Origin of the sequence: Streptomyces bacillaris (genome assembly GCF_003268675.1) — a bacterium.
GTDB classification, from domain to species: domain Bacteria; phylum Actinomycetota; class Actinomycetes; order Streptomycetales; family Streptomycetaceae; genus Streptomyces; species Streptomyces bacillaris.
The window spans coordinates 1,494,313-1,551,983 of record NZ_CP029378.1 but is presented as its reverse complement, the minus strand read 5'-3'; the positions used below and the strand labels follow the sequence as shown (position 1 = coordinate 1,551,983).

The 57,671-nt window shown below is 73.1% G+C and carries 30 protein-coding genes and 2 pseudogenes (1 of these 32 running past the window's edge); 24 read left to right on the top strand and 8 right to left on the bottom strand.

Going from position 1 to position 57,671, the window contains the following annotated elements:
- From DJ476_RS34405 to carB, 12 genes are all read left to right on the top strand, one after another.
- Nucleotides 1-19,181: the 3' portion of a lonely Cys domain-containing protein gene (locus tag DJ476_RS34405; RefSeq protein WP_318294873.1), read on the top strand. It extends 12,442 nt beyond the left edge of the window; only the last 19,181 of its 31,623 coding nucleotides appear in the window; its start codon lies off the left edge, out of view; it ends in the stop codon at nt 19,179-19,181.
- A gap of 96 nt (nt 19,182-19,277) precedes the next feature.
- Entirely contained in the window at nt 19,278-19,922 is a 645-nt protein-coding gene (locus tag DJ476_RS06270; RefSeq protein ID WP_112490056.1) for a type VII secretion system-associated protein, read from the top strand.
- A gap of 172 nt (nt 19,923-20,094) precedes the next feature.
- Nucleotides 20,095-21,105, top strand: a complete 1,011-nt coding sequence (locus tag DJ476_RS06265) for an Inducer of phenazine A (RefSeq protein ID WP_112490055.1) — start codon at nt 20,095-20,097, stop codon at nt 21,103-21,105.
- Nucleotides 21,106-21,352: 247 nt separating this feature from the next.
- A complete protein-coding gene (locus DJ476_RS06260) occupies nt 21,353-23,671 on the top strand; it encodes an iron-containing redox enzyme family protein (RefSeq protein ID WP_112490054.1) in 2,319 nt (772 codons plus the stop codon).
- Nucleotides 23,672-23,827: 156 nt separating this feature from the next.
- Entirely contained in the window at nt 23,828-25,666 is a 1,839-nt protein-coding gene (locus DJ476_RS06255) for a carbamoyltransferase family protein (RefSeq protein WP_112490053.1), read from the top strand.
- Nucleotides 25,667-25,720: 54 nt separating this feature from the next.
- Nucleotides 25,721-25,879: a hypothetical protein gene (locus DJ476_RS34820; protein WP_019764611.1), complete on the top strand. Its 159-nt coding sequence runs from the start codon at nt 25,721-25,723 to the stop codon at nt 25,877-25,879.
- A 43-nt stretch (nt 25,880-25,922) separates the two neighbouring features.
- Entirely contained in the window at nt 25,923-26,876 is a 954-nt protein-coding gene (locus DJ476_RS06250) for a TauD/TfdA family dioxygenase (RefSeq protein WP_112490052.1), read from the top strand.
- A gap of 100 nt (nt 26,877-26,976) precedes the next feature.
- Entirely contained in the window at nt 26,977-28,230 is a 1,254-nt protein-coding gene (locus DJ476_RS06245; protein WP_112490051.1) for an ATP-grasp domain-containing protein, read from the top strand.
- A 218-nt stretch (nt 28,231-28,448) separates the two neighbouring features.
- Nucleotides 28,449-28,739 (top strand): hypothetical protein, encoded by a 291-nt coding sequence (locus DJ476_RS06240; protein WP_018490382.1) that lies wholly within the window; start codon nt 28,449-28,451, stop codon nt 28,737-28,739.
- Nucleotides 28,736-30,004: an ATP-grasp domain-containing protein gene (locus tag DJ476_RS06235; RefSeq protein ID WP_103421444.1), complete on the top strand. Its 1,269-nt coding sequence runs from the start codon at nt 28,736-28,738 to the stop codon at nt 30,002-30,004. Before DJ476_RS06240 ends, DJ476_RS06235 begins: the two co-directional genes overlap by 4 nt.
- Nucleotides 30,001-31,143 carry a glutamine-hydrolyzing carbamoyl-phosphate synthase small subunit gene (gene carA / locus DJ476_RS06230; RefSeq protein ID WP_112490050.1) on the top strand — a complete coding sequence of 381 codons (1,143 nt, stop codon included), beginning with the start codon at nt 30,001-30,003 and terminating at the stop codon, nt 31,141-31,143. The genes DJ476_RS06235 and carA overlap by 4 nt, the downstream gene beginning before the upstream one ends.
- The gene (gene carB, locus DJ476_RS06225; protein ID WP_112490049.1) at nt 31,136-34,528 is read left to right on the top strand and encodes a carbamoyl-phosphate synthase large subunit; all 3,393 of its coding nucleotides are present in this window, start codon (nt 31,136-31,138) and stop codon (nt 34,526-34,528) included. Before carA ends, carB begins: the two co-directional genes overlap by 8 nt.
- Here carB and DJ476_RS06220 read toward each other — a convergent pair.
- The gene (locus tag DJ476_RS06220) at nt 34,447-35,097 is read right to left on the bottom strand and encodes a LysE family translocator (RefSeq protein WP_112490048.1); all 651 of its coding nucleotides are present in this window, start codon (nt 35,095-35,097) and stop codon (nt 34,447-34,449) included. The two genes, carB and DJ476_RS06220, sit on opposite strands and share 82 nt — an antisense overlap.
- Before the next feature lie 224 nt (nt 35,098-35,321).
- Between DJ476_RS06220 and DJ476_RS06215 the strand changes: the two genes are divergently transcribed.
- Together DJ476_RS06215 and DJ476_RS06210 are read left to right on the top strand one after the other, a co-directional pair.
- A complete protein-coding gene (locus DJ476_RS06215; RefSeq protein WP_112492450.1) occupies nt 35,322-36,668 on the top strand; it encodes an aminotransferase-like domain-containing protein in 1,347 nt (448 codons plus the stop codon).
- Between the two features lie 445 nt (nt 36,669-37,113).
- The gene (locus tag DJ476_RS06210) at nt 37,114-38,157 is read left to right on the top strand and encodes a LuxR C-terminal-related transcriptional regulator (protein WP_112490047.1); all 1,044 of its coding nucleotides are present in this window, start codon (nt 37,114-37,116) and stop codon (nt 38,155-38,157) included.
- Between the two features lie 88 nt (nt 38,158-38,245).
- On the opposite strand, the gene DJ476_RS34400 is transcribed toward DJ476_RS06210, so the two are convergent.
- Genes DJ476_RS34400 through DJ476_RS06190 form a run of 4 tightly spaced genes read right to left on the bottom strand, consistent with a single transcriptional unit; the run spans nt 38,246 to nt 45,171 of the window.
- On the bottom strand, nt 38,246-41,071 hold the full coding sequence (locus tag DJ476_RS34400) for a TIR-like protein FxsC (protein WP_162638640.1): 2,826 nt from the start codon (nt 41,069-41,071) through the stop codon (nt 38,246-38,248).
- Entirely contained in the window at nt 41,064-42,017 is a 954-nt protein-coding gene (locus DJ476_RS06200) for an AAA family ATPase (protein WP_112490046.1), read from the bottom strand. The genes DJ476_RS34400 and DJ476_RS06200 overlap by 8 nt, the downstream gene beginning before the upstream one ends.
- Nucleotides 42,014-44,125, bottom strand: coding sequence for a vWA-MoxR associated conflict system protein (locus DJ476_RS06195; RefSeq protein WP_162638638.1), 2,112 nt, complete (start codon nt 44,123-44,125; stop codon nt 42,014-42,016). The genes DJ476_RS06200 and DJ476_RS06195 overlap by 4 nt, the downstream gene beginning before the upstream one ends.
- The gene (locus DJ476_RS06190) at nt 44,122-45,171 is read right to left on the bottom strand and encodes a hypothetical protein (protein WP_162638636.1); all 1,050 of its coding nucleotides are present in this window, start codon (nt 45,169-45,171) and stop codon (nt 44,122-44,124) included. The genes DJ476_RS06195 and DJ476_RS06190 overlap by 4 nt, the downstream gene beginning before the upstream one ends.
- A 250-nt stretch (nt 45,172-45,421) precedes the next feature.
- Between DJ476_RS06190 and DJ476_RS06185 the strand changes: the two genes are divergently transcribed.
- The 7 genes from DJ476_RS06185 (at nt 45,422) to DJ476_RS06155 (ending at nt 54,061) form a co-directional block, all read left to right on the top strand.
- A complete protein-coding gene (locus DJ476_RS06185) occupies nt 45,422-47,740 on the top strand; it encodes a M9 family metallopeptidase (RefSeq protein ID WP_112490043.1) in 2,319 nt (772 codons plus the stop codon).
- A 145-nt stretch (nt 47,741-47,885) separates the two neighbouring features.
- Nucleotides 47,886-49,043, top strand: coding sequence for an NAD(P)/FAD-dependent oxidoreductase (locus DJ476_RS06180; RefSeq protein WP_112490042.1), 1,158 nt, complete (start codon nt 47,886-47,888; stop codon nt 49,041-49,043).
- Between the two features lie 42 nt (nt 49,044-49,085).
- Nucleotides 49,086-49,442: a (2Fe-2S)-binding protein gene (locus tag DJ476_RS06175; RefSeq protein WP_112490041.1), complete on the top strand. Its 357-nt coding sequence runs from the start codon at nt 49,086-49,088 to the stop codon at nt 49,440-49,442.
- Nucleotides 49,423-51,201, top strand: coding sequence for an FAD/NAD(P)-dependent oxidoreductase (locus DJ476_RS06170; protein ID WP_112490040.1), 1,779 nt, complete (start codon nt 49,423-49,425; stop codon nt 51,199-51,201). The genes DJ476_RS06175 and DJ476_RS06170 overlap by 20 nt, the downstream gene beginning before the upstream one ends.
- Nucleotides 51,202-51,263: 62 nt before the next feature.
- Nucleotides 51,264-52,160, top strand: a complete 897-nt coding sequence (locus DJ476_RS06165; RefSeq protein ID WP_112490039.1) for a dihydrodipicolinate synthase family protein — start codon at nt 51,264-51,266, stop codon at nt 52,158-52,160.
- Between the two features lie 60 nt (nt 52,161-52,220).
- The gene (locus DJ476_RS06160) at nt 52,221-53,222 is read left to right on the top strand and encodes a proline racemase family protein (RefSeq protein WP_112490038.1); all 1,002 of its coding nucleotides are present in this window, start codon (nt 52,221-52,223) and stop codon (nt 53,220-53,222) included.
- 134 nt (nt 53,223-53,356) lie between these two features.
- Complete coding sequence (locus DJ476_RS06155) at nt 53,357-54,061, top strand: GntR family transcriptional regulator (protein WP_112490037.1); 705 nt, start codon at nt 53,357-53,359, stop codon at nt 54,059-54,061.
- A gap of 47 nt (nt 54,062-54,108) precedes the next feature.
- Here the strand turns inward: DJ476_RS06155 and DJ476_RS35410 are convergent, their stop codons facing one another.
- On the bottom strand, nt 54,109-54,705 hold the full coding sequence (locus DJ476_RS35410; RefSeq protein ID WP_318294409.1) for a PucR family transcriptional regulator: 597 nt from the start codon (nt 54,703-54,705) through the stop codon (nt 54,109-54,111).
- Nucleotides 54,702-55,208: a hypothetical protein gene (locus DJ476_RS06145; RefSeq protein ID WP_112490036.1), complete on the bottom strand. Its 507-nt coding sequence runs from the start codon at nt 55,206-55,208 to the stop codon at nt 54,702-54,704. The genes DJ476_RS35410 and DJ476_RS06145 overlap by 4 nt, the downstream gene beginning before the upstream one ends.
- 107 nt (nt 55,209-55,315) lie before the next feature.
- On the opposite strand from DJ476_RS06145, the pseudogene DJ476_RS06140 reads away from it, so the two are divergent.
- Together DJ476_RS06140 and DJ476_RS35090 are read left to right on the top strand one after the other, a co-directional pair.
- Nucleotides 55,316-55,562 (top strand): annotated as a pseudogene (locus tag DJ476_RS06140) (FAD binding domain-containing protein); the annotation flags it as partial.
- Nucleotides 55,553-55,720: pseudogene (locus tag DJ476_RS35090) on the top strand (hypoxanthine oxidase); the annotation flags it as partial. The pseudogenes DJ476_RS06140 and DJ476_RS35090, both read left to right, overlap by 10 nt.
- A gap of 134 nt (nt 55,721-55,854) precedes the next feature.
- On the opposite strand, the gene DJ476_RS06135 reads toward DJ476_RS35090, so the two are convergent.
- Nucleotides 55,855-56,352, bottom strand: coding sequence for a MarR family winged helix-turn-helix transcriptional regulator (locus DJ476_RS06135; protein WP_103419575.1), 498 nt, complete (start codon nt 56,350-56,352; stop codon nt 55,855-55,857).
- A 235-nt stretch (nt 56,353-56,587) separates the two neighbouring features.
- Between DJ476_RS06135 and DJ476_RS06130 the strand changes: the two genes are divergently transcribed.
- Nucleotides 56,588-57,649, top strand: a complete 1,062-nt coding sequence (locus DJ476_RS06130) for an iron-siderophore ABC transporter substrate-binding protein (protein ID WP_103419574.1) — start codon at nt 56,588-56,590, stop codon at nt 57,647-57,649.
- Nucleotides 57,650-57,671: the final 22 nt, after the last annotated feature.

The following is a 57,671-nucleotide window of genomic DNA, read 5'->3' as shown; positions in this document are numbered from 1 at the left end:
ACGGGGTCCTCACCGCCCCCGACGGAGCCACGTACACCCAGGGCACCCCGGCCGGGCGGGGCAACGGCTTCTTCGGCGCGCTCTCCTCGGCGCTGCGCGACGCGGCCGGGCAGCCGGGGCGAGACAAGGGCGAGGCGGTGCGCCTCCGCGACCGTGCCGACCTGCCCCCCGCGCAGCTGATGCGCCTCAACGGACTCCCCGGCGCCCGGGCGGACCGCGACGCGCTGTTCTCGCCCCCGCCGCCGAAGCTCCGGCCGGGCGCTCCGGCGCCGAGCCCGGAAGCCCTCGACGGCCATCTGCGCCGCCACCTCTCCCAGGCCCCGTGGGGCCCGGAAGCCGACCGTACGGTGGCCGAGTGGGCGGCCGCGGCGACCGGGACCACCGTCGTCCTGGTCGAGGAGAACGGCACCACCCACACGTACCCCGGCCCCACCTCCGACGCCCCCGTCCTCCGGCTGCGCCGGCGCGGCGGCGACTTCGTACCGCTGCTCCCGCGCACGCCCGCCCCGGCCCCGGCTCCCGCCCCGGAGACGCCGGCCGTCGAGACGTCCCCCGAACCGAAGACGGAGAAGACGGAGAAGGCAGCCGAGACGCCGGAGACGGTGAAGACGGCGGAGGAGACGGGCGAGAAGACCGCCCTGCCGCCCGTCGGGAAGAGCGCGGAGAAGACCGCCGGGACATCGGTGGAGACACCCGGTGAGAAGTCGGGCGAGAAGCCGGGGGAGAAGCCCGCCGCTCCGGCCATGCCCACCCCTCCGCCGACCGCATCCGCCCCCACGGAGACCACCGAGCACGTGGCCCCGGAGACCTCGGCGCTTCCCCTCCCCGAGACCGCCGTGCCCGTGCCCACGCCTCCGGAGACGGCCGTGGTGGCGGAGGTGCCCCTTCCGCCGCCCCCGTCCCCGACCGACGGCGACCACCCCGGCCTGGAGGGCGAGGAGGAGGCGTACGAACTCAGCACCCTGTCCGGCGCGGGCCCCCGGCCGCACGGCTCCACCGGCCCCGACACGGACGCCGAGACCGAGGCCGACCAGGATGCGGATTCCGATGCCGATTCCAGCTCTGATTCCGAGGACGAGGGCGCCACCCCGCCCTGGGCCGACCCCGCTTGGCTGTCCACCGTGTTCGGGCCCCAGTGGAACAGGGCGCCGCGTGTCCGCCTCCAGGAGACCTCCGAGGCCCTGTACGCCCTGGTCGAGGACGCGGCGGGCACCCGTCCGCCGGGCGCCGGGCTGACCGACCTCACCCGGCAGGTCCTGCACATGCCCGCCCGTTCCCGGGTGACCGGCCAGGACGTACGGGACCTGGGGGCGCTGGCCCTGGAGGCCTCGTCGGACGACCTGGCGAGCGCCGAGGACCTCGCCCTGTACTTCGTCGACCGGCAGATCGAGACCAGGCGGGACGCCCTCGCGGAGGAGACCCTGCTGCGCGGCGAGGACTCCACCCCGGCGGGCCGGGACCTCACGGGGGCGGGCCGCGGGCTGCCGGACCCCGGGTCCTATCTCGCCGAGCGGTCCGGGCAGGCGGTGGAGCGGCCCGCGCCGTGGCGGAACCCGTACCTGTTCGTGGGGACGGCCGCCGAGGGCGGTGGCGTCGAGATCGTCACGCCGTGGCGCACCTTCGTGGTCCAGGACCCCGTGGAGATGGCCCGGATCATCTCGTACGACTCGCGGCGGCCCCGTGGCGCGGACCTCGTCCTCGCCCTGCCCCCGGCGTTCGCCGCCCGTGTCGCCGATCTCGTCGTGGGGACGACGGGCCGCCCGGCCTGGTACCCGCAGGGGCCGGCGGAGGTCCTGACCCACCCCACCACCGGTGAGCCGCACCTCGTCGTGCACCGGGGGGCCGGGCAGACCGGTCCGGACTGGCTCGCGCCCCCGTCGGCGGAGGAGTCCGGCCTGCCCGGCGCCCGTGACCTCAGCAGCGACAGCGACGACAGCGTCAGCGAGGACGGCAGCGACGGCGCCTCCACCAGCGACGGCGACGCGGAGTTCGACCGGCTGGCCGACCGGGCCCAGTTCGAGCACCGGATCGACGCCCTGCGGCCCCGCCCCCTGATCACCCGCGACTACGAGGTCATCGACGGCGGCGGCACCGGAGTGCTGCTCACCGAGCCCGGCCCCCGGACCGTCGAGGAGGTCCGGGCGGCGGACGGGAACGAGGGGCCCGCGCTGGTCCTGCCCGCCGAGCCGGAGACCACCGTTCCCGCCACCGGACGGCCGCCGCTGCACATCTCCGCGGACCGCACGGTCGCACTGCACGCCCCCGTCGACGGCACCACCGGCCGGGGACGGCAGATGTTCGCCACCCGGGAGGCGATCGAGCGCTCCTCGGCCCGGCTCGCCGCCGCCGGGGCCGGTGTCCGGCTGGAGGCCGACCCCTCGGTGCGGGTGGTCCTCAGGCGGGAGGACGGCATGCCCGGCGAACCGCTGTTCCGGGTGGAGCCCCGGTTCCTCAACCCGTCCGGCACCTCCGAGCACGCCTTCACCCGCGATTTCGCCCGGGCGGTCGCAGGGACGGACGGTGCACCGCTCTCACACCTCGCCTTCCGCACCCCGGACGGCACCGTCGCCACGGCCCCGGTCAACGCCCTGCACAGCCGCGAGGTCACCGGCACCCACCACCTGGCCCACGCGCTGACCGCCGTCGCCCACGGCGCCCTCCCCGACGGCGGCATCACCCCCGGCTGGGCCGCCCGGCAGGCGGGCCGGGACCCGCGCTTCACCGGCGGGGTCGTCGGCGCGCCCACCCCGGGCGAGGCGTACGGCCGCGCCCTGAGCCACACCCAGGACAACGCGCGGCGCGAGCCGCTCACCCGGGCGGCCGCCCGTGCCGGGGTCAACGAGTACGCCTGGGCCGAGGTGGGCGAGGGCTATCTGATCCAGTCGGTGAGCACCACCGCCGACGGCGGGGCCCAGCTGTTCACCCACAACCACGCCAAGCCCGGCGACCCGGTCGGCCCGCACGCCCCCTACCACTTCGCCCAGGTGGTGCTGGCCAGCGAGGACGGCACCCACCAGATCACCCTGGAGAACGAGAACCACACCCGCGCCGAGATCACCCCGGACCAGCTCGACGCGATCGTCGAGGACAACCTCGACCGTTATGACGTGGACCAACTCCTGGACCTGGCCCAGGAGATGAGCCTGCGCGCCGAGACCGCCCGGAACGACGGCACCGATCCGGCGGAGGCCGCCCGGCCGGAGTCCCTCGCCCGGGCCGCCCTCGCCCTGGTCGCCGTCCACGAGGCCGAGCACGTGCGGTGGCACTACACCGAGGACCGGCCCGAACACGCCCTGGCCCAGGGCGAGGTGGACCGGGCCCGCAGCCGCGCCAGGGACGCCGTGCTCGCCGCCTCGTCCGTCCGGCCCGTCAAGGACCAGTGGTTCCTCCGGGCCTACAGCAAGCGCCCCGGTGAGTCCGCCCACGCCGTCAACGCCGCCCTGCTGACGGACCGTTCGCCCGCCGTCGCCAACCCGCTGACCACGGTCGCCCTGCACGGCCACACCCTGCGCCCCGACCAGCGGACCATTCGCTTCGCCGAGCAGCAGCACACCCTCCCGGAGAGTGCTGCCCCGACCCTGGACGCCCTCGCCCTGCACCTGGCCCGTACCGGCCTGTGGAACAGCGCCAACGGCCTGCCGCTGCCCGACGTCACCGTCACCGGACACGGCAACCGCTCCCGGAACAGCGGCCGCAAGCGGGCCGAGGCCGTCGGCAGGGCCCTGGGGGGCCGGCTGGGCGCCCTGCTCCGGACGTTCCAGCAGGGCACCCCCGGACCCCACGTCACACTCTCCGACTTCACGCTCACCCTGGAGGCCAGCCGGGTCCGCCGCGCCACCGACCCGGACCTGGGACGGGTGGTGAGCGTCGACATCGACGACCACCGGCAGCCCGCACCTCCGGCACCTGTCCGCCCCGCGCCCGCCGGTACCCCGCCCGCCACCGAACCCCCGGCTCCTCGCCCCTCCACGCCTCCGGCGACCACCGACGGCCCCGCCACCCTCACGGGCCCGCCCGCCCGGCCCGCCTCCGGTGCCGCCCCGACGGCCGCCCCCGGCACCCCGCGCCCCGGGCGCCGGTCCGCGACGCCCAGCCCCGACCGCGGGGCCCCGGTCCCCGCCTGGGTCCGGGCCCGCATCCGGTACGCCGAGGAGGCCGCCGCCTTCGAGCAGCGGCTGGCCGACCACCTCGCCGAACACGAGGCGGTGACCGAGGAGTTCCGCACGATGGCGCGCGCCGCCTGGGAGCGCGCGCGGCTGCAGTACCCGCGCGCCCTCGCCACCTTCGGCAGCGACAACCCGAGCCTGCCCGGCTCCGTCGGCACCACCAGGCCCGCCCTCCAGCAGGTGCTGCGCACCGGCAACCTGCGGGAGCTGGTGACCTTCCTCTTCCAGGGCATCTCCAGCGACCTGGTGCCGGAGCTGCTGGGCGGCCGGGAGGATCCCGACCCGCAGATCGAGGCGGAGCGGCCCAGCCGCCGCCAGGCCGAGGGGCGCACCGAACTGGAGCGGCTGGCCGAGCGGTTGAGGCTGGACGACACCCTCACCACGGCCGAGAAGCAGGCCGCCCTCGCCCGCGCGACGGCCGAACACACGCTGTCCACGGACCCCGATGACGTCCACCCGCCGCTGAGCCGCGCCGAACGGGCCCTGGCCGTCAACGAGTTCGGGCTCACCTGGATGCCCGCCTCGTCCGTCTACGACCTCGCCATGGACTCCGCCTTCCAGGGCACGTCCGAGGACACCGGAGGCCTGGTCCTGACCGGCACGGCGGGCTCGACCTACCGCTTCCTGGTCCACGCCGCCCGGATGCGCGACCAGTGGGGCATCGACCTCGACCTCGGACTCATCCGGGCCGGGATGATCGCCATGTCGCTCTCGGCGGGCCACCACTCCTTCCACGAGGTGATGCGCGGCGCCCAGCTGGCGCTGGACACCCTGCCCGGCCACGACCCGGCGCTCGACTACCAGGACAGCTGGGGCCGCTACTGGAACGTCTACCCCCTCACCGAACAGGAGCTGCGCCGCCACGTCGCCCGCGACGGACGCTTCCCCGACGAACACGCCCAGGAGGTACGGGACGAGCACGCCCAGGGGGTACGGGAGGGCACGGCCCTGCCCGCACCTCCCGCCCCCGGCTCCGCCTCCGCCCCGCAAGCACCGCGTACGGAGCAGCCCCCCGCGCTCAACTCCGCCCCGCCCGGCCCGCGTACGGAGCCGCCCGCCTCGCTCACGGAGCTGGCCGACCGGCTGCCCGGCCTGCCCGCCGCCGAGCGCACGGCGCGCCTCGCGCTCCTGACGCCGGCCGAGCGCGAGCAACTGGCCGCCCTGCCGGGCCTGGCGGCGGCCCTGCGCCCGAAGCTGGGCGACCGCGAGTTCGCCGACACCGTCGCCCACCTGGTCGTCCAGGTGGCCCCCGGCGTCGACCGGCCCGTCTCCGCCGGACACGAGGCACGCACCCGGATCGCGGCCATGCTGCGCGACCCCGCCGTCGCCACCCGGCTGCTGGAGCAGGGCGCCAGGGTCCTGGTCGTCCCCAAGGACGAGGCCCTCACCACGCTCGGCCCCTTCCGCGACCTCGCGGGCCGTGAACTCCCCGCGACGGGCCGAACCTGGGACACCGTACGGGGCGTGGGGCGGCTTGACACCGGTGTCACCGAGGAGAATCTGCTCGGCGAGACGCCCGGCGTACCCGGTGCGAGCAGTTACGCCGACGGATACTCCACCACCACCCACGAGTTCGCCCACGCCATCCACCGGTACGGGCTGAGCGACGCCGACCGCCGGACGATCACCGACGCCTACCGCGCCAAGCTCCACCCCTCCGACGGCCGGGACCCGGCGGACGTGGAGTGGCCCGACGGCCCCCGCCGCAGCGCCCGGGACGGGCGGCCCGCCGACAACTACTCCGCCACCGACGAGTTCGAGTACTTCGCCCAGGCCGTCAACGCCTACCTGGGCACCAACTCCGGTACCGACCCGCTCACCGGCCACCCCCGCAACAACGGCCCCGCCTGGGTGCGGGACAACGAACCCGGCCTGCTGCCCCTCCTGGAACGCCTCTTCGGGACCACCCCCGAGCAGGACGGCCCCGGCCCGGCCAACCCGGTCGAGGCCACCCGCGCCGAGAACGAGATGTACGAAGGGTTCCGCGCGATGTGGGACCGGGCGGAGGGCGTCCACCGCGCCCAGCCGCACCCTCCCGTGCCCGCACCGCCCCAGGGCCGTACCCCCGCCGCACCTGCCACGCACCCGGTCACCGACGCGGGCGCCGAGACCCCGCTGCCCCCGCCGCCCACCGACCCCCGCGGCGGCTGGGCCGAGTTCCCCGAAGGCCTGACCGACGAGCTGGACCGGCTCCTCGCCGGACACGCCGAGGCGGAGGCCCTGGCCCGCTTCCGGTTCACCGACGAGAGCGACAGCGACAGCGAGAGCGCCGACAGCGACCCGGCGGACGACCCCCGGAACTGGGCCGGGCTGCTGTTCGGCCCGGCCGCCCGCGAGGAGTACGAGACGGAGGCCCTGCTCGACACCGCCCGCGCCGTACGCGACCTCGCCCACCGCGACACCGAGGCCGACGCGGTGGCGACCGACGTCCTGGCGGGGCTCCGCGAACTGACCCGGCAGGTCCTCGGCCTGGGCGACCAGGACCCGGTCGGCGCCCGGGACCTGATGCTGCTGGGCTCCCTGGCGCTCAGCGCCTCCCTCGACGCACTGGCCGACCCGGACGCGCTGGCGGACCTCCTGACGTACCGGGACGCCGCCCTCGACGACCGGACCAGGATCGACACCGGCCGCACCACCGGACGCGACTGGACCGGCACCGGCGGACAGACGCCCCCGCTCGACAGCTACGCCGTCCTGGACGCGGACGGCACGTCCACCGTCTGGCCCAGCCCCTGGCCCGACTCCTATGTCGTCCTGGCCCAGTCCACCGGGACCGTCGTCCACCTGCACACCCCGGGCGGCACGCTGCGGATCGAGGACACCGCGGAGCTGGCCCGGCTCATCGCCCGCGACCCGCACCGGACCCCAGGCGACGACATCGTCCTCGCCTTGGCCCACGGCGACATCGAGACGGCCGCCCGCCAGGTGGCGGACCTCACCGGCAGCCGGGTCTGGTACTCCGAGCACGGCCCGAAGGTGGCCACCGACTGGCGCAGCGGCGCCGAACACCTCATGACCGGCCCGGCCCCGGGCGGCGGTGCCCACGCCTGGACGTCGCTGCGCCCGGGACAGGACCCCGTGCCCGGCGGACGGACCTCCGGCACCCCCACGGCGGACCCGCACCCCTCGGACGGGACCGCCCCGGACACGACCAGCCCGGACACGACCGCCTCCGACATCGACGCGCGCCGTGCCCACCAGCTGACCACCCGTGAGTACGGCTTCGTGGACGGCCGCGGGGACGGCGAGCTGTTCCGTAACCCCGGCGACCTGGAGAACACCTGGACCGCCCCCCGGCCCCTCGCCGCGCACACCGACGCGCCCAGCCTCCTGCTCGCCACCCAGACCTGGGACGTGGAGCGGGCGGACGGCCACCCGGCCGTCCGGATCTCCGCCGACCGGACCCTCGCCGTCCAGAACGAGCACGGCAGCCAGCAGGTGTACGCCACGCGGAAGGCCGTGGCCGACTCCAACGTCAAGCTGACCCGGGCGGGGCTGGCCGTCCGGCTGGGGATCGACGAGGAGCGGAGCATCGTCCTGCCCACCCCGGACGGGGGCGGCAACCGGCTGTTCCGGGTGACCCCGGTCTTCACCAACCGGGCCGGTGAGTCCACCGAGGAGGTCTGCCGGGACTTCGCCATCATGCTCGCGGGCGACGGCCGCCCCTCCCACCTGGTCTTCCGGGACCCGGCGGGCGGGTCCACGGTCACCGCACCCGCCAACGCCTCCGACGGGGCCGAGGTCACCGGTACGCACCACCTGGCCGAGGCGCTCGGACAGGTCGCCGACGGCATCCTGCGGCCCGGCTCCGCCGACCCCGACTGGGCCGCCGCACTCGTGCGCCGCGACGACCGCCCCACCGGCGGGGACGGCACCGGACCGCTGCCCGCCGCCGCGTACGGCAGCGCGCTCAGCCTGGAGCGGCCCCACGACCCCCGGCGCACCGCCCTGACGGAGGCGGCCCGCCGGATCGGCGTCAACGAGTTCGCCTGGGCCGAGGTCGGTGAGGGCTACCTCGTCCAGTCCGTCGCGGCCCCCGGCGAGGACGGCCCGAGCCTGGAGACCAACTACGCCAAGCCCTCGACGGAGTCCGGCGAGTCCTACTTCGGCTACCACTTCATCACCGTCGTCCTCGCCAGCGAGGACGGCACCCACCAGGTCTCCCTGGAGAACCACGCCCGCGCCGCCGCCCGCGAGGAGCGGCTGCGCGACATGGTCCGCGCCAACCTCGAAGCCGTCGGCCTGGACGGCCTTCGCGGCCGGGCCGACGCCCTGCGCCGGGAGCTGGCCCGGCTGGAGGGCAGCGGCGACGACGGGGCGATCAAGGAGGTACGCGGCCACCTCGACCTGACGATCCTCCTGACCCGGGCGACGCTGGCCCGGCAGGAGGTGCTGGACGCCCCGCCCGGATCCCCCGAACAGACAGCGGCGCAGCGCTCGTTCAACGGCGTCGTCAACGCCGCCTCCCGGCACCTGGAGCGCCTGGAGTCGACCGTCCCCGGCAAGCGGCTCTGGTACATGCGGATGTTCACCCGCCGCCCCGGCGAGTCGGCCCACGACGTCAACGCGAGCCTCCTGGAGGACGGCGCGGCCGAGGCCAATCCGCTCACCGTGGTCGTCCTGCACGGCCAGGAGGAGCGGCCGCAGACCCTGTACTTCGAGCCCGGCGCCGAACGGACGCCCGACGGCGCGCTCAACGCGATCCGCCATGTCGCGGCCCGGGTCGCCCGGACCGGACTGTGGAACACCGCCAACCACCTGCCGCTGCCACGGGTCGAGCTGGTCGGCGGCCGGACGTCACGCCTGGGCCGGGACATCGGCCGGGCCCGCGCCGGCAACGTCGCCGCCACGTTCCGACAGGAGCTGGCCGCTGCCCTCCGGACCCTCCAGGAGGGCACCCCCGGACCGCACCTGACGGCCGACCTGTTCACCGTCGAGGCCGCGTCCGTACGCGTCGAGAAGGCCGACCCCCGGGCCGAGACCGTGGAACTCACCGTCGACGACGGGCGCGGCGGCCCCCGCCAGGTCGTCCTCCGCGGCCTGCGCGGCGGTTCCCCCGACGACGGCCGCGACCCCCTGGCCGAGCAGTGGCCGATCGGCCGGCCGGTCACCCTGATGCGCCCCCGCTTCGGCGGCCTGCCCCCGGCCCCGGCCCTCCCGGCCACGGAGAGGCCCGACGACGCCCTGGCCATCGGGACGACCGACGGCGCCCCGCCGACCGGCACGTCCGGCGACGCCCCGGCCACCGGGAAGGGCAAGGCCCCCGAACCGCGCCCGAGCCGCTGGTTCCCCTACACCCGCACCACCGAGTCCCGGGCGGAACCGCTGCGTTACGAGGTCGCCGACACCGGCCACCTGCGGCTGCCCGACGGGCAGGAGATCCCGCCCACGGGCTGGACGAGGTTCGGCGACGACTTCGTCCACCCCGGGACGGGAGCGCTGCTGCGCGGCGACAGCGGCTGGCTCGGCCGGGTGGCCAACCTCGACACCCTCGTACCGGCACTCACCGTGCTCGACCCGGACGCCGCGCCGTACCGGATCACAGCCGACCCCTCGTCCCTGCACCTGATCCCGGAGTACGGCGTCCCGGAGTACGGCGACGGCACCGCGCTGCGCATCCCGCTGACCCGGGAACCGGCGGCCGGCCCGCCGGGCCCGCTGACGGAGCCCGCCACCGCCGACGCGGAAATGGCCGGTGCGGAGCTGGCCGATGCGTGGGCCGCCCACGACCGCGCGCGGACCGCGCTCGCCACGGCGGCCCACGCCACCGGGCCGGAGGGCCGGACCGACACCGAGGCCGCGACCGAGGCCACGCAGCGGCAGATGGAGCAGGCCGAGGAGCGGCTGTGGGCGCTCGGAGTGCCCCCGGAGGCGCTGGCCGACGCCCGGACCGCCGACGCACGCACCGCCGAGATGCCGGTCACCGCGCCGGGCGAACAGGCTCCCCCGACAGGGGAGTCGGACCTCACGCCGGACGAACCGACCCCTGCGCCGGGCGAGTCGGCTGCCGCGCCGGGTGAACGCGCCCCCGCACCGGGCGGATCGGCCCCCGCCGTCCCCCTGGACGCCGAGCTGCGGCAGTGGCTCGCGGACCGCCTCACCGAGGCCGACCTGCCGCCCGCCCCGGAGGCTGCGGACGGTGGGGAGACCGTGACCACGGCCGACCTGCGCGCGGCGGGCATCACCCTCTCCCCGGGGCTGTACGCCGAGATGGCCCTCCTCGGTGACCGGCTCCCCGCGGGCAGGCTCGGCGCGCCGGACCTCGCGCGGGTACGGCTCACCCGCCCCGGCGACACCGACGGGACGGCGCACGCGCTCGCCGCCGGGGTCACGCGCCGACTCTGGGACGCGGCCTACACCGAGGTCAGGGACGCCGCCCCCGAGGGCCGGGGCGACACGGAGACCGCCCGCGCCTGGTCGGCCGCCGTCGCCCTGGTGCTGCCGCCCCAGCCGCACCCGGTCCTCGACGACGCCCGGTACGCCGGGGACGGCTTCCGTGACGCGGTGCGCCGGGTCGCCGGGCATCTGCTGGCGGCGGAGCCGGGCGCCGGGGACGTACGGGCGTCCGCCGCCGAACTGGCCGACTCCCTGCGGACGGAACTCGGCCTGGCCCCGCGCTGGACCGTGGCGGAGGACGGCCCCACGGTCGCGCAGGGGCCTCCCGCGCTCCAGTCCGGGCGCGGGGGAGACCTCCCCGACCTGGACATGCCGGACCAGGAACCGGCCGACGCCCAGGGCCGGTCCGCAGATCCCGACTCCGGCCCGGGCACGGCTATGGACCTGGACCTGGACGGGGAGCCGAGCACGGGCCAGGTGACGGGCTCCGTCGCGGGCATGGACCTCGGTACGGGGATGGACCTGGACCTGGATCTGGGCCTGGGGGACCTCGACCTCGCCGCCGGCTTCCCCTCCGCCCTGGACGGCCTCGACCTCGACGCCCTGGGGGACCTCGGGGACTTGGGCGACCTGACTGCCCTCGGTGACCTGGGCGATCTCTCCGGCTTCGGCATCGACCCCGGCTTCGGCCTGCCCGCCGCCGAACAGCCCGGAGCGGGCCCCTCCGCCCCCGTCCCGGTCGGCCCCGGCACGTCCGGCGGGCAGCCGGTGTACGCCGTGCCCGCCGCCCCGCCCGCCCGGCCGCTCACCACGCTGCCGCCGCTCACCCTCGTAGCCTTCGAGCCCGGCGCCACCGCACCCGCCGACGGCTCCGCACGCACCGTCGAGCGGCTGGCCCACCGGGTCGCCCTGACCGCGCTGCGCAACCGGCGCAACCGGGTGCCCCTGCCCAAGGTCGACATCGCCGGATACGGCGCCGACGCGCGCGGCGCGGGCACCGCGCGCGACCGGGACCAGGCCGCCCGGGCCCGGGGCGAGGAGCGGGCGCGGGCCGCCGGAGAGCTGTTCGTCCGCGCGCTCGGCCACTCCTTGCAGACCCTCCAGGCGGGCCTGCCCGCGGGAGCCGTACCCCTGCGGGTCCAGGACTTCACCGTCACCGCCCGGGGCCGCACCCGGGTGCCGGGCCAGGGCGTCACCGTGGCCCCGGCCGAGCGGATCGACCGGGACGCGCTGGGCCGCCAGGCCACCGTCGGCGTCACCTCCCCGCGCCACGCGGACGCCCTGGACGCCCTGGACGCGCTCCGCCGCACCGACCCGGCGCTGCGCCCGGGGCCCCTGGACGTGGCCGCCGTCGCCCGCCGGCTCTGGCACCTGGGACCCGCCGTCCTCGTCGACCCCGAGATGCGGCGCGACCTGTACGAGCTGACCGGCCGGGCCGTCGCGGCCGGGCGGGCCACCAGCCTGGCCGCGCTCACCGCGTTCCACCTGGAGGAGCAGGGGCTGCTCGGCGACGACCGCGCCCGGCACGTCACGAGCGGCGGCACCCGGGTGCCCGGCCTCAACTGGACCGGCCCGCAGACCGCGGAGACGGACACCATGTTCGTCGACCGGCTCACCACCGGACCGGCGGGCACCCCCGTCCGCACGGGAGAGTCGGCGCTCTCGCCGTGGCCGTGGGACCGGGCCCCCTACCCCGTGCTGGCGGACGGCGGCCACGACCGGGTGACGGCGCTGCTGCCCGACGGCACCACCTGGCAGCTGGACGCCGACGAGTTCGCCGAGGTCGTCGCCGCCGACCTGACCCGCCATCCGCTGCCGGAGCGGGCCCCGATCGTGCTCGCCGTGCCCTCGGCGGGTGACCGCTACCTGGACCTGCCGCGCAAGCTCGCCGAGCGCACCGGCCGCACCGTCTGGGTCCACACCGGCCTGGCCCAGCGCAACCCCGACCCGGCCGCCACGAGCACCATCGGCGTGCTTCACCGGGACGGCCTGCCGGACGGCACCTGGCTCCCGGTCCGCCCCGGCCTGGCGCCCGACACCGACGACGACGCCCCGGCCTGGCACCGCGACGTGCTCACCCAGCCGATCGTCAGCTCCCGCACCGGGGAGCAGATCGGACGCAGCTTCCACCACCCGGCCGAACTCGTCGGACCGCGCGAGACCTACGGCGACCTGGACCGGATGTCCTTCTACGTCCACTGGGACGCCGCGACGAACGCGTACTCCGGCAAGCTGCCGATGCGCGATCCCGGCCCGGCCGACAAGGCCTACCGGCTGGCGGGCCACGGGCTGCCGGGCGGGCTCTCCCTGCCGCTGGCCGACGGCAGCGACCGGGCCGTCGACCGGCACGAGGCGGCCGGATGGCTGCGGCGCCGCAAGAGCCTGTCGAGTCTGCCGAAGGACCACTGGGTCGACCTGGTCATCTGCCACTCCGGAGCCCCGGCGCAGGGGGCCGCCCAGGACGTCGCGCAGCTCTCCGGCCCGCTGCCCGTGCCGTTCACCGCCGACCCGCTGGGTGACGACGCCCTCTCCCTCGGCCAGCACCTGGCCAACCAGCTCCGGCGCACGACCCGGCTCTCCTACTCCTCCCAGGGCGTGAACCGCTTCGGCGACGGCCCGATGAGGGTGCTGGCCACCGACGCCCAGGGCCGCCCCTGGTGGTGGGAGACCAGCCACCCGGAGCCGGACGAGGCCGAGTTGGACCGCCTGACCGCCCAAGTGGATCACGGTGCAACGCCGTCCCCGCAGACGCGCTCCGAAGTCCCGCGCGCTGTGCGGGCGTTGAAGGCGGTCATGGGCCCGGACGTGGTGCTCGACGCCGCCTTCCCGGACCTGGTCGCCGGGGCCGTGGCGGTCGCCGGGATGTGGGCCGCCGACCCGGACCTCGGGCGGACCGGCCCCCTCTGGCCGCAGTCGCTGAGCCAGGTGGTCGCCGCGCACCCCCTCGCCCACGGCGCTACGGACCCGGCCGTCACCCGCCAGGTGCTGACGGAGGCAGCCAGGGCCTGGCGGGACTCCGGCAACACCCTGCCCGTCAGCAGCTTCGTCGCCCTCCCCGGACTCCGTACGGCGGTAAACTGGCTCTCCGACCCGGCGGCGGTGGACGGGGCGGCCGTCCAGGCGCTGGGCCTCACCGACCCGGCCGACGCGCCCGCGCACCGGACCCGGATGTTCTGGGCGCGGGTCCGCGCCGAGGAGACCCTGCTCGGCCCTGCCGCCGACGCCCTGACCGTACGGGCCCTGCGCCTCGACCCGGACACCGCGCCGGACGACGCCGGACGCGCGGCCGCCCGCGACCTGCTGACCCGGGGCTTCGCCGCGGGTCGGAACATGACCGACCCCGAGGTGACGGGTGCCTACGCAGTCGAGGCGGCCGGCGCCCTCACCGCTCCCGCGCTGCTCACCCTGGCGGGCACGGCGTTCGGGTCCGGCCGGGACTGGCGCGACAAGCCGACCCTGCTGCCCCGGCTCGACGCCTTCCGGGTCGCGGACACGACGGTGGACGCGCCGTGGGCCGGAGTGGACGCGGGCGGGCAGAGCCTGCCGGTGCCCTACGCCGTACGGGCCTCGGTGGACCTGGAGGACAGCAGCCACGTCCAGCTGACCACGGGCGGTACCTCCCACCGGCTCTCGGCCGCCGAGTTCGCCGAACTGCTGGCCGTCGACACCGCCCTGGGCGCCGTCGCCGCCACGACGCCGGTCCTGCTGCTGCTCGACGGGCTCAGCGGCCCCGACCCGGTGCTGGCCGAGACCGTCGCCCGCAGGCTGGGCCGCCCGGTGTGGTGGAGCACCTCCCCGGTCGAACTGTCCGCCCCGGACGCCGCCGAGGGCGAACTCCCCGTGCTCGCACCCGACCTCTCCACCCTGTCCCAGCCCACCGCCGCGGACTGGCGGTACACCGCCCCCGCCACCGCCCCTGCCGTGGGCGGCCCGCAGGTTCCCGCCACCCCGGCCCCGGGCCCCGGCGCGGCGACCCCGGCCGTCAACAACGGCTCCACGGCGGAGCCGCATCCCTCGCAGGGCCCGGCTCTCCAGGGCCCGGCCCTTCAAGGTCCCGCACCGGCTCCAGCGGAAGCGAAGGCCGTCGGGCCGGAGACCACCGGGCCCGCCGAGCACGCCGGAGCCGAGACCGCCGAGTACGCCGGGGCCGAGACGGCCGACACCGCGACCGCCGCACCGGAGACCAGCGGACTTGAGCCTGCCGCGCCGGAGACGGCCACGCCGACGGCCTCCGGGCCGCCCGTCGCCCAGCCGGAGCCCGCCGGTCCGAACTCCACGCCGGAGCAGCCCGGTTCGGACGCGGCACCGCAGCGCTCCGACTCCAACTCCGCCCCCGAGACCGGTGCCGCGCCCCCCGCCCCCACCGCGCCCGCGAGCGTCTTGCCCACCGACAGCCCGCCCCGCGACGGCCGCGAAGCCCGCCACGCCCGCAGCTCCCTCGGCGACCCCATGGAGGGCGTGGAGCCCACCTCCCTGCCCGCCCCCGCACCCCCCGTCGCCCCCGCCCCGGTGCGACCCCCGCAGCCCCTCCCGTCCCGGACCCTGGTGGCGTACGGGAGGGACGCGACGAGCCCCTCGGCGGAGGGGGAGCGGACCCTGGAGGTGCTCGCCGCCCAGGTGGCCGCCACGGGGCTGCGCAACCACCGGGCGGGCGCGTCCCTGCCTCGCGTCGAAGTCACCGGCTACGGAGCCGTGTCCGCCGGGCCCGACCGGGCGCCCGGCGGCTCGTACGGAAGGCGGCGGGCCACCACCGCACGGCACCGCTTCACCCGGCTGCTGGCGGCCGAACTGGACCGGCTTCAGCGGGACCTGCCCGCCGGGGCGCCCCGCCTCACCGCCGCCGACTTCACCGTCGTCGTACGGGCCATGGCCCGGGTACCCGCCGACTGGGCCGGAACCGGCGCCCTCGCCGGGGTCACCCGGGCCGAGCTGGGCCGCCAGGCGGTCATCGCCCTCCACCAGCAGCCGGACGCGGTGGCGGTGCAGAAGCTCGACACCCTGCGCCGCCGTGACCGCGCGCTCCGGACCGGGCCGCTCGACGTGGACGCCATCGCCCGCCGCGTCCTGCACCTGGACCCGGCGGACACGGTCGGACCCGACACCAGGACCGAGCTGTTCGGGCTGGTGGGCCGGGCCTCGGCGGCCGGGCGGGCCACCGGCTTCGCCGCGCTGGCCGCGTTCCACCTCTCCGAGCTGGGGGTGACCGCGCCGGACCGCGACCGCCACTTCACCGTGGGCGGCAGCCGCGTACCCGGCCTCAACTGGGGGAGCGGCGAGGCCACCGCGCTCGACACCACCCAGGGCGACCTGCTGGAGGCCGACCCCGCGGGCGGCTACGACGTCGTCAGCACCTCACCCACCCCGTGGCCGGCCGGGCGGACCCCCTATGTGGTGGCCGCCGACGGCGGGCGCGACCGGGTGGCGGCGCGGCTGCCCGACGGCACCGTACGGGAGCTGGGCATCGAGGAGTTCACCGAGCTGGTCGCGGCGGACCTGGCCCGCGAGGCCCTGCCCGCGGACACCCCCGTCGTCCTCGCCGTACCGTTCGCCGCCGACGGTCTGCTCGACCTGCCCCGCAGGCTCGCGGACCGCATCGGCCGTACGGTGTGGGCGCACAGCGGCCGGGTCACCGTCGAGTCCGCGCCCGGCGAAGCCGCCACCATCGATGTCGTCCGCACCCCGAAGACCCCCCGCGGCGACTGGATCGCCAGCGCCCCCGGGCTCGGGCCGGACCCCGACGACGACGTGCCCGCCTGGCACCACGAGGTGGTCAGCCGGGCCCTCGTCAGCGCGCTCACCGGCCGCCAGATCGGGCGGGCCTCCCACCATCCGGCCGAGTTCGCCGAGGACTTCGAGGAGGACGACCGCCACCTGGACCGGATGGGGACCTTCGTCCACGACGACCCGGCCACCGACCGGCTCTCCGGCGCGTACGACCTGCCCCGGCCGGGCCCCGAGGACCGGGCGTACCGGCTGGACATGCACGGCCGCCCCGGCGCGCTGATCCTGGCCATGCGCGACGGCACCACCCGCGACATCGACGAGCGGGAGGCCGGACCGTGGCTGCGCCGCCGCAAGAGCCTGACGACCCTGCCGAAGGACCACTGGGTCGACCTCGTCGTCTGCTGGAGCGGGGCGCCCCGCGACAGCGCCGTACCCCGGCCGAGCGCCGCCTCCGACGCCTACGACGGTCCCTTCGTCGCCGACCCCCTGGCCACCGTCTCCATGGGCCAGCACGTGGCCAACGCCACCGGGCGCGCGGTACGCCTGGCCTACGGCTCCCAGGGCACCCGCTCGGCCAACGGCCGGTACCAGCGCACCCTGTTCACCGACGCCCGGGGCCGCCACCACGCCTGGGCCCTGGCCGGCCCCGAACCCGACGACGACGGACTCGACCGGCTGGCCGAGGTCGCCGGCATCAGCCCCGGCGATGCCGAGGTGACCGACGAGATGCGTACGGCGACGCTGCGCCTGGTCCGCGCCCTGCGATTCACCCTCGGCCACGACATCGACGACGACCCCGGCTACCGGGAGCTGCTGCGCGGCGCGGCCGCGATCGACCAGATGTGGCGCAGCGACAACGACTTCGCGGACGCGGGCCCGTTCACGCTGGACCTGCTCCACCGGGTGATCGCCGCGCACCCGGAGGCTGCCGCCGGGGCGGACGGAGCAGCCACCCGGCGGGTGCTGGCCGAGGCCGCGGAGCACTGGCGCCGCTACCCGGGCGACGGGCTCATCGCCTTCGTCGAGCTGCCCGCCGTGGAGGAGGCCGCGCAGTGGCTCGCCCAGGGCACCGCCGAGCACGAGGCCGCCGCGGCCCTGCGCATCCGCACCGACGAGGTGGGCGAGGCGGAGCTGTCCCGGATCTTCTGGGCCCGGGTCAAGGCCCTGGAGGCACTGCCGGAAACCGGCCCGGAATCCGAGGAGTTCAGCGACCGGATCCTCCACCGGGAATCCGGTACGGGCTTCGCCCACGCCCGCCGCGCCGAGGCGCTCGACATCCTCACCCGGGCCTTCGCGGCGGGCCGGGACGCGGCCGTCACCGATGTCGCGGCGGCCTACGCCCTCCAGGAGGCGGGCGCGTACGAGGACACGGCGCTCGACACCGTCCGGGGCACCGAGGACGGCACCGGCCGCGACTACACCGACGGGCAGCCGGCCGACGTGGACCTGACCCGGTTCCGTACCCCGGCCGGTCTCGCGGACGCGCCTTGGGCCAAGGGACCGACCGGCAAGGCCGAGCCCGTCCCGTATCTGGTGCGGGCCGGGGCCGACGCGGACGACCCGGACCTGATCGAGGTGGCCTGGGGCGGCGACGCGTACGCCACGGCGGCCGGAGAGTTCGCCGAACTCCTCGCCTCCGACCCGGTGCTGTCCCGCAAGGAGCTGACGGAGCCGGTCCTCCTGGCCTTCCCGGACCCGGTGTCCGATCCGGCCGCCCTCGCGGAGCAGGTCGCCCGGAGGCTGGGCCGCACCGTGTGGTGGACGGACTTCCCGGTGGACCTCTCCGGCTCCGACGACAGCGGCGACCCGGTGCTCACCCTGCACCCGTCGGCCGACGGCACCGCCCCGGGCGCCACCCCCTGGCAGCGGACCCGCCCGGGCCGCCCGGCCTCGGCCGAGGAGGCCCAGCGCCCGGTCCCGGCCCCCCGGTCCCGTGCGGCGCGGAGCAGCGACGGGCCCGCACCGGCCGGATGGGAACGGGTGTCGGCCCCGGCGGCGGGCGATCGATCCGGTCCCACGGCCCCCGGCACCCCCGCACAGGACACGCGATCCGTGCCGTCGGAGCCCCAGCCGTACGCGAGGGACGGCCGGTTCGACCGGGAGTTCGCGGAGACGACGGCGGAGTTCCCGCTGCTCGTCGACGACGGGCGGCAGCGGGTGTGGGGCTTCGGCCAGGACGAGGCGGAGTACCACGTCTTCGCGGCCGAGATCCCCTCCCTCGGCCTGCGCGGCGTATACAGGGCCGAGGGCCCGTCCGCCGGGCGGGTGACCGACATGGCCGGCCGCCTCTATGCCGACGGCCCGTCCTGGGACTGGTACCTGCCGGGGCGCGGTCTCGTCGCCTCCTCCCGCCTGAGGACGGTGACCGGGCGGGTCGAGGGCTACGACGATCCCATGGAGGTGCCGGCCGGGTGGCGCACCACCGGGGCGGTCAGCCCGATGCCGCCCGTCGACCCGGCGACCGTCGCCGCCGACCCCGGAGCCCTGGCGGGCAGCACGCTGCCCGAGGCCCTGTGGCGTGACCACGACGGCCCGCTGTACCGCTTCAGCCCGGACGGGCCCGAGCGCGTCTTCGCCGAGGGGTTCAGGCCGTACGGCAGCACCATGCTGCATCTGATCGACCACGTCTACAACACGACTCAGGGGTCGGCCTTCGCCAGCACGACGGCCAACCCGGACTACGTGCGCGACAGCGCCCGCGCCAACCCGGCGGGCGCGCCCGCCCTGTTCCGGCGCTACCGCTGGCGCTACGACATCGTGGCCCCCGGTGGCATCGACGTGAACGCCACCCTCGGCGTCGCCTCACCCTTCCCGGACCAGGAGGAGGTGCTCTTCCCCGGGGGTGTGGCGGGCCGTCACATCCGGGGCGCGCAGCCGATGCTGAACGGCGAGCCGGCCGGCCCCTTCATTCCCAACCCGCACTTCGCATCCGGAGCATCCGCAGCAACCGAGTAACCGCAACCGGAGCACCTGTACTGACCGCAGCACCTGCACCACCCCAGCCTTTCCACCACCCCAGCCTTTCCAGCACCCCCAGTGAACGAGGACCCGATGAGCGAGCCCGGCACCCGGCCCACCGCCTCCCCCGCATCCCCCCTGGACCCCGCGCCCCCGGAGGAGTTCGTCGAGGCGGCCCGGCTCGCCCCGGACCACTGGCTCTATCTGGCCGACCCCGCCTGGAAGGGCGAGGGTCCGCCCCCGGAGTGGGCCGTCATCGGCCAGTGGCGCTCCGACTCCGCGGGCGAGATCGTCGAGTGGGAGGACAACCCGGACTACCGCCCCTCGCCGGAGGCGATGGGGTGGCCCGAGCCCCTGGACCCGGTGGACCGGGCCGTCCAGCTCGCCACCACCGGTTACGGCCCCGTCGAGGACGTCACCGCCGCACTGGCCGGGGCCGAGGTCGCGGTGCCGGTCACCGCCGACGGCGAGCCGGTGCGCGCCTCGGCGCCCGACGGTACGGCGGTGGTCCCCGTCTACACCTCGCCGGGCTACCTCCACAGCCTCGGGCAGCTCCGCTCCGTGACCCTGCCCCTGGCGGAACTGCTCACGCGCCTCCCGGCCGGTCACAGCCTCAGCCTCAACAGCTCGGCCCCGGTGAGCATGGTGCTGGCCGCCGAAGGCCTGGCGGACGAACCAGGGAAGACGGCGGAGGAGCCGGGGAGCGCGGCGGGGGAGCCGGAGACCCCGGCCCCGTAGGGGAGTATCACCCCTTTTATCCGCTCACGTCCCTCCCTCGGGATCGCGCATTGCGCGTTCCCGACCCCGCGTTTCCTTTCTTTCAGGGTCACCGACCGACAAAGCTCGTCACGTACGGCGCCGAGATACGCCCATCGGAAGAGCGATCCCTGAATCGAGGAGCGTCCCGTCCGTGAAATCCCAGCGTGAAATTCTGACCCCGCAGATGCTGCGGTACGACGACTTCGACGACCGGGCGGAAACCCGGTATCTGCCCTACCTGATGTATTTCCACCGGGCGGACTACCGCTCCGCCACGATCAACACCGATCGGCTGGGATTCCGCATCTCCCACGGCGCCACCGAGCGGGGATCGGTCGCGAACGCGCCCAAGGGCCCGGTCCGGCTGCTGGCCGGCAGCTCCACGCCGTTCGGGATCGGAGCGACCGATGACGGCGCGACCATGGCGTCACGGCTCTGGAGCCGGTACGCGCCGTCCGTCCCCTGGCTCAACTTCGCTGGGCGCAGCCACAATTCGATGCAGGAGCTGCTGCTGTTCCTGATGCACCGGGAGCTGGTCCCCGAGATCGACGAGATCGTCGTGTTCTCCGGCCTCAACGACCTGGCGCTCAGCCGGCTGCCCGATGCCCAGCGCGGTGACCACGGCGGATTCTTCAACTGCGGTGAGTACTTCGACCAGATGGAGGAGTTGCGCGCCTCCCACCGCAAGGCCAGACGGGGCTTCGGCCGACGCGCGGCCGGGCCGGAGGGCGAGCCGCACGTGGTGCCCCCGCTCGCGGACCGGATCGCGTACGCCGTCGACCTGACGTCACGTCACCTCGCCGCGCTCCGGCTGCTGGCCGGACCGTCCGGCGCCCGTATCACCTACGTACTCCAGCCGTTGGCGACCTGGGTACGGGAGTCGGGGTCACCCGAGGAGAAGGCGGTCTTCGGGGAACTCGACGACATCTCCAACTTCTGGGAGCTGTACGGGGACATCGCCACCCTGGAGACCGGCCGCCGGTACGCCGACGCACTCCGCGTCGCCTGCGAGGCGCAGGACGTCCGCTTCCTGGACATGAGCGCCGTCCTCGCCGAGTCCGTCACGGGGAACGACTGGCTCTATGTGGACCGGGCGCATTTCACCGACCACGGCACGGAAATCACCTCCCGGCTGCTGGCCGAATCCCTCGGGCTTTCCTGAACGCCCGAGGGATTCGGGCTTTCCTGAACGGCCCGCCGGTTCCCGTGCGCCTTCGCGCGTTCCCGTACGCCTCTGTGCATTCCCTTACACCTCCAGGCAAGAGAGGGCTGTCTGCCATGTCGTTCGTGCGAAAAATCATCGCGAAAGTGTTCCGGCGCAAGCAGAAGGCGAAGAACGACGCCTCCATCTACCCCATGTTCTGACCGCACGTTCCGACCGCACGCGAACCGACGGAGAGAGGGAAACGATGCACAGCCAACAGGCAGCCGCCCCGTCCTCGGCCCCGGCTGCGGCCACGCAGGCCGCGGAGCGCCGGACGGGCCGTCCGCACGGGCTGCCGGGGGACGGCGGCTCGGGACGGACCGTGTACGCGTATGCGACGGACCCCGAGGCATCGCTTCCCGAGGGCCGGTTCGTGGAGGAGGTGCGGACCGCGATCCGCCGCTCCACGGACGCGGCTGCGGCCACGGGCGACGGTTCGCTCGACGGCCTCCTCCGGCAGGCAGCCGACTGGGCGGCCGGTGAGCGTCCGCGCCACCTCGCCCTCGTCACCCCGGGCCAGGGGGAGGAGCGCCCCGACGGCCATGACGAGGTGCTCGTCCGGCGGGCCGTCCTCGGCTGCGCCCCGCTCGCCCTCCTGTCCGGCGCCTGGCTCCAGTGGCTCAGCGCCCCCGGCAACGCCGACGACCCCCTCGTCCTGCGCATCCTCGCCCTGTACGCCTCCGACGTCGGCGCCGGGCACCCCGCGGCCTCCCGGGGCAGCGCCTACCTCGAACTCCTGCGTCGGCTGAGGCTCGCGGAGAACGCGGCACCGGCCGCCCGCCTCACCGGCGACCAGCGCATCCCCGACAGCGCGTTCCGCCTCCCGGCCCTGCTCCTGGCGATGAGCCGGCGCCCCGACGACTTCCGGGGCGAGATCCTCGGCGCCGACCTGTGCCTGCGCGCCGTCGGGCTGCTGCCCGCCCTGGAGCCGGTCCGGGCGGTGCTGCCGACGGGGGCGGACTGGGCCGCCCTCGATCCGGCCAGCAGGCGTGCCCCTGAGGGGCCCATACCCGTCGAGCAGTGCCGGGCCGCCGTGGACGCGCTGGTCGAGCGGGAGGGCGAGCGGGGTGCCGACACCGTACGCTCCGGCTTCCGCTGGATGCTGGCCGGGCTCCGGGGGTGGTCCGAGGGGCTGCACGCGGAGCTGGTGGCGGCCGGGGATCCGGCGTTCGACATGGCCGAGCTGATGCGGCTGCGGTCCCGCGAAGGCGCCGTCTACCACCACCAGTTCCTGCTGGAGGGCAAGCCCCTGGCCCGCTGGCTGGCGGAGTGCCGGACCGACCCGGGCCCGCTGCTGGAAGTCCTGGCGCGCAGCAAGCTGGTCAAGCCCGGGCGTTCCGGGGCCAGTTCGCTGGTACGGGGGCTGGTCGGCGAGCGCGGACCGATGTTCCGGGTCTTCTCGCCGGAGGACCTCACGGTCATCCGGCGGTGGATCGACTCCCTCCCGCCGACGCCCGCCGACACCACAACCTCCGAGCCCCGCCCGGCCTCCGGAACCTCCGGGCCCCCCGGAACTCCCGGGGCCCACGGGGCCTCCGGGGAGCCCGCCGAGCCGTCCCCGACCGGTGTGCGGGACGCCCTCGCGGGGGTGGCCGGAGCCCTGCGGGCCGGGGCGCGTTCCCCGGGCCGTACGCCCTCCGGGCTCCGCGAGGCGTACCACCTGCTGATGAACCGTACCGACACCCCCGCCCTGCGCACCTGGGCCATGGAGTACGTGGACGGCTGGCTCGCCCGCTCCGGCCACGGCATGGACCGTACGGCGATGCCGCTGCCCGAACGCTGGAGCCACGAGGGGCTGCGGCCCTGGCTCCAGGGCCAACACGATCGGCATGGAGCCGAGTTCGAGGAGAACGCGGCGATCCCCCTGCCCTCGAAGGAGGCGGTCGTCGACGACACCGTGCAGACCGCGCCGCTCACCCTGATCGACGGCAGCTGGCTCCAGGGGTTCACCGACTACGAGCAGGCCTCGTCCGCGATCGGGCACTCCCTCTTCGAGACGTACTGGGACGAACTCGGCAACGGCGAGCCGCACTTGAACCACCCGCTCATCTACCGCGACGTGCTCAAGGAGATGGGGGTGGAGCTGCCGCCGACGGCCTCCGCCGCGTTCGCGCAGTGGCCCGGCTTCCGTGAGGAGTCCCTCGAACTCCCGGTGTACTGGCTGTGCGTGGGGCGCTTCCCGCAGACCTATCTGCCGGAGGTCCTCGGCCTGAACCTGGCCATGGAGCTGTCCGGCGTCGGCGGCACCTACCGGCGTGCGCGCCTCGCCCTCAAGGCGTACGGCTTCAGCACCCGCTTCGTGGACATCCACAACACCATCGACAACGTGGCCACCGGCCACTCCGCCTGGGCCGCCGACGCCGTGGACACCCTGCTCGCCTCGCTGCCGGACGCGCCGGGACCCGGGGCCCGGGCCGACGTGTGGGGGCGGGTGCGGGTCGGCTACCGCTCGCTCAACCCGCCGAGGAGCGTCGGCGCCCGGCTCGCCGCCCGCCGCACCCGCTTCACCGGCCGCCGCAAGTGAGCCCCCGGACGCACGCCCGCCCCACGCTCCCCTCCCGCCCCACGCTCCTCGCGCACCCCATGCCCCTCGTGCGCCCCACGCCCCGCGCCCGTACCGCGCCCCTCACTCCCTGCCCCGCCCCAGCCCGATTCCCCATCCAGCCGGAGGAACGCAGCGGTGTCTGACCTCATTCTCGGAGTCTCCGCCTTCTACCACGACAGTGCCGCCGCCCTCGTAGCCGACGGCGTGCCGGTGGCCGCGGCCCAGGAGGAACGCTTCACCAGGCGGCGGCACGACCCCTCCTTCCCCTCCCGCGCGGTCGCGTACTGCCTCGACGAGCAGGGCGTCAGCCTGGACGACATCTCGGCCGTCGCCTACTACGAGGACCCCCGGCTGAAGTTCCGCCGGCTCCTGGCCACCTTCGCGGGCGCCGCGCCCACCGGCTTCGCCTCCTTCCGGGACACGTTGCCCGCCTGGCTCGGCCGGACCGGCAAGCTGCGCACCGACGCGACCGTACGCGCCGAACTCGCCGCCCTCGGCCGGGGCCGGGTGCCCGAGCTGTCGGTCCGCCGTCACCACGAGTCGCACGCGGTCTCCGCCTTCTTCCCGAGCCCGTACGAGTCCGCGGCCGTGCTCTGCATCGACGGCGTCGGCGAATGGGCCACGACCACCCTCTGGCACGGCCGCGGCACCGGCCTCCGCCCCGTCTCCGAACTCCGCTTCCCCCACTCGCTCGGCCTGCTGTACTCCGCGTTCACCTACTTCTGCGGCTTCAAGGTCGACTCCGGCGAGTACAAGCTCATGGGCCTCGCGCCCTACGGCAAACCGCGCTACGCCCGCCTCATCCGCGAGGAGCTGATCGACCTCAAACCCGACGGCTCCTTCCGCCTCAACATGCGCTACTTCGAGTATCTGCGCGGCCAGGTCATGACCGGGCGCGGCTTCGAGAAGCTCTTCGGCGGACCCCGCCGCACCTCCGAATCAACGCTCACCGAGCGGGAGTTCGACCTCGCCGCCTCGGTGCAGGCGGTCACCGAGGAAGCGGTGCTCCGGCTCGCCCGCACCGCCCGCGAGCGCACGGGGGAGTCCCGGCTCTGCATGGCAGGCGGGGTCGCCCTCAACTGTGTGGCCAACGGCAAGGTGATCGACGCCGGGATCTTCGACGAGGTGTGGGTCCAGCCCGCCGCCGGAGACGCCGGGGGAGCCCTCGGCGCCGCCCAGGCCGTCGCGGCCGAGCGGGGCGCCCGCCGCGACCACGTCCGTACGGGGCACGACGCGATGAGCGGGTCCCTGCTCGGGCCCGCGTACGGCGACGACGAGATCGCCGCCTACCTGGACGCGCGCTCCATCCCGTACCGCCGGCTCGACGACGACACCCTGGCCGCACAGGTCGCGGAGGGGCTGGCCCAGGGGAAGATCGTCGGCTGGTTCCAGGGGCGCATGGAGTTCGGCCCCCGGGCGCTCGGAGCCCGCTCCATCATCGGAGACCCGCGCAACCCGGACATGCAGTCCGCGATGAACCTCAAGATCAAATTCCGGGAGTCCTTCCGCCCGTTCGCCCCGGCCGTCCTGGCCGAGGACGCCAAGGACTACTTCGACCTGCTGCAGGAGAGCCCGTACATGCTCGTCGTCTCCCAGGTCGCCGCCGCCCAGCGGCTGGAGGCCCAGGACCGCGGAGCCTCGGGACTCGACCTGCTCAAGGTGCGGCGCTCCACCATCCCCGCCGTCACCCATGTCGACCACTCGGCACGGGTGCAGACGGTCACCGACCGCGAAAACCCTGCCTACCACCGGCTGTTGACCGCCTTCAAGTCCCTCACCGGCTGCCCGGTCCTGGTCAACACCTCGTTCAACGTACGCGGCGAGCCGATCGTCAACTCCCCGCAGGAGGCCTACACCTGCTTCATGCGGACCGACATCGACATGCTCGCGCTCGGCAACTTCCTGCTGGAGAAGGGCGATCAGCCGGTCTGGACGGAGGAGTCCGACTGGCGCGACGAGATCCCGCTCGACTGAACCGGCCCCCGCCCGCATTTCTCCGCGCCGACACGAGAAACGGAACGAACGTCCATGCGTACCTTGCGCACCCTTCTGCTCCTCCTCGCCTACTACCTGGTCGTGACCCCGGCCGGCCTGCTGAGCCGACTCGTCGACGACCCCCTCGCGCGCCGCTGGAACCGGCGCGCCGACACGTACTGGAACGCGCCGCCCCCGTCACCGGCTCGCTGAGCGCGGCGACGAGGGCGTGCAACCGACCCAACGGAGACAGACGATGACCAGCTTGCTCCAGTTCGCCCGGTACCGCGTCGAGGACAGTGCCCGGGACCTACTGCGCAAGGAGATATCGGCCCGGGTATCGGAGACCAGCCTCGATTCCGACCTCGACGACGCCATCCTCGGCGGGATCGGCGTCTACGCGCTCCGGCGCCATCTGCCCGGCGACATCCTCCAGGGCAGCCAGGTCTTCACCGCCGCCGGCTCCCACGCGCTGCTCCTGTCCAACCTGCCCACCCAGGACTTCCCCGCCACCCCGGTCAGCGGCTTCGCCGACGAGAGCGGACTCGCCGTCACCAACGCCATCCACCTGGGGATGATCCGGCTCCTCGGCTGCACGCCGTTCGCGGTGAGTTACGAGAACGACGGCCGCCTCATCCGCAATGTCGTCCCCAACCCGGCCGCCTCCGGCACCACCAGCTCCTGGGGGGCCGACTCGGAGTTCTTCTGGCACTCCGACAACCCCCACCAGCCGTTCGGCCCGCCCGGCTCCGACCCCCGGCTCTACGCACCGCCGTACCTCACCTTCTTCGCCATCCGCAACGAGGAGCGCATCCCCACCGAGGTCGCGGCCCTCGACGACGTCGTCGTGCGGCTCGACGAGGAGACGCAAACCGTCCTCAGGGCACCGGAGTTCGAGGTCGGCGCGCCCGACTCCAACGACGGCGACACCATCGGCCCGCTGGTGAAGACCCCGGTCCTGGAGGCCGGGCCGGACGGCCGCCACCGCGCCCGCTACGACCGGGGCACCACGGCCGGGCTCACTCCCGCCGCCCAACAGGCCCTGGAGCGCTGGCGCGAGGTCCTGCTCGACATCCCGGCCGCCGATCTCATCCTCCAGCCGGGCGACTTCATGATCTTCGACAACCTCCGGGTGCTGCACCGCCGCAAGGCGTTCACCCCGCACCCGAACACGACGGCCCGCTGGCTCCGCCGCTGCTACGCCGCCTGACGAGCCCGTTTCACCACGGAACGCCTCCCCGCCCTCTGACGCTCCACCCCACCCCCCAACCCCTCACCTTCACTCTCACCCGAACCCTGAAGGGAACCCCATGGGCAAGTACCGCGTGGCAGTCATCGGCGGCCGGCCGGCACCGGTCGCGGGAGCCAAGGAACTCGGCATCGACGTCGTCCTCGTCCATGAGGAGGGCGCCTACGACGTGGCCGTCGCCCAGCACTGCGAGCGCATCATCCACGGCCCCCTGGCCGACGGCCCCGCCATCCTCGAACTCCTCAAGCCGCTGCACGAGGAGCGCCCGTTCGACCGCGTCCTCACCACCACCGAACCGGCTGCCGAGTCCACCGGCTTCGTCGTGGACGCCCTCGGCCTGCCCGGCGTCAGCGAGTTCACCGCCCGCGCCCTCAAGGACAAGGCGCTCACGCGGCAGTTGCTCGACGAGCACGGCCTGAGCCCCGTCCGCTACCAACTGGTCCGCAGCGCCGAGGAGATCGCCGCGTTCCGGGCGGAGGTCGGTGACCGGATCATCGTCAAACCGGTGGACGGCGTCGCCAGCCTGCACATCCACCCCGTGTACGGACCCGAGGACGCCGAGAAGGCCTGGGAGGCGCTCCAGGAGGCCGAGACCTCGGCCGTCATCGCGGAGGAGTACCTCGACGGCCCCGTCGTCAGCGTCGACTCCTTCTCGCACGCGGGCCGCCACCTCACCATCGGGTACTCCGAGTACCGGATGAACGAGCGGTACGTCGAGTGGGAGGTCAGCACCCCCAGCCGGTACGCCACCCCGTGGCTCGCCGAACTCCGCGACCTCACACCGAAGTTGCTCGACGCGGTGGGTCTCACCGAAGGCCCCTCGCACAGCGAGTTCGTCCTCACCCCCAAGGGCCCGCGCGTCCTGGAGTCCCACGCCAGGCTGGCCGGCAGCGGCGCCCCCGAACTGGTCCGCCGCGCCTTCGGGCTGAACCTCAACCGGATGTTCCTCACGGTCCCCCTCGGCATCGACGAACTGCCCGCGACCTCGCCCGAACCGCTGGGCGGTGCGGCGGTCCGCTTCTTCACCCCGGAGCCGGGCACGGTCGACGCCGTCGAGGTGGCCGACGACGCGGCCGACGAGATCCGCCGGGTCCCGAAGGGCGAGAAGCAGTACGTGTTCCTCCCGTATCTGGACGAGTTCGCGGATACGGAGGTGGCGGCGGTGATCGGCAAGAGCGTCGGGGAGACCGTACCGCCGTTGCTGACCGTCGCGGACTGCGTCTCCGGGTACGTCATCGCCTCCGGGCGCGACGCGGACGACGCCGTGGCCAAGTGCGAGGCGACCAACGACCGCATCCGCTTCAAGACGAGCTGAGGGCGGCGCGCGCCGGGGGCTCGGGGCACTGCCCCCTTGTCTTGCCTCGCGCGCTACGGAATCCGGGTGGCCAGGACGGACTGCGCCCCGTGGTCCGGCCACCCGCTCTCCACCCCCTCTGCTATCCCACCTCTGCTCACCTCCTTTCCTCCCCTCCTCTACTCCGCCTCTGCTTCCTCCACCTTTTCCGGCTCCTGTCTCCTGGGATGGACTCACTGATGAACACGATCATCTGCCCCGTCGGGACGGAGGGGTCCCGGCCGGACCCCGTCGCCCAGCTGCACACCGTCCGCCGACTGGTCGAGGAGCGGTACAGCAGCGAACAGCCCCTCGCCCGGGCCGCGCTGCACCTGATCGACTGCGCCACCGACATCGTGGGCCAGCTCCCGGACGGCGACCTGGACGCGGCGCGCGGCGCACTGGGCTCGGCCCGGGCCGCCGTGGTCTCCGCGACCTTCGCGGTGGGCCGGGTCCGGGACATGTCGGCCGCCGGAGCGGACCGGGCATGAGCGATCACATCGTCGTCCTCCACCGCTGGCGCGACCGGCACGCCCACTACGAGAACTACCTCGACCACCGTGCCCACCGCGTCACCTACGTGACCACGGAACTGGCCCTCGACTCCGTACCCGGCGGCGCGGCGGCCGCCCGTACCGTCCCGGCCACCGACGACCTCGACGCCGTCTGGCGCGCGGTCACCGAGCTGCGGACCCACTTCGGCGTGCCCGAGCGGGTGGTGGCCCTCAACGAGGGCGACCTCGACACGGCCGCCCTGGTCCGCGAGCGGCTGGGCTGCGTCGGCCAGACCTCCGGCGAGCTGGCCCGCTTCCGCGACAAGCTCACCATGAACCGGGTGACCGCAGCGGCCGGGATACCCGCCCCCGCCTTCGCGGACGCCCCCGGCGAGGCCGCCGTCCTGACCTTCGCCCAGCACCACGGCTGGCCGGTCGTGGTCAAGCCGCGCCGGGGCACCGCCAGCCGGGGCGTCGTACGCCTCGACTCCGAGGCCGACCTTCCGCTGCTGCGTACGTCACCCCCGGAACCCCGCCTGGTCCAGGAGTTCTGCCCCGACCCGATCTTCCACATCGACGGCCTGTGGACCGGCGAGGAACTGGGCCCCTGGCGGGCCTCCCGGTACGTCAACACCTGCGTCGACTTCACCCAGGGCGAGGCCCTCGGCTCGGTCGAGGTCGACGACCCCGAACTCCTGCGCCCCCTCGGTGCGTTCACGGCCCGGGTGGCCGCGGCCCTCGGCCCGGAACCCTGGGTCTTCCACCTGGAGGCGTTCGTCGGTACGTCGGACGACGGCCCGCCCTCGATCCGGTTCCTGGAGGCGGGGTACCGGGTCGGCGGGGCGGAGATCCCGTTCGTCTGGCGCGAGGTGCATGACATCGACCTCGCGGGGGCCGCCGCCGCCGTCCAGCTCGGCCGCCGCCCGGAACTCCCCGTACCCGAGGAATGGCGTACGGGCGGCTGGCTGCTGGTGCCGTCCCCCGTACCGGCCCCCTGCCGCGTGACGGCCTGGGACCTCCCCGACCCGCCGACCCCTGACGAGGGCCCCTACACCGCTGCGATCCCGGCCGTGGGCCAGGTGGTCCCGCGCGTGGGCGGGTACGAGCACGTCGGCGCCCGATTCCGGTTCCGCGGCGCGTCGAGCGGCGACGTGGAGAAGGCGATCCTCAGGACGGCGGCCCAGTTCCGCCTGGAGTGCGCCCCGGAGCGAGAAGCGCGGGGTGTGCGGGGAGCGCGTGCGGTCTGCGGACTGGATCGATGAGGGGCGGGGAGGCGGGCGGGGACGGGCGGCTCGCTGTACTCGTCCTGGAGGACGGTCGCGCCTTTCGTGGTCGTGCTTATGGGGCTGTGGGGGAGACCTTCGGCGAGGCGGTGTTCTCCACTGGCATGACGGGTTATCAGGAGACGTTGACGGATCCGTCGTATCACCGGCAGGTGGTGGTGATGACGGCTCCGCATGTCGGGAACACCGGTGTGAATGATGAGGATCCTGAGTCGGGTCGTATCTGGGTCTCCGGTTACGTCGTGCGTGATCCTGCCCGCAAGCCCTCCAATTGGCGCTCCCAGCGGTCGTTGGATGAGGAGTTGGCGGCGCAGGGTGTGGTCGGGATCAGTGGTGTGGACACCCGTGCCCTGACGCGTCATTTGCGGGAGCGGGGTGCGATGCGGGTGGGGATCTTCTCCGGTAACGCGATCGCGGATGAGGGCACCTTGCTCGCCCGGGTGCGTCAGGCTCCTGAGATGGCGGGTGCGGATCTGTCGGCCGAGGTGGCGACGGAGGAGGCGTATGTCGTTGCGGCGATCGGGGCGAAGAGGTTCACCGTTGCCGCGATCGACCTGGGCATCAAGGGGATGACGCCGCACCGGATGGCGGAGCGGGGCATCGAGGTGCATGTGCTGCCCGCGACGGCCACCTTGGAGGATGTGTACGCGGTGGAGCCGGATGGGGTGTTCTTCTCCAACGGTCCCGGTGACCCGTCGACCGCCGATCACCCGGTGGCGTTGATGCGTGGTGTGCTGGAGCGCTCCACCCCGCTGTTCGGTATCTGTTTCGGTAATCAGATTCTGGGCCGGGCGCTGGGGTTTGGTACGTACAAGTTGAAGTACGGGCATCGGGGGATCAATCAGCCGGTGCAGGACCGTACGACGGGCAAGGTCGAGGTGACCGCGCATAACCACGGCTTCGCTGTGGATGCCCCGTTGGACCGGGTGTCCGATACGGAGTTCGGCCGGGCCGAGGTTTCGCATGTGTGTCTGAACGATCAGGTGGTCGAGGGCCTGCACCTGTTGGACCGCCCGGCGTTCAGTGTGCAGTACCACCCCGAGGCGGCGGCCGGTCCCCACGATGCCGCCTACCTGTTCGACCGTTTCGTTTCTCTGATGGAGGGCCAGCGTGCCTAAGCGCTCCGATATCCAGTCCGTCCTGGTCATCGGCTCGGGTCCGATCGTCATCGGTCAGGCCGCCGAGTTCGACTACTCCGGTACCCAGGCCTGCCGTGTTCTGAAGGCGGAGGGGTTGCGGGTCATTCTGGTGAACTCCAACCCGGCCACGATCATGACCGACCCCGAGATCGCTGATGCCACGTATGTGGAGCCGATCACGCCGGAGTTCGTCGAGAAGATCATCGCGAAGGAGCGCCCCGACGCGCTCCTGCCCACCCTGGGTGGTCAGACGGCGTTGAACACGGCGATCTCGATGCATGAGCAGGGTGTGCTGGAGAAGTACGGTGTCGAGCTGATCGGCGCGAATGTTGAGGCGATCAACAAGGGCGAGGACCGCGACCTGTTCAAGGGCGTCGTGGAGGCGGTGAAGGCGAAGATCGGGTACGGCGAGTCCGCCCGCTCGGTCATCTGCCACTCCATGGACGACGTCCTGGCCGGGGTGGACACCCTGGGCGGCTACCCGGTCGTGGTGCGCCCCTCCTTCACGATGGGCGGTGCGGGTTCCGGCTTCGCCCACGACGAGGAGGAGCTGCGCCGGATCGCCGGCCAGGGCCTCACCCTTTCCCCGACCACGGAGGTGTTGTTGGAGGAGTCGATTCTGGGGTGGAAGGAGTACGAGCTGGAGCTGATGCGCGACAAGAACGACAACGTCGTGGTCGTCTGCTCCATCGAGAACTTCGATCCGATGGGTGTCCACACCGGTGACTCGATCACTGTCGCCCCGGCGATGACGCTGACCGACCGGGAGTACCAGCGGCTGCGGGATGTCGGGATCGCGATCATCCGCGAGGTCGGGGTGGACACCGGCGGGTGCAACATCCAGTTCGCGATCGACCCCGCCGACGGGCGGGTCATCGTGATCGAGATGAACCCGCGTGTCTCCCGCTCCTCGGCTCTGGCGTCGAAGGCGACGGGTTTCCCGATCGCCAAGATCGCCGCGAAGCTCGCGGTGGGTTACACCCTGGACGAGATCCCCAACGACATCACCGAGAAGACCCCGGCCTCCTTCGAGCCGACCCTCGACTATGTGGTGGTGAAGGCGCCGCGTTTCGCGTTCGAGAAGTTCCCCTCGGCTGATTCGACGCTGACGACGACGATGAAGTCGGTGGGGGAGGCGATGGCGATCGGCCGGAACTTCACCGAGGCCCTCCAGAAGGCGTTGCGCTCTTTGGAGAAGAAGGGTTCGCAGTTCGCCTTCACCGGCGAGCCGGGTGACAAGGCCGAGCTGCTCGCCGAAGCGGTCCGCCCCACCGACGGCCGTATCAACACGGTCATGCAGGCGATCCGTGCTGGAGCCTCCCAGGAGGAGGTCTTCGAGGCGACGAAGATCGACCCCTGGTTCGTCGACCAGCTCTTCCTGATCAAGGAGATCGCCGACGAGCTGGCCACTGCGGAGCGCTTGGACGCCGACCTGATCGCGGAGGCGAAGCGGCACGGGTTCTCCGACGTCCAGATCGGGGAGATCCGCGGGCTGCGCGAGGACGTCGTCCGCGAGGTCCGCCACGCCCTCGGCATCCGCCCGGTCTACAAGACGGTCGACACCTGCGCCGCCGAGTTCGCGGCGAAGACCCCGTACTTCTACTCCTCCTACGACGAGGAGACCGAAGTCGCCCCCCGCACCAAGCCCGCGGTGATCATCCTCGGCTCGGGCCCCAACCGGATCGGGCAGGGCATCGAGTTCGACTACTCCTGCGTCCACGCCTCCTTCGCCCTGAGTGATGCGGGCTTCGAGACGGTGATGGTGAACTGCAACCCGGAGACCGTCTCCACGGACTACGACACCTCCGACCGGCTCTACTTCGAGCCGCTCACGCTGGAGGACGTCCTGGAGATCGTCCACGCCGAATCCCTCGCCGGCCCCCTCGCCGGAGTCATCGTCCAGCTCGGCGGCCAGACACCGCTCGGCCTCTCCCAGGCGCTGAAGGACAACGGGGTGCCCGTCGTGGGCACCTCCCCGGAGGCGATCCACGCGGCTGAGGACCGGGGTGCTTTCGGCCGGGTCCTGGCCGAGGCCGGGCTGCCCGCCCCGAAGCACGGGACGGCCACCACCTTCGCCGCCGCCAAGGCCATCGCCGACGAGATCGGCTACCCCGTCCTCGTCCGCCCGTCCTACGTCCTCGGCGGGCGCGGCATGGAGATCGTCTACGACGAGGCCCGGCTGGAGTCGTACATCGCGGAGTCCACCGAGATCAGCCCCACTCGCCCGGTCCTGGTGGACCGGTTCCTCGACGACGCCATCGAGATCGACGTGGACGCGTTGTACGACGGTCATGAGCTGTATCTCGGTGGTGTGATGGAGCACATCGAGGAGGCGGGGATCCACTCCGGTGACTCGGCCTGCGCCCTGCCCCCGATCACGCTCGGCGGCTTCGACATCAAGCGGCTGCGCGCCTCCACCGAGGGCATCGCCAAGGGCGTCGGCGTCCTCGGGCTGATCAACATCCAGTTCGCGCTGTCGGGGGACATCCTCTACGTTCTGGAGGCCAACCCGCGTGCCTCCCGCACGGTGCCCTTCACCTCGAAGGCGACCGCCGTCCCGCTCGCCAAGGCCGCCGCCCGCATCTCCCTCGGTGCCACCATCACGGAACTCCGCGCCGAAGGGCTCCTGCCCAAGACCGGCGACGGCGGCACCCTGCCGCTGGACGCGCCGATCTCTGTCAAGGAGGCCGTGATGCCCTGGTCGCGGTTCCGTGACATCCACGGCCGCGGCGTCGACACGGTCCTCGGCCCGGAGATGCGCTCCACGGGTGAGGTGATGGGTATCGACTCGGTCTTCGGGACCGCCTACGCCAAGTCCCAGGCCGGCGCCTACGGCCCCCTGCCCACCAGTGGGCGGGCGTTCATCTCGGTGGCCAACCGGGACAAGCGCTCGATGATCTTCCCCGCCCGGGAGCTGGTCGCGCACGGCTTCGAGCTGATGGCCACCTCCGGGACCGCCGAGGTGCTGAAGCGCAACGGGATCAACGCCACGATTGTGCGCAAGCAGTCCGAGGGGCCGGGGCCCAACGGTGAGAAGACGATCGTCCAGCTCATCCATGACGGGGAGGTCGATCTCATCGTCAACACCCCCTACGGCACCGGCGGCCGTCTCGACGGCTACGAGATCCGCACCGCCGCCGTCTCCCGCTCCGTGCCCTGCCTGACCACCGTCCAGGCCCTGGCCGCCGCGGTTCAGGGCATCGACGCCCTCAACCACGGCGGAGTCGGCGTCCGCTCACTCCAAGAACACGCCGAGCAGCTCACGGAGATGACCTTGCGGGATCAGCTCGACCCGGACGAGGGCATCGAGGTGTCCAGGGCGACGGAGACGGCCAGGAGGGCGAGCGCCGTTCCCATCATGTAGCGCTGCACCTTGAGCCAGGAGGGGCGGCGGGCGAGGAAGACCGCGATCGAACCGGCGGCCAGGACGATGGACAGGTTGACCGTGAGGGCCACCGCGATCTGGACGGAACCGAGCAGGAAGCCCTGGAACAGTACGTGCCCGGACTCCAGGTTGATGAACTGGGGGATGAGGGACAGATACATGATGGCGATCTTCGGGTTGAGCAGATTCGTCATCAGCCCCATCGTGAACAGTTTGCGCGGGGAGTCGTGCGGCATCTCCTGGGGAGCGAAGACGGAGACGCCGCCGGGCTTGAGGGCGGTCCAGGCGAGGTAGGCCAGGTAGGCCGCGCCGGCCAGTTTGACCGCGACGTACAGCTCGGGGACCGCGACGAAGACCACGGAGAGGCCGAGGTTCGTCGCCAGCAGGTAGACCAGGAAGCCGACCGCGACGCCGCCGAGTGAGACGACTCCCGCCCGGCGGCCCTGGGTGATGCTCCGGGAGACGAGGTAGATCATGTTCGGCCCGGGGGTGAGCACCATCCCCAGGGCCACCATCGCGACTCCCAGTACTCCGGTCAGCTCAACCATTACCGCGCGCCGCCTTCTGCTCCGTGGGTGGGCCTCTGTCAGGGCCTGCTCCGTGCATTTCCGGTTCTTCGGCCATCATGAGTCGGAGCAATTCGAGTGTAAGGCCCCGTCTTTCCTCGGTTCAATACGAGATATTGAACTCGGTGCAATGCTGTGCTTCGATGCTGATGCTGATGCCGGTGCGAGCGATACGCGGTGAGTACGGGATACGGGAGGTGGAGTCCGTGAAGGACTACCGGAGCGTTGCCGACGCGGTGGCCGCCGAGATCGGGGCCGGTCGGCTCAAGGCAGGTGAACGGCTGCCCACGCAGCGGGAATTCGCCCGGCAGTACGGCATCGCCAATTCCACGGCCACCCGCGTCTATCAGGAGCTGGCGCGCCGGGGTCTCACCGAGGGGCACGTGGGCCGCGGCACCTTCGTACGCGACACCTCCGGTACGGCGGCGCCGCCCGCCCCCGCGCTCTCCGAACCCGCCGGGAGCCGGGTCGACCTGGAGCTGAACTACCCCGTGGTGCCCGAGCAGGCCGAGTTGCTGGCCGCCGGGCTGGGCGGGCTGCTGCGGCCCGAGCGGCTGGAGCCGGTGCTGCGCCCGGTCGGCGCGGCCGGCACCCCCGCCGCGCGCGCCGCCGCGGCGGACCTGCTCGCACGGGGTGGCTGGCGCCCCGATCCAGCGCGGGTGCTGTTCGCGGGGAGCGGGCGCCAGGCGATCTCGGCGGTGGTGGCCGCGCTGACCCGGCCGGGCGCGCGGCTGGGCGTGGAGGAGCTGACGTACCCGGTGCTCAAGGCGATCGCCACCCGGCTCGGTGTCACCCTGGTGCCGCTCGCGATGGACGGGGCCGGGCTCATCCCGGAGGCGGTGGAGGAGGCGCACCGGGCCGGGCCGCTGCACGCCGTCTACGTACAGCCCGTCCTGCACAACCCGCTGTCGCTGACCATGCCCGCGGAGCGGCTGGACCGCCTGGCCGATGTGCTGCTGACGTGCGGCATTCATGCGATCGAGGACGCGGTGTGGGCCTTCCTCCGGGACGATCTGCCGCCTCTGGCCTCTCGTGTGCCCGAGCGGGCGGTGCTCGTCGACAGCCTGTCGAAGCGGCTCGCGCCGGGGCTGTCCCTCGGGTTCGCGGTGGTGCCCGCCGCCGTGTCGGGCGGGGTCGCGGCCGCTCTGCGCTCGGGGGGCTGGGCGCCCATGGGGTTTCCCCTGGAGGCGATGGCCCAGTGGCAGGCGGTGGGGGCCGTGGAGACGCTCGTACGGGCCAAGCAGCGGCAGGCCGTGGAACGGCAGGAGATCGCGGAGCGCCACCTCGGGGACTTCGTGACCCGCAGCGCGCCGGGGTCGTACTACCGCTGGTGGGAGCTGCCGAGGCCGTGGCGGGCCGACACGTTCGTCGCCGCCGCGGCGCGGCACGGTATCGCGGTGACCCCGGCGGCGGCGTTCGCCGTGGGCCGCCACCGGGGTCCGCACGCGATCCGTCTGGGCCTCGCCTCGCCGTCGGCGGAGACCCTGTCCCGGGCTCTCGCGACGCTGGCCGACCTCGCGAGGTCGGCTCCGGAGGATCTCGCCCAGGACTGAGGCGGCGTTCCCGGCCGGGTGTCGCGGGCGCACGACCACCGCCGACCGTCTCAGAATATGAGATTTTTCTCCGTCAATTTCCGGAGGAAAAAGTCCGGATCGGGAATGACGTCATTTGCGTTAAATGTGCATCACCCCCAGGCGGAGTCTTTTCGTGTCCGTTCTGCGCGGCCCGCGCGTTGTGAAAAGCAAGTATGCGCAGCGTTGACGGTCCGATACATACCATCACCTTATCGATGTGATTGTTTCCATGTTTCACTGCGGGAGTTTCCCGTATGTGAAATTTCCCCGGCGAGTTCTTGTGAATCGGCTCGGGGTAGGGGTCACGACTGCTTTTGTTCGAGCGCATTGTTTGCGTCACGGTCATCCTTTCGCATATTCCGGCGGCGATGCGAGCCTGCCTGTCGTCCTGACCACGAATTGCGGCAACACGAAGGATGGGCAGATGACTCCAGAACCTGACATAACGCCACTAACCGAGGTGCGCCTGTGCGAGGAGGGGCTGCGGCGCTACCGCGAGGCGCTGGAGGCGGGGACGGTATCCGGTGATGTGCCCGGGTGCCTCGTACGCTCCGGACTCCTGAAACCGTTGCCCGGCGGACGGGATGTGTACGTTCCCGTTCCCCCGGCAATCGCCGAATCGCTGCTCGCTCGTCATGTCGAGCGTGACATCGAAGAGCGCCGGAAATCCCTGGAAGTCCTGCATTCCTCCTTTCTCGCGGCGGAGGCCGTCTATCGAAAGGTCCAGCGCCGGGCCGTACTGCCCATCGAGTCGCTGCACGGCGAAGAGGTGATCGGTGAGGCGCTGCGGAAGGCCGTCGCCTCCTGCCGGGATGAGTTGCTGACCGCACAGCCCGGCGGCGGCCGGCCGCCCGCTCTGCTCGCCGAGGCCCTGCCCCGCGATCTCGCCCTGCTGCGGAAAGGCGTACGGCAGCGCACGCTCTACCAGCACAGCGTCCGGTCGCACGCGCCCACCCTCGCCTACATCGAGCAGGTTCTCGCCGAAGGCGCCCGGGTCCGTACCGTCGACGAGATCTTCGAACGCGTCATCATCTGCGACCGTACGATCGCCTTCATCCCGGGAACCGAGGAGCGCAAGAGCACCGCGCTGGCCGTCCGGCACTCCGGGGTGATCGAGTTCCTCGCCAAGATGTTCGACCACGCGTGGGAGCGCGGCGAGCCCGTCGCCATCACCGTCGAACGCCACCGCCCCGACCTGCTGACCAGCTCCGTACGCCGGACCGTGCTCCGCATGGTCGTCTCCGGCCACACCGACGAATCCATCGCGACCCGGCTCGGCATGAGCGCGCGGACCGTCTCCACCCACATCCGCAAGGTCTCCGAAGCGCTGGGCAGCCGCAGCAGGGCCGAGCTGGGCTACCTCCTCTCCCAACGGCGGCTGCTCGAAGCCGGCGGCGGCCTCCCCGACGAGGCACCCCGCCCCCAGGCGCGTCAACGTCGGCCGCCCACACGGGAGTCGTGCGGTTGAGGCCAGGTCTGAGGGGACGACGGGGGTGCCCGTGGCGGCGTACGCCTGTGACCGCCACGGGGGCGGCGTCACGACGACGGGATCGCGGTCACTGCGGTGGCCCCTGCGGCGAAGGGTTCCCACGGGAGTAGGCGTGGTACGCGGCTTCCAGAGCCCGGGGCAGCAGGCTGGTCAGCCCCTCGGGAGCCTGGAGAGGGAAGAAGGGGCTGATCCTGAGGTCTGCCAGGTGCGGCATGGCCTGCTCCGGTGCCGGTGCGTGGGCCAGCGGGGAGTTGGGCTCTGTGGCCCTTCCGTCCTGCGGATCCCACCCGACGATCACGGTCGTTCCCGGTTCGCGTGCCGCGTCCAGCCGTGCCAGTTGGTGCCGCAGTTCCGGTACGAGCGGAGCCCAGCGGTCCACCAGAAGGAGCAGCGGCCCAGGAGAGGGGTGACCGTCGTCGATGCGTCGCACTTCCTCCGCGAGCGTGGAGACGTCCACCTGGCTGTTCAGCCGGAAGGCCAGATCGATCACGGCGTCGGCCAGCGGGCGTGGTGAGGCGGGGCTGTACGGGTTCCACTCCTCCGGGGTGTCGCCGTAGTGGGAAGGGTCGGGCCCGTCGGGCAGGTTGTGCCTGGTGGGAGCTGCCACGGCGACCCTGAGGGTGTCCGGCTGATGCAGGGGAGAGTGGAAGGCGCTGGGAACGGTCCGGTAGTCGATCACGGGCCCGTCCCCGGGGGAGGTGTCCGCCGCGACGACGATCCGCTTGGCCAGTTCGTACACCGCGCGTTCGTACTGCTCGGCGAAGCGCCGGAGTTTGATGAGCCCATACAGCCCGTCCGTGGCGTACTGCTCTCCGAAGTCACGATCGGAGTACGACAATCGGGACGCCACGTCCGGCAACTGCCCGGCCGGTACCGGGACCCAGAGCGCGGGCACGATCGGCGCGGTCGCAGGTGCTGCGCCGGGGTAGGGCCGACGCTTGGCCCTGGCCTCGAAGGCGTACCACTCCCTGCCGCAGGTCTCGCTGGCGAAGTAGCGCGGAGAGTACAGAGGAACGAACACCCGGCAGCGGGACAGCACGTCGCTGAGCCGCTCCGACCAGTTCTCACCACTGCGTATCTCCCGGTCCATGAACCCGGCAGGCACCCCCGCCGGGATGTCCCTCAGCGCCATGAGATGGCCGCACAGGTCACGGAAGAGCCGCTCCACCCAGAGGTCCGCGTCCTGCCCGTCCCGGCCGTGCCGTGGGGTGCGGGCGTAGCTCAGGAAGAAGTACGGCCGCTCCCTCTCCGCGGAGGGCCGGGGGCGGGCCGGACGCGCTGACGACCGCTCGACGGCCGGGCCGAGGGCGACGGTGCGCCCGCCCGGTCCCGCCTCCACCGGCTCGGGCAGGGCATCGCGTGATATCGCGGCGATGGGGGCGGTGCCGGGAGAGATCTCCGTACCGCCCGCCGGGTCCGCGACGAGTGCGGGGAAGTGACCGCAGGCAGCGGCGTTCGAGGAGAGGAAGGCGTCGACCGCGTCCTGTACGCGGGCCGCGTCACGTACACCCAGCCGTGGGGCGAGCCTTTCGCGCACGCCGGTCTCGAAACGCAGCAGCGGGGACGAGAGGCCGGGTTCGGGTGATGTCTGCAGGGAGACGAGACCGCCCACGACGAATTCCGCCACGTCGGCCGCATCGGCCTCCGGAACCAGTTCCTGGCGGATGACGTTGAGAAGCGCCGCGGGCAGGGCCGGATAGGAGGAGGCGAGCACCCCCAGCCGTATCGCCTCGGTCGACGCCCGGTGCAGGAACGCCTCCACCGCGTTCGCGGCCGGCTGCGCGGCAACTACCGTACGAGGTGATGACCCTCCGGTCAGGAGTACCGCCTCGCAACCCTCCGGGGCGGCGCGCATCAGCGTACGTGCCCACAGCCCGAGGGAGCGTGGCGAGAGCGAGGCTACGGGCACCGGCACCCAGGGGCCGACACCCGTTCCGGAGCCCGTTCCGGTCGAGGCTTCGTCGTCGAGCAGCGGCGGGACGGCGTACCGCAGCTCGGTATTGCGCGGGCCCGGCGTTCTCGGGGGCGTGACCCTGACAGCCGGCAGGTCGAGGCCGGAGTAGCGCCAGATCCTGGGCGGCAGCGGATTCACCAGGAGGGTGGGAGACCAGAACGCCCACCCGTGCAGAAGGGGCTCCCATCGCCGGTCGCCGGCACAGTCGGAGAAGACCAGGACGAGCCGCCGTGGCTGTGGCGAGCGTGCGGGAACCGTGGGGGGCTGATCCACGCCGGTGGTGGGCGCGGGCCTGCCGGAGGCGATCCCTCCGACGCGGACCGTGCGGAACGCACCGGTTCTGGCCAGAACCCTCACCAGTTCCTCGGCGGTGTCCGACCACACGGACATGGTCGGTGACCGGTCGATGAACACCCTGAGGTCGAACCACCGTTCGGGCGCGGGCCGGAAGACGGGCAGCAGTTCTTCCGTACGGGCGTAGGCCGACACCGTGGCATCGATGTCCAGCCGCAGCCGTCGGCCGCTCCGCCATGAACGGCGCAGCGGTCTGAGCGAACGCGCGATCTCCCGGGCGCGCGGAAGCGCGGAACCTCGTGGCAGAGCGACCTTCCTGCCGCGCAATCCGCCACCGACGGACGGATCGACCGTACGGCTTCCGGGCGAGGGCGCCCACACTCCGACCTTCTCGCGCGGATCGACCCTCCCGTGTCCGGCTTGCGGCCCTCCGGCCTGCCCGCCCGGTGAGCGGACCGGTCGCTGGTGGCGGGCGGCGAGCCAGAGCACCTCACTGATCGCCACGGCGTCCAGTTTCCGGCCGAGACCCTGCAGTGCCGCGACGACGGCCAGCAGCGGATCGTCGGGACGGCGGGCAGAACCCTCCTCGGTGTCCGGCGGAGGGGAGGAGGACGGCTCAGGGGCCGGAGCACCGGGGTCAGGCACCGGAGAGGTCCCGCATGAGGAGGCTGACGACCCGTTCGCGCTCGGCGCTCTCCGACCCGTTCGGGCCGCTCAGCAGATGCAGGGTCGCAAGCAGCTGGTCGATCGCCAGGCTCTCGCCTCCCGCGAGCCGCTGGACGAACTGCTGGACCAGCTCGGCGGCGGGTCCGGACTCTCCCACGTCCAGGCCCAGGTGGCGGCGCACGACGTTGCGGACCAGCCCGGCGGTCGGAAGAGGCATGGAGTAGCGGACGCACCGGCGCAGGAAGGGGGCGGGCAGCTCCTGTTCACCGTTGCTGGTCATCAGGATGAACGGGAACTCGGTGCACTGCACGTGCCCGTTCTCGACAAGCCGCCGGTCCTCGCTCTCCCAGGTACGGACCCACGCCGACCGCTGCTCCTCCCGTAACAGCTCGGCGATGCGGAACTCCCCGCGCTCCAGTACGTCCAGGAGGTCGCCCGGCAGGTCCAGGTCGGCCTTGTCGATCTCATCGATCAGCAGGGCGCGCGGACGCGACGACGGGAGCAGGGCGGTACCCAGGGGGCCCAGGGTCAGGAAGGACGCGATGTCGTCCGTCCCCGCCTCGCCGCCGACCCGGGCCGTCTCCTGCTGGAGCCGGTGGGCGTGGATGCGGCCGAGGACGTCGTAGCGGTACAGGGCGTCACCGAGGGTGCTGCGTGAAGTGACGTGCCAGCGCAGCACCGGGCCCAGCGCCAGTTCGGTCGCCACCTGCTCGATCACCGTGGACTTGCCGGTGCCCGGGCCCCCGGTGATCAGCAGGGGCCGACGGAGCGCGAGTGCGGCGTTCACCGCCTCGGTCAGCCCCGTCGGCGGTTCGAAGACCTCGGCCGCCGAACGGACCGGAAAGGTCCGCCAGGGCGGAGGTTCGGGCAGAGCCGCATCGGCCCGGACGGTCCCGTCGCCGCGGTAACTGGTGTTCCAGGTCAAGGTGACCCCTCGCTTCTGACAGGTGGGACGGGCAGGGCGGGTGAGGCAGGTGGAGCAGGCCGGGCGGAGGAGGGCGGTGTCCGGAACAACCGGCAGAAGCGCAGCCATTCCTCGTCGTCCCAGACCGCCCGGAGATCCGCGAGGTCCGCGTCGGCGCCGCCTTGCCAGCGCTTCCGATAGGCATCGACGAGAGCACCGGGCATGGCCCACCAGCTGTCGTCGAGGAAGGCGTGCCGCTCGGCGGGGAATCCGGCCGGGGCGTGCGGCTGGGGCCAGAGCAGAACCGGTGTGTAGGCGAGAAGGGTGTCCAGGAGGTGGGCGTCCGTGCCCGGATGGTGCAGCAGCCCGATCCCGCGTGCGTAGCTGCCGTTGCGCAGCCGCCCCCGCAGAGCTTGCGGATCGGCGACATCGCCCGGCCCGAGCCAGTCCACGGGAGTCTCCCCGGTCTCCCCGGACAAGGACTCCCAGCGCGCGGCGACCATGGCCTCGATGCTGCGCACCGAGGCGTCGGGCGCCAGTCGGCTGCTCCAGTGCAGTCGCACGTCGTACCGGACGCCCAGGAGCATGGCGGCGCCTGCCTCCTCCGGGTGCCAGTCCAGCAGCAGTTTGCCGGGAGCGGCCACATCGACCCGTGTGAGGGGGAGCGCGAGCGTTCCGGCGTGGTCCTCGGCCCACAGGACGGCGTCCTCGATCGCCGCCTCGGTGCCCCGCCGGTCGGCCGGGTCGCTGAGGAACTCCTGGTGGTGGATCACCGAACCGTCCAGGAGGAGCCAGCCGTCCACCGTCTCCGGCCAGTCGCCGGTGAGGGAGGCGTGGAGACCGATGACGAGGGTGAGACGGCTCCGGCTGGCACGGCGGGCCGTTGCCTCGACGGCGTCGTTGACCTCGACGAGCGCCTGGATCCGTACGGCCCAGGAACGCAGTGCGGGGTCGTCGGAGGACTTGCCGCAGATCTGGGCCAGCAGTGCCACGAACTGTGCGAGCCCCCGCCGTCCGTCGCTCTCGCTGACCGGGTGGTTGAACGTCAGCTCGTCGACGATGGCCACATCGGTGGGGGCACAGGCTCCGGGAGGCCTGCCGGCCGCGGCGGACAGGGTGTGGTGGGCCTGCCGCAGCCGCGCGGTGGTCAGTCCGGTGCCGATCCACTCACGGATGAAGGCCACCGTCGTCACCGCGGTGATGAGTCCGTCCACCGCCCGTAGCGCCCGCTCTCGCGCCGGACCGGGAGGGTGCCGCAGCACCGCGGTCCGGCAGTGCAGAGCCTCCCCCAGGTCAGGGGCCCCGTCCGGCACGGGGGCGGCCGGATCCAGCGCGGTCAGCGCCCTGGTCAGCTCCTCGGTCGCCAGCGTGCCGCTGAGGCTCCCACCCCGCGCCTTCACGACAGCGGCGTTACGCGCCACCCAGAGAGGTCCGTCTGCCAGGCCGTCCCCGTCGTACTCGAAGCAGGTGACGTTCTGCCCGACCACCACCGCCCGCAGGGCGTCGCGGACGTCGGTGGTGCTCAGGTGCGTGCCCGTGCGAGGCAGCCCCGCACGGACCAGGGCGGCCAGCTGCCGGGAGAAGACCAGGTCTCTGGCCGCCTGGCCCACCGAGGAGGCCATGAGCAGGCTCAGCCGCGTCCGGCCGCTGCGCGCACCTCCCGTAAGGGCGTCCATCGCGGGAGGAGCACCCCCGGCGTGGCAGGTGTCGATGATCCCGATCACACCGTCCACGCCGGGGTGGTCCGCGGCCCTCGCCAGCATTTCGCCCACGTTGACCGCCCCGTGGCGAAGGTCCTCGCCGGACTCCGCGCACATGAGGTGGAGTTCACTGGTGCGGCCCGGTGCGAAGCCGTGACCGAGGAATCCCAGCACGAGTGTGGCTCCGTGCTCGGCCGCGTGGCCGATCGCCTCCTCCAGCCGGTCCACCACGGACCGGCTCTCCAGGCCGTGTCCCATGATGAGCGCGCCGCCGTCGGACATGCCGGGCTCGCAGGAACCGAGCGCGGGGTCGGTGAGTACGGCGTAGAGGTCGGTGGCCGCCTCCTCGAGGCGTTCCAGATGCTCCATGGACGCGCAATGGGGGGCGACGACCACGACGTGCCGACGGCCGCCGGGGCCGCTGCTCATCCGGCGGAGCCGGCGGGGGCCGAGGGGGTGCTGCCGGGAACAACCTCGGGGGCGACGTGCGGCGTACGGGCCAGTTCCTCGGCCACCCGTCCGGCCACGGCGGGCTGCGCGAGGTACTTCTCGGCCGAGTGGACCCAGGTGCCGTCCGAGTCGATGCGCAGACTGGCGGGGAGCACCCCCGAGCCGTTCGGCCGCATGTCCCGCTCCAGGTGGGGCCGGACCGCCAGGATGTCGTCACGGTCCCAGAAGTTCAGCCACTTCTCCACGCGGGCCGGAACGGCGGGAGGCTGGGGGGCCAGCCGTGGCCAGATCACCGTGCGCATGGGCAGGGGCGAGCCCAGAGTCACGAACAGCGGTGTCCGTGTGGTGACTTCGTGCAGGGCCTCCAAGGCCACGACGGTGCCCAGGGAGTGCGCGACGACCACGCTCGGCCCGTCCGAGACGGCCGCGAGCACCCGGTCGCGGACGCGGCGGTCGAGGGTCCTCCCCGACGCGTCGTGCTCACCACGGGCCAGATAGCGGGCCACTTGGGACAGATGCCCCACCATCACCTTGGGGGTGATCCACTGCGCTGTCCGTCCCCATGGCCGGAGTGCCAGCAGTGTCGTGGTCACGTTGAGGGCGCGCCGTACGACCTGGAGGGAACCCTGCTGCTGGGTTCCGGGCTCCGCCTCCGCACGGGCATGTTCCAGCAGACGCTGCTCACGCGGACCCTCCGCTTCGTAACTCAGCGCCTCCACCCAGTCGATGAGGAGATCCGAGAGGACAGAGGCGGCCTCCTCGTCGTCCCCGAGGGCGGCAGGAGCTTCCGCGCCCTGCTTCTGATGGCCCGTGAAGAGGTCCGCATAGGAGGCGAACACGCACTCCACCGAGGTGTCGGAGAGCAGGCGGTCGGCCGAGGCCGAGTGCCCGCTCAGCCGCATTCCGTGTGCCAACGCCGCTTTCCAGGCGTCGAGTTCACGTTCCGGGTCGCGCGGGCCTCCGATCCCGTGCACGAAGACGAGCCGCGGGCCCACCGGATCACCCCTCCCCGTCGGATGCGCCATGCCTGCAGGCTAGCAACGGCCGGGCGACCCTGTGAGGGAAAGGGCGGCGGTCGTGACCCCGTTCGGTGAAAGTCCGGGCGGGCGCCTTCTCAAGGGGTGTGCTGTGTGAAATTGTACTGTCGTACTGCACCTTGCGTGTCCATGCCAAAAATGGACGCGTGAGGTGCCGCTCCGCCATCCCCACCACCCTCATCCCCCACACCCGTACCGGGTGAGCCTGAAGAGGAGGCAGCTGGTGAGACCAGCATCGATGCGCCGACGCGCCGTGGCCCTGGCCGCGTTGGCGCTCTGCATGTGCCTGGGTACGACCTCGTTCGGCGCCCCGTCGTTCGCTTCCACCCCACAGCGTCCGGCCGTCGCCGCAGGCGTCGCGGCCCCGGATCCGGCGGGCGGTGGTGGTGGCGGTGCGGAGATTCCGCCCGCCGCCTCCCTCCTGCCGGACGGGGCGCCGGAGCCCGATCACGTACGCGCCTCGGCGCTGCCCGTCGACGAACGGGGCCCGGCCCCGGCGTCCGGCGCGGCGCTCAGGCGGGACTACGACGAGCCCCGGGAAGGGGCCGCCACCGCTGCCGCCGCCTGTGATCCGGCGGACTTCACCTCACGTACGGGCAGCGCCCTCGGCCAGCAGATCAAGGACTCCACCACGGAGTGCCTCAACACGCTGTTCGGCCTCACCGGCGAGAACGCGCGCCTGGCCTTCCGCGAGGCGCAGATGGTGACGGTGGCGAACGCGCTGCGCGACGCCTCGGCCACCTACCCGGGCAACGGCTCCACCGGCGTCACCCAGTTGGTGCTGTACCTGCGCGCCGGGTACTACGTGCAGTGGTACAACGAGTCGGCCGTCGGGCCCTACGGACCGGCGCTCACCACCGCGATACGGGGCGGGCTCGATGCCTTCTTCGCCTCGCCGCGCTCCCGTGACGTGACCGACGCCAACGGTGTGACGCTCTCCGAAGCAGTCGTGCTCATCGACAGCTCCCAGGAGAACGCCCGCTACCTCGACGTGGTGAAGCGTCTGCTCACCGCCCACGACTCCTCGTACAACGAGCTGTGGAACATGCGGGCCGCCGTGAACAGCACCTTCACCGTGCTCTTCCGGGGGCACCAACTCCCGGCGTTCGTCGAGGCGGTGGCGGCGGACCGGTCCACCACCGACACGCTCCACTCCTTCGCCGACCGCAACCTCGGCCTGCTCGGTACCGACCACGCCTTCCTCGTCACCAACGCGGGCCGCGAACTCGCCCGCCTCCTGGCGTACGAGGCGCTGCGCCCCACGGTCCGGACGCAGGTCAAGGGGCTCCTCGACAGGACCTCCATCACGGGTGCCACCGCACCGCTGTGGGTGGGCCTGGCCGAGTCGGCCAACTACTACGACGCCGCCAACTGCGCCTACTTCGGCACCTGCGACCTGGCCGACCGCCTCGACCGGGCGGCCCTGCCGGTCCGCCACGAGTGCGGCGAGAGCCTGCGCATCCGCGCCCAGGAGATGGCCGCCGCCCAACTCGCCGCCACCTGCGCCGACCTGGCGCGACAGGACGCCTTCTTCCACGAACTCGCCCGGGACGACGGGCCGGTGGCCGGAGACCTCAACACAGGGCTCGAAGTCGTCGTCTACAACTCCAGCGACGACTACGGCACATACGCGGGTGCCATGTTCGGCATCGACACGAACAACGGCGGCATGTACCTGGAGGGTGACCCGTCCGCCGTGGGCAACCAGCCGCGCTTCATCGCCTACGAAGCCGAGTGGCTGCGGCCGGACTTCCAGATCTGGAACCTCAACCACGAGTACACCCACTACCTCGACGGCCGCTTCACCATGGCCGGTGACTTCGCGGACGGCATGACCACCCCGACCGTCTGGTGGGTCGAGGGCTTCGCGGAGTACGTCTCCTACTCCTACCGCGGCCTCACCTACGAAGCGGCCATCACCGAGGCGGGCAAGCGCACTTACGCCCTGAGTACCCTCTTCGACACCACCTACGACAACAGCGACAGCGTCCGGATCTACCGCTGGGGCTATCTCGCGGTCCGCTACATGCTCCAGTCCCACCGCGCGGACCTGGACACCGTCCTGCGCCACTACCGCGCCGGAGACTGGAACGCGGCCCGCACCCATCTCAAGACCACCATCGGCACCCGCTACGACGCCGACTGGAACACCTGGCTCGCCGCCTGCGCGGCGGGCGACTGCGGTGAGATCACCGATCCGACCGACCCCACCGATCCGCCGGAGCTGCCGGAGTGCACCCACCCCGAGCGGACCCGGCTCGACCGCGACTGCGCACGCTCCGGCATCACGGTCCGGGCCGGTGACTACGCCTACCTGACCGTGTATGTCCCCGACGGGACGGCGAAGTTGAGCATCCGTACCCGTGGTGGGACCGGCGACGCCGACCTGTACCACCGGGCCGGTTCCTGGCCGTCGAAGACCGACTACGACCACCGGTCGGCCACACCGGGCAACGTCGAGACGGTGACGGTGAACAGCCCCGCCCCCGGCTGGCACTACCTCTCCGTCGCCGCCGAACACGCGGTGTCGGGGCTCGTGGTCTCCGCCGAGTTCTGAGCGCGCACGCGCGATCGGTCCGTTCCCGGCCGGTCCTGGGCCGGGAACGGACCGAACCGGCCGGAAGTGGATCGGCCGACCGGGAGCGGGTCTTGGCAGGCGCTGCGTCATGTGACATGTTACCGGCGTGCTCAAGGGAGAGTCCGTGGATCTCGTCGTGATCGGCGCCGGAACCGTCGGTGCCGCGTGTGCCTACTACGCGGCCCGGGCCGGTCTGTCGGTGGCCGTCGTCGACCGGGGGCCGGTCGCCGGTGGCACCAGCGGCTCGGGCGAGGGAAACCTCCTCGTCTCGGACAAGGAACCCGGCCCGGAGCTCGAGTTGGCCCGGATGTCGCTCGCGCTCTGGGGCGAGCTGGCCCATGTGCTCCCCAAGGATGTCGAGTTCGAGTCCAAGGGCGGGATCGTCGTGGCAGAGGACGGTGAACAGCTTTCTCTGTTAAGGGAGTTCGCTGACGCCCAAGGGCGGGCCGGGGTTGCCGTGGAGGAGGTCGGTGCCGACGGACTCCGTGAACAGGAGCCCCACCTCGCGCCCGGGCTCGCCGGAGGGTTCCACTACCCCGAGGACGCCCAGGTGCAGCCGGCGCGGGCGGCCGCCCGGCTGCTGGAGTGCGCGGGGCGAGCGGGGGCGCGGATCTTCCTGGGGGAGGAGGTCACGGCCGTGACGACCACCCCGGACGGCCGGGTGAGCGGCATACGGACCCCGCGCCGACGGCTGCTCACCGGGGCCGTCGTGAACGCGGCGGGCACCTGGGCGGACCGGGTCGCGGAGCTGGCGGGCTCCTGTCTCCCCGTCCAGCCGCGCCGGGGCTTCGTCCTCGTCACCGAACCCCTGCCCCCGCTCATCCGCCACAAGGTGTACGCGGCCGGGTACGTCGCCGATGTGGCCAGCGGGGACGCCGGGTTGCAGACCTCGCCCGTCGTGGAGGGCACGCCCGCCGGGCCCGTCCTCATCGGCGCCAGCCGGGAACGGGTGGGGTTCGACCGCCGCCTCTCGGCCGAGGCCGTCCACCGGCTGGCCGCCGCCGCGACCGGCCTCTTCCCGGTGCTCGCGCAGGTGCGCGTCCTCCGTGTCTACTGCGGCTTCCGCCCGTATCTGCCCGACCATCTGCCGGCCATCGGCCCCGACCCGTACGTCCCCGGCCTCTACCACGCCTGCGGCCACGAAGGCGCCGGGATCGGCCTCGCTCCGGCGACCGGGATGGTCATCGCCCGGCAAGTGGTGGGCGAGAAGGTGGGGTTGGATGCCACGCCCTTCGATCCGGGGAGGCTGGTCGAGTCCGCCGCCGATCCGCTGCCGACGTGAGCCTGAGCCTGAGCGTGGGATCTGAGAGGGGAGGAGTGGTCCATGCGTAACCGGTCCGAGCCATCCGTTGATACGGGAGGCGTGCGAGGCGCGGGAGGTGCGGAGGGCGAGGTGGAGGGGGACACGGACGTTGTTCGCTTCGCCTTTGACGGCCGTGCCCTTGCCGCCCGCCGAGGGCAGAGCATCGCGGGCGCCCTCTGGGGCCACGGCATCGTCACCTTGCGCACGACACGCGGCGGCGGCCGACCGCGCGGGGCGTTTTGCGGGATGGGCGTCTGCTTCGACTGTCTGGTCGTCGTCAACGGCGTACCCGGCCAACGTGCCTGTCTTGTCAGGGTGTCGGAGGGCGATGCGGTCACCTCGCAGGAAGGACACGGGCATGGTGCGCTCGGCAGCTGACGTCGGGCGGGGGAGCTGCGGGGCTGCCTCCGGCCGTACGGAGGGTGGTGCCCACCGCGCGTCCGGCGGCTTCGATCTGGCGGTCGTCGGTGCCGGGCCCGCAGGCCTGGCCGCCGCCGTCACCGCAGCTGACGGGGGTCTGCGGGTGGTGCTGATCGACGCATCGGAACGGCCGGGCGGCCAGTACTTCCGCCAGGCCGCCCCCGGCCTGGGCCCCGCCCGTGGCCCCGTCCCCGCTCCCGGCCCTGCCTCCGGCCTCGGCCCCGCTCCCGGCTCTGTCCCCGGTCTCGCCTCCGACTCCGCTCCCGGCCCCGCCCCCCTCCCCAGCCCCGCCCCCCGTCTCACCCTCGCCCGGGGCGGCAAGGCCGTCCACCGCAAGCGGGCCACCTTCGCCGCCCTGTCCGCCCGATTCGCGGCGCACCTGCGGGACGGGCGGATCACCCACCTCCCGCGTCGCCATGTCTGGACGGCCGAAGGCGGCGACCCGGCGGCAGGCCCGGACCGGGGCCGGGACTGGGACCGGGGCTACTGGACGCTCCGCCATGTCCCGGTCGACGGGGCGCCGACCGGGCCCGCACCGGAAACCGATGCACCGGCCTCCGGCGCGCTCGCCCCCAACACACCCACCCCCGACGCACCCGCCCCCGGCATCCACGTCACCACGGCCCGCTTCCTCCTCCTCGCGACCGGTGCCTACGAGCGCCAACTCCCCTTTCCCGGCTGGACCCTGCCCGGTGTGGTCGCCGCCGGTGGGGCCCAGGCCGTGCTCAAGGACTCCTGTGCCTTGCCCGGTCGGCGCATTGTCGTTGCCGGGAGCGGGCCGCTCCTGCTCGCCGTCGCCGTCTCCCTCGCGGAGGCGGGCGCCGAGATTCCGGTGCTGGCCGAGGCCGCCTCGTACGCCGCCTACGCCTCCCGCCCCGGCGCCCTCGTCCGTAACCCGGCGAAGGCGGTGGAAGGGGCCCGGCTCGCGGGGGAGCTGCTGCGGTACGGGATCCGGGTGCGCACCCGCAGCGCGGTCGTCCGGGCGCACGGTACGGACCGGGTCGAGGCGGTCACCCTCGCCACGCTCGACCGCGAGTGGCGGCCGGTGGCCGGGACCGAGGTACGGATCGCCTGTGACGCGCTCGCCGTCGGCCACGGCCTCGTTCCTCAGCTCGAACTCGCCGTCGCCCTGGGCTGCACCCTCCGCACCGCTCCGGACGGAACACCCGCCGTCGCCGTCGACGACCAACAGCGCACCGATATCGCCGGGTTGTGGGCGGCGGGCGAATCCACCGGCATCGGCGGTGTCGAACTGGCCCTGGAGGAAGGGAGGGCGGCGGCCCTGAGCATGATGGCATCGCTCCACCAGCGCGGGCAGGGACACGAGCGCGGGCGCGGGTGGGTGAGGGCGACGACCACCACCGCCCGGCAACGCCGCTTCGCCGACCTCATGGCGGGCGTCCACCGCCCAGGCGCCCACTGGACGCACTGGCTCACCGACGAGACCGAGGTCTGCCGTTGCGAGGAGGTCACCGCCCACGAGCTGCGGCAGGCATACGAGTTGGGAGCCCGGGATGTGCGGAGCGCCAAGCTCCTCACCCGCGCGGGCATGGGCTGGTGCCAGGGCCGTATGTGCGAGACGGCCGTCACCTGTCTCGCGGCGGGCGGCGACGGCTCGGCCCGGCTCGCCCCGGCCCGCCGCCCACTCTCCTGCCCGGTCTCCCTCCGGGACCTCGCGGAGTCCGCCCCCTCGGCCGAGCCCGGCTCCGGCACCTGACCCTCGAAGGCCCGGCCGAACGACGAACACCCCAACCGCCCACGCGAACGAAGGAGTTCCCCATGCATCGGTCCCGTCCCTGGCGCGGCGTCATGGTCGCCACCACGCTGCCCTTCCGCGATGACCTCTCCGTCGACCACGACGCCTACGCCGACCACGTCCGCTCGCTCATCGACGCGGGCTGCGACGGCGTCGTACCGAACGGGTCCCTCGGGGAGTACCAGACCCTCACCGAGGAGGAGCGCCGCCGCGTGGTCGAGACCGCCGTCGACGCGGCGGGCGACGGGGACCGGGTGATGCCGGGCGTGGCCGCCTACGGCAGTGCGGAGGCCCGGCGTTGGGCCGAGCAGGCGGCGGAGGCCGGGGCCGGTTCCGTGCTCCTGCTGCCGCCCAACGTCTACCGGGCCGACGAGAGTGCCGTCCGTGCGCACTACGCCGAGGTCGCCCGTGCCGGGCTGCCCGTGGTCGCCTACAACAACCCGTATGACACCCGGGTCGACCTGACCCCCGCTCTGCTGGCGCAGCTCCACGAGGCCGGGGACATCGTCGCCGTGAAGGAGTTCACCGGTGATGTGCGCCGGGCCTGGGAGATCGCCGAACGGGCGCCCGGGCTCGACCTGTTGATCGGCGCCGACGATGTGCTGCTGGAGCTGGCCGTGGCCGGGGCCGTCGGCTGGATCGCCGGATTCCCCAACGCGCTCCCCGGCTCCTGCACCGCCCTCTACCGGGCGGCGGTCGCCGGTGACCTGGAGACCGCCGTACCCCTGTACCGGCGGCTGCACCCGCTGCTGCGCTGGGACTCCAAGACCGAGTTCGTCCAGGCGATCAAGGCGTCCCAGGACGTGGTGGCCGACGGCAGCGGCGGGCCCTGCCGCCCTCCCCGTACCCCGCTCTCCCCGCAGGACGCCGCGACCGTACGGGCGTTGACCGAGAAGCTGCTCGTGGACGGCCTCGACTGAACCAGGGAGCCCTGGGCCCCGAGACCGTACGCCTCCACCTCACCGCCAAGGAGCAGCACCGTGCGCAGCCGCCGCACCATCCACACCGTGGAGTCCCACACCGAGGGCATGCCGACCCGGGTCGTCACCGGCGGCATCGGAGCCGTACCCGGCGCGACCATGGGGGAGAAGCGCGCCTACTTCCAGAAGCACCTGGACCACCTCCGCACCTGGCTGATGTACGAGCCGCGCGGGCACGCCGCGATGAGCGGGGCGATCCTCCAGCCGCCCACCCGGCCCGACGCCGACTGGGGCGTCCTGTTCATCGAGGTCTCCGGGCTGCTGCCGATGTGCGGGCACGGCACCATCGGCGTCGCCACCGTACTGGTCGAGACCGGCATGGTGGCCGTCACCGAACCCGTGACCACGGTCCGTCTGGACACCCCGGCCGGCCTGGTCGTCGCCGAGGTGCGCGTCGAGGACGGCGCGGCCACCGCCGTGACCCTGCGCAACGTCCCCTCCTTCACCGTCGCCCTCGACCGCGAGGTCGAGATCCCCGGGTACGGCACGGTCGCCTACGACCTCGCCTACGGCGGCAACTTCTATGCCATCCTCCCCCTCGACCGCCTCGGTCTGCCCTTCGACCGCGCCCGCAAGGACGACATCCTGCGGGCCGGGCTGGACATGATGGCCGCCATCAACGCGACCGAACCGCCCGTCCACCCCGAGGACACCTCGATCACCGGTTGCCACCACGTCCAGCTCCTGGCCCCCGGCTCCACCGCCGCGCACTCCCGGCACGCGATGGCCATCCACCCGGGCTGGTTCGACCGTTCGCCCTGCGGCACCGGCACCTCCGCCCGCATGGCCCAGCTCCACACCCGGGGCGAACTGCCCCTGCACCGCGACTTCGTGAACGAGTCCTTCCTCGGTACGTCGTTCACCGGCCGGCTCGTCGCGGAGAGCCGGGTGGCCGGGGCACCGGCGGTCGTCCCGACCATCACGGGGCGCGCCTGGATCACCGGCACCGCGCAGTTCCACCACGACCCGTCCGATCCGTTCCCGGACGGCTTCCTGCTGTGACGCCCCTGCCATGCCCCTCTCCACCCACTGCCCCTGCCTCCGCCGCTGTCCCGGGGCCCGACCCCCTCCGGAGGTGAACTCCCTTCGGGTAACGTGACATTGCACCGAAGAAGTCCGAGGTCCCGGAGGACGCCGTGGTCACCCTGCAGTCGCGCAAGCTCGTCGCTCCCACCGAGAACCTGCGCGACCAGGTGGCCCACGCCCTGCGCGCCGCGCTCATCGCGGGGGAGATCAAGCCCGGCGGTGTCTACTCGGCCCCCGCCCTCGCCGCCGAGTTCGGCGTCTCGCCCACCCCGGTGCGCGAGGCGATGCTCGACCTCGCCCGTGAGGGGCTGGTCGAGGTCGTACGGAACAAGGGCTTCCGGGTGACGGAGATGACCGAGCAGGACCTGGACGAGTACACGGAGATCCGTACGCTCATCGAGGTGCCCACCGTCGGCAAGGTCGTCCGGACCGCCACCCGCGACCAGCTCGAAGCCCTGCGCCCGGAGGCGGAGGCCATCGTGGCGGCGGCCCGGGCCCATGACCTCATCGGCTATCTGGACGCCGACCGCCGCTTCCACCTCGACCTGCTCGCCCTCGGCGGGAACCGCCATCTCGTCTCGGTCGTCGGCGACCTCCGCAAGCGGTCCCGGCTCTACGGCCTCACCGAGCTGGACGAGGCCGGGGTCCTGGTCGACTCCGCCGAGGAGCATGTGACGCTGCTCGACCTGATGATCGCCCAGGACGCGGAGGCGGCCGAGGCCCTCATGCGCCGCCATCTGGAACACGTACGGACCCTGTGGGCCAGCCGCCCGCAGTCGGAACCGCGCACCGCGCTCACCCTCGGCAGGGGCTGACCCCCGGCTCCACCAGGGCTGACCCCAGGGAACGTACGCCGTCGGTTTCAGCGGCAGAGCAGCGGCGCCTTGAGGTCCAGCTTGTGGTCCAGGCGGGCCAGGTCGTGGACGGTGAGCAGCTCCATGCGCCCGATCCGGTAGTGCACGGTGTTGACGTGCAGATGCAGGGCCTCGGCCGTCCGCGCCCAGGACCCGTTGTGGGTGAGGAAGGTGTCGAGAGTCTCCAGCAGCATCCGGTGGGAGGGGTTCGAGCCGTCGGCCAGCGGGCCCAGCGCGTGGATGCCGAACGCCGTCCGTACGTCGGCGGGGAGCCCCGAGAGCAGGGCCTCCAGGGCCGTGAGGTCATCGACGGCGGTGAGGTTCGGGCCCTCCGCCCGCCGCGCGGCCGTCAGCGCGTAACGGGCCTGCACCAGCGCGCCGTTGAGGTCGGCCGGGGTGGCGGCCGGGGCGCTGATGCCTCCGTACGGGAGGGTCGCTCCGTCGCACGCGCGCAGCGCGGGCCAGAGTCCCTTGAGCGCGGCGACCAGACCGTCCGGGGAACCGCCCGGCGAACCGGAATCCGCCGCACCCGCTCCCGTGTCTCCCGCCGCAGCGACCCTCGCATCCGCCCCCGCAGCGACCTCCGCATCCGCCCCCGCGATCACCGCCGCCGTCCCGCCCCCCCCGCCAGGCGGGCCGTCACGAACCGGTGGTCCGCCAGATGCCGCAGCACCTCCCGCAGGGCGTCGGCCTCCGTGCTCTCCTCCGCCCCCGTGGCCATCACCATCACCGTGTACGGCCCCCGCTCCGGCAGCCCGCAGGCGCGCAGGGCCGCCGGGAGCGGGGCGGCGGCGGACCTCTCCGCCTCGGCCAGGGCCAGCAGCTCCCGGGCGGGGGCCTGGGCCGCGGCCTCCCGGCGCAGCGATCCCTGCCGGTACTGGGCGAACACCTCGGCTATCTCGTGCAGCATCCGCGGCGGCACCTCCACCGCCCCGGGCAGATGCAGGAACCACTGCCCGTACGGAGACGCCTCCGGGGCCACCCGCAGGGCGGAGGCGAGCTGCCGGGACGCCTCCGCCGCCGGGAGGGCCCGGGCCGTCGGCGTACGGGCGATCGTGCGACCGGTGGCGCTGAGCACGTAACAGGGCGGGGTCCCCAGGTGGGCCACCGCGCGGGTGAGCAGGGTCGCCCGGTCCGCGCCCTCCGCGAGCAGCCGGCTCAGCTCGCCCCGGACGTTCTCCGGCAGCGCGTAGGAGGAGGCGGCGGGCCGCCTGCACCGCCGCGCTCGACGGAACCTGCCTCCTCCGCGCCCAGGACGGCTCGCTGCGCCGGGTGAAGGTGTCGGACTTCGTCACCGGGGCGGGCCGGAAGGACCTGGGCGAGGGGGAACTGCTGCGCTCGGTCACCCTCCCCGCCCGCGCCCTGGCCTCCCGTACGGCGTTCCGCCAGGCGTCCCTGTACGGGCTCGGGCGGTCGGGGGTGCTGGTCATCGGGGTGCTGGACCCGGTGGACGGCCCGCTGGGCGCCAAGTCGATGAGCGAGAGCCCGTTCAACCCGGTCGCCCCGGCCTTCGCCAACGCGCTGCGCGACGCCACGGGGATCAGGTTCACCGAACTGCCGCTGACCCGCGACCGGGTGTGGCTGGCGCTCCACGAGGCGGGCCGGTCGCGGCAGCGGTGAGAGTCCCGCGGCAGCGGTGACGGCCACACGGGAGCGGTCACGGCCCTGCGGCAGCGGTTCCGAGGCGGCGGATGCGAGGGAGCGGATCCGAGGGCAGCGGTTCCGAGCGAGCGGATCCGCCGGAGCACTCGCGCTCAGTCCACGTCGAGGATCTTGCCCATCAGCCGGGTCAGGGTCCGCCGCTCGGCCGCGGTGAGGGCGCCGAAGGCCCGGTCCAGAAGCCGCGGAACACCTCTCTCCGCCTCCTCCAGCGCGGGCCCGGCCTCCGGTGTCAGCGTCACCGCGTAGGCCCGGCGGTCCCGGGGATGGCGCTCCCGCCGTACGAGACCGGAGCCCTCCAGCGCGTCGATGCACCCCACCATCACGCTGCGGTCGATGCGCAGTTGTTCGCTCAGCTCCTGCTGAGAACAGGGGCCCACCTCGCTCAGCATCTTCAGCACGAGGTGCTGGGCCGTGGTGAGCCGCCGCCCGGCCAGCTCCTCGTCGAGCGCCCGGCCCACCAGGGACGTCGCCCGGCACAGCGCGATGTCGGGCCGCTCCCGCGCCAGTCTGGAGAAGTACCGGTCGCGTCCTGCGGCATCCGCCTCCGGGCCGGTCGGTGCGGGGCGGGAGGGCTGGGGGGCGGCGGCCATGGTGGTTCCTCCTGGTTCCAGGGCGCCACCAGCCTAGCGCCGGAGCCATGGGACGGGCCCTCCGCCGCGGCCGGGCCCACCACTCGCCGCCGGGCCTCCACCCGCCGCCGGGCCCACCGCAGCAGCAGCGCCTCCGTGGCGGAAACGGAACCCGGGGAGGGGTGCCCTGCAAGCCCCTGTACGTTTAGCTTAGGCTTGCCTAACTCTCACTGCTCGTCCAACCTGAGGAACACCCATGCTCGGCTTCACCCGCGTGCGTCGTCACACCCTTGCCGCTTCGGCCACCGCCGTCGCCCTCGCCGTCGTCCTGGCCGGCTGCTCCTCGGACGGCGACAGCGGAAAAGACGCGGCGAAGGACTCGGGCAAGGACACGAGCAACAGCGCCGGCGCCTTCCCCGTCTCGATCAAGAGCTCGCTCGGCACCGCCGAGATCAAGGAGAAGCCGCAGCGCATCGTGACCCTCGGCCAGGGCTCCGCCGAGACCGCGATAGCCCTCGGCCAGACCCCGGTCGGTATCGAGAGCTACCCGTGGGGCAGCGACAAGTCCGGCTACCTGCCGTGGATCAACGAGGCCGTGAAGAAGTCCGGCGACAAGCTGCCCAAGCAGTTCACGGGCGGCGAGGAGATCGACTTCGAGGCCATCACCGAGCTGGAGCCCGACGTCATCCTCGCCCCCTGGTCGGGCATCACGCAGAAGCAGTACGACGTCCTCAAGGACATCGCCCCCACGGTCGCCTACCCGGACCAGGCGTGGAGCACCGACTGGGACCAGCAGATCGACATCATCGGCAAGGCGCTGGGCCGCACGAAGGACACCGACGCCCTCAAGACGAAGATCGAGAAGCAGCTCTCCGACGCCGCGGCCACCCGGCCGAACTACAAGGACGTCACCTTCTCCTACATCTACAACACCGGCCCCGGCACCCTCGGCGTCTTCAAGCCCGAGGAGCAGCGCGTCAAGATGGTCTCCTCGCTCGGCCTGACCGTCGACCCGGTCGTCAACGGCTTCAAGGAGACCCCCGGCACCGACTCCGCCCTCATCGGCCTGGAGAACGCCGAGAAGCTGAAGGGCAGCGATGTGATCTTCACGTTCTACACGGACGAGAAGAACCGCAAGGAGATCGAGGGCCAGAAGCTGTACGGCGAGATCCCCGCGATCAAGAAGGGCGCCGTCGTCGCGAGCAACGACAACTCCTTCGTCACCGCCTCCTCGATCATCAACCCGCTGACCGTGCCGTGGACGATCGAGCGCTACCTGCCGATCATCGACGAGGCCGTCAAGAAGGCCGGCAAGTAACCCCGGCCGGGTATCGGAACCG

Excerpts from the sequence above, each read along its gene's own strand:
- DJ476_RS06270 (WP_112490056.1), top strand. The coding sequence starts at position 19,278 with ATGAGCGAGCCCGGCACCCGGCCCACCGCCTCCCCCGCATCCCCCCTG.
- DJ476_RS06260 (WP_112490054.1), top strand. The coding sequence starts at position 21,353 with ATGCACAGCCAACAGGCAGCCGCCCCGTCCTCGGCCCCGGCTGCGGCC.
- DJ476_RS34820 (WP_019764611.1), top strand. The coding sequence starts at position 25,721 with ATGCGTACCTTGCGCACCCTTCTGCTCCTCCTCGCCTACTACCTGGTC.
- DJ476_RS06250 (WP_112490052.1), top strand. The coding sequence starts at position 25,923 with ATGACCAGCTTGCTCCAGTTCGCCCGGTACCGCGTCGAGGACAGTGCC.
- DJ476_RS06245 (WP_112490051.1), top strand. The coding sequence starts at position 26,977 with ATGGGCAAGTACCGCGTGGCAGTCATCGGCGGCCGGCCGGCACCGGTC.
- DJ476_RS06240 (WP_018490382.1), top strand. The coding sequence starts at position 28,449 with ATGAACACGATCATCTGCCCCGTCGGGACGGAGGGGTCCCGGCCGGAC.
- DJ476_RS06235 (WP_103421444.1), top strand. The coding sequence starts at position 28,736 with ATGAGCGATCACATCGTCGTCCTCCACCGCTGGCGCGACCGGCACGCC.
- carA (WP_112490050.1), top strand. The coding sequence starts at position 30,001 with ATGAGGGGCGGGGAGGCGGGCGGGGACGGGCGGCTCGCTGTACTCGTC.
- DJ476_RS06220 (WP_112490048.1), bottom strand. The coding sequence starts at position 35,097 with ATGGTTGAGCTGACCGGAGTACTGGGAGTCGCGATGGTGGCCCTGGGG.
- DJ476_RS06210 (WP_112490047.1), top strand. The coding sequence starts at position 37,114 with ATGACTCCAGAACCTGACATAACGCCACTAACCGAGGTGCGCCTGTGC.
- DJ476_RS06195 (WP_162638638.1), bottom strand. The coding sequence starts at position 44,125 with ATGAGCAGCGGCCCCGGCGGCCGTCGGCACGTCGTGGTCGTCGCCCCC.
- DJ476_RS06190 (WP_162638636.1), bottom strand. The coding sequence starts at position 45,171 with ATGGCGCATCCGACGGGGAGGGGTGATCCGGTGGGCCCGCGGCTCGTC.
- DJ476_RS06185 (WP_112490043.1), top strand. The coding sequence starts at position 45,422 with ATGCGCCGACGCGCCGTGGCCCTGGCCGCGTTGGCGCTCTGCATGTGC.
- DJ476_RS06175 (WP_112490041.1), top strand. The coding sequence starts at position 49,086 with ATGCGTAACCGGTCCGAGCCATCCGTTGATACGGGAGGCGTGCGAGGC.
- DJ476_RS06170 (WP_112490040.1), top strand. The coding sequence starts at position 49,423 with ATGGTGCGCTCGGCAGCTGACGTCGGGCGGGGGAGCTGCGGGGCTGCC.
- DJ476_RS06165 (WP_112490039.1), top strand. The coding sequence starts at position 51,264 with ATGCATCGGTCCCGTCCCTGGCGCGGCGTCATGGTCGCCACCACGCTG.
- DJ476_RS06135 (WP_103419575.1), bottom strand. The coding sequence starts at position 56,352 with ATGGCCGCCGCCCCCCAGCCCTCCCGCCCCGCACCGACCGGCCCGGAG.
- DJ476_RS06130 (WP_103419574.1), top strand. The coding sequence starts at position 56,588 with ATGCTCGGCTTCACCCGCGTGCGTCGTCACACCCTTGCCGCTTCGGCC.